Genomic DNA, 57,671 nt, shown 5'->3' with positions numbered 1-57,671 from the left:
CAGGTCGGAGCGGAACTGCTTCTGGTAGGTTTCGGCGGCTTCGCGGCGCTGCTTGGCGGCTTTGTTGAGCAGCTTGAGTTCGGCGTCCTCGGTCAGGGCAGCACCGTGGGCCCCTTCGGCCGTTTCGGCCAGCATGATCTGCGACTTGATGCTACGCAGGGCCTGGAGCCGAACTTTGTCCTTGGCCAGCATAGCCTTTTTGATATCCGCGTCGATGGTTTCCTTCAGAGCCATAAGTTTGTAGTAGTAAATGTCTGGAACCCGTAGATTCCGACTGGCCGCGTATCAATGACCCACGCGGGCCGTTTTGGAGTCAGATTTTCGCCTTCTCTCATGACGAAACTTAGCGTAAACATAAATAAAATCGCCACGCTGCGGAATGCCCGCGGCCACAACCGTCCCGATGTGTTGCAGGTAGCCCGTGACTGTGAGCGGTTTGGCGCCCAGGGCATCACGGTGCACCCCCGACCCGATGAGCGCCATATCCGCTACCAGGACGTGCGCGACCTGCGCCAGATCGTGACCACCGAGCTCAACGTGGAGGGCAACCCCACGCCCGACTTCATCGACTTGGTGCGCGAAGTGCGGCCCGAGCAGGTGACGCTGGTACCCGACGCGCCCGACGCTATTACCTCCAACGCCGGCTGGGACACCATCACCCACCAGATTTATCTGATTGGCGTGGTCACGGAGCTCAAATCCATTGGCTGCCGGGTGTCTATCTTCCTCGACCCCGACCCGGCCATGGTGAAGGCCGCCGTGGCCACGGGCACCGACCGGATTGAGCTCTACACCGAAGACTACGCCCGCCAGTACCCCCAGGACCCGGCCGCCGCTATTGCCCCCTACGCCGTGGCGGCCACCCTGGCCCAGCAGCTGGGCCTCGGCCTTAACGCCGGCCACGACCTGGATTTGGAAAACCTGGCCTACCTGCACCAGAACTTACCCGGGCTGGCCGAGGTTAGCATCGGGCACGCCCTGGTGTGCGACGCGCTGTACTACGGGCTGGAAAATACCATTCAGCTCTACCGCCGGCAGCTGGTGTGAGATAGTGAAATGGTCAACTGGTGAGTTTTTCGTTTGAATGGCGCAGCTCCGCACGGTTTGAACCACAGCTTACCCGAACATCAACTCACCATCTCACTATTTCACCATTTCACCTCTCCCAACTTGCCTCGTATTCCCCTCTCCGATTTTCTGACCGGGCCTGCTGATGCCCCCATTCTGGACGTGCGCGCGCCCATTGAGTACGCCCACGGCCATATTCCGGGGGCGCTGAGCTTGCCGCTGTTTTCGGATGAGGAGCGGGCCCGCATCGGCACGACCTACAAGCAGGTCAGCCAGGACCGGGCCATCCACATCGGGCTCGACTTTTTTGGGCCCAAGATGAGCCGAATGGTGAAGCAGGCCCAAAAGCTGGCTCCTAACAAGGAAGTGCGGCTGCACTGCTGGCGGGGCGGCATGCGGAGCGGGGCCGTGCACTGGCTGCTGGAGCTGGCCGGCTTCAAGGTGCATTTGCTTGATAAAGGCTACAAGGATTACCGCCGCTGGGCCCTGGCCCAGTTCGCGGAGCCCCGGCCAATGCTGATTCTGGGCGGCCTTACCGGCTCGGGCAAAACCGACGTGCTGCACGAGTTGGCTAGCCGCGGCGAAACCATTGTCGACCTGGAGGGGCTGGCCAGCCATAAGGGGTCCTCGTTTGGGGCCATCGGCCTGCCGCCCCAGCCCACGCCCGAGCAGTTCGAAAACAACCTGGCTCTGGTGCTGGATCAGTTGCCGCAGGGCGTCACGCCCTGGCTGGAAGACGAGAGCCTGACCATCGGGCGCCTCAACATTCCCAAGGCCCTGTTTGAGCAGATGCGCGCCGCCCCCCTACTGGTGCTCGACATCCCGCGCCCGGTACGCACGAGCAAGCTGGCGGCCGAATACGGCAAGGAAGACCCGCAGCAATTGACCGAGGCCATTCAGCGCATCGGCAAGCGGCTGGGCGGCCTGGCGACCAAACAGGCCCTGGCCGCCATTGAGGCCGGCGACATGGAGCAAATGGTCGATATTGCCCTCTCCTACTATGACAAAACCTACGGCTTCGGGCTCGACAACAAGACCAACAGCCAGGTTATCCGCATTCCGTCCGACACCTGCGACCCACGGGTAAATGCCGATCTGGTGCTGGCCGCTGCCCGGGACGCTGGCTTACTAGTAACTGCCTAAATGCTGGTTCCGAAGCTGCGGGTAGCCCGCCCCACCGATAATTTGGCAGCCGTAATTCGCTTTTACCGCGACGGGCTGGGCCTGCCGGAGCTGACTTCCTTCACGGCCCACAACGGCTTCGATGGGGTGATGCTGGGCCATCTGGCCGGGCCCTATCATTTCGAGTTTACCCACCAGCCTGGCCATACCGCGGGCCGGGCCCCCACTGCCGACAACCTGCTGGTCTTCTACCTGCCCGACGCGGCCGAGTGGCAGGCAGCCGTACAGCGCCTGCTCGACCACGGCTACCCGCCCGTGCCGTCTTACAACCCCTATTGGGACCAGCAGGGCCGCACCTTCGAAGACCCCGACGGTTACCGCGTGGTGCTGCAGCGGGCCGCGTGGGCGCTGTAGCCCGGGGCTCTATATGCAACAGGTCGGCCGGCTTGGGGTGTTAGCTGGCGGATAGCTTCGGGCCTCAAGCTTTCTTGACGAGGGCGTCACCTCGAAGCCGACTCTCCCAAGCGACGCAGGTTCTGGCTTAACGGCAATCTGGTGCAGCCAAATATCAATCGGAACTAGCCAGCTGGTTTTTTCCTTGTTCGAGGTCTGCCTTGCTACTTTCGGAGCGGCAGAGCCGACTATATTTTTCCAGGACCTTTGCCGCCTTTCGTGGTTATCTTGGCCCACTTCTGACTTTGTTGCCTTATGCTTCCCGATACCTCCTCCCCTGCCACCGACCAGATTCGCCTGACCCAGTATAGCCACGGCGCGGGCTGCGGCTGCAAAATCGCGCCCAAGGTGCTCGACCAGATTCTGCACACCAGCATAGCTCAACCCGAGCACGAGAAGCTGCTGGTCGGCAACAGCAGCCGCGACGACGCGGCCGTGTACGACATCGGCGGCGGGCAAGCCATCATCAGCACCACCGACTTCTTCATGCCTATTGTGGACGACGCCTATGACTTCGGGCGCATCGCCTCGGCCAACGCTATTTCGGACGTGTACGCCATGGGCGGCCGGCCCGTCATGGCCATTGCCGTGCTGGGCTGGCCCATTGATAAGCTGGCGCCCGAAGTAGCCCGCCGGGTGATTGAGGGCAGCCGCAGCATTTGCGCCGAGGCCGGCATTCCGCTGGCCGGCGGCCACAGCATCGATTCGCCGGAGCCCATTTTCGGCTTGGCCGTGACCGGGATGCTCGATATTCCGAACCTGAAGCAGAACGACACCGCTACGGCCGGCTGCGAGCTGTATCTGACCAAGCCCCTGGGCGTGGGCATGCTCACCACGGCCCAGAAGCGCGGCATTCTGCTGCCCGAGCACGAACAGATTGCGCCCCGGAGCATGATGCAGCTCAACAAAATCGGCTTTGACCTGGGCCAGCTCGCGGCCGTGCGGGCCATGACCGATGTAACGGGCTTCGGCCTGCTGGGTCACCTCGCGGAAGTGTGCGAAGGCAGCAACCTGACAGCCGAAGTGGAGTTTAGCAAGGTGCCTTTGCTGGCCGAGGCTGAGCAGTACCGGCAGCAGAAAGCCGTACCCGGCGGCACGGTGCGCAACTGGGACAGCTACGGCCACAAAATCGGGGAAATAACCGACGAGCAGCGCCAGTGGCTCTGTGACCCTCAGACTTCGGGCGGCCTGCTGGTGTGCGTGGAACCCGGCGGCCGGGCCCAGGTTCAGGCCGTGTTCGAGCAGTACGGCTTGCAGCTCGAATCATTCGGCAGCCTGCGCCCCCACGTGGCCGGGGAACCCTGGATTGAGGTCAAGTAGAAGGTGAAGCTGTTTCCTTTTCTGCGGCCCTTGCTCGAATTCACGGTGGCGGTGTGCGCCATCGTGTTTGGGTTGCGCTTTATCACCGGCTTTTTTACCAAGGCCAGCCGGGTGTACCGGCCCACGTTTCTGCGGCAGCTCTACTTGCTGTTTTGGCCCCTGCTGTGCATGAGCGTAGGCCTGCCCTTCCTGATTTCGTTTCTATATCTGGGCACGCTGAGTGCCTACGAGCTGGTACTGCTCACGGCCCTGGCGGCCGTGATTCTCGGCTTTTCCGTACCGGCCCTCATCCTGCACGCCCAATATTACGCCCATAACCTTCACACGACGCTGGTTTTCGACCCGAAGCAGAACAAGCTGGAGGTGTACGAGGACCGGCAGCTCGTCCGCTTCGCCCAGCGCGACCTGGTGCGGGTGGAGTATGTGACGTGCCGCTCACCGCGCTTTTTCTGGAGCAATTACAACTTCCTGCGCCTCCATCTGGCCTCGGGGCAGGTGCTTACGCTTACGTCTCTGCTTACCAACTTGGGCCCGGTAGCCGAATTTTTGCGCAACTCCCACCTGGAGCCCCGGCAACACTGGTTCTGCTTTTTGTAAGCAGGCGGCCGGGAGCAGGCATCCTAGCCACCTTCCTGAAAAAGTACTATCTGCAAGGTCAACAGTACGCTGAGAAGCCCTATCTTTACGGACTTTCTTCTATTGCCTGACCTAATGCGGCGTTTTTTCCTGTGCTTGCTGCTCCTGTTTGCTGCTGGTCAACTACTTTGGGCTCAGGCGCCCGTCGGTACGGCTAGCCCGAAGAACCGCTGGCGCAGCCGGCCAGCCTCACCCCAGCGGGTACGAGAGCTTGATTCGCTTAGCTACGCCCTTCACGATATTATGCCCGATACGGCCCGGCGCTACGGCGAGCAGGCCGTGGCTCTGGCCCAGCAGTTGCAGGACCAGCGCGGCCTGATGCACAGCTTAGCCACGCTAGGCAGTTGCTACGCGGTGCTCTCCGACGGAGCCCACGCCCTGCAGCTCTATGCCGAGTCGCAGGCCCTGGCCCGCCACCTGGGCGATGCTGACGGCCTGGTGCGCAGCCATACGACCATGGCCGCCGTGCACCATGAGCGCAGCGACACGGCCAGTGCCTGGCAGCACTACCGCCACGCCCTGCGCCTGGCCGGCCACAAGGGCGTGCAGCCCGCCACGCTCCTGACCCTGTACGGTAACCTGTCGAGCCTGTTTTTCCATCTGGGCCAGGATGCCCGCGCTTTGCGCTACACCGATATGGCCCTGGAACTGGCCCGGCGCACCGGCAACCGGATGAACGAGTCTATCTACCTGGCTAACTTGGGCACTTACCACTTCTATGGGCAGCGTTACGCGCTGGCTGAAAAACTGATCCGCCAGTCTCTGGCCCTGACCCAGCAGGCCCACCAGCCCCGCTACGAGGCCGGCGACTTGGCCTTGCTCAGCATGGTGCTGCTCGAAACCGGACGCACGCCGGAAGCGGCGGCCCTGGCCCGGCTCTCGCTCCGGCAGGCCCGCCTGGGGCAAAGCAAAGAACGGGTTCTGGATGCCTACAATATGCTGGCCGAGGTGACGGCCCGGCAGCGGCAGTACCAACAGGCCTACCAGTGGCAGCAGCACTACGCCGCCCTGAACGACTCGCTCAACAACGGCCGCCGCCTGGCCACGCTCACTGCCCTGCAAAGCCGCTACGACAGCGAAGACCGGGAAAAGCAGATCCAGTTGCTAACCCAGCAGGCCGAGCTCCAGCAGCTGCGCAACCGGGAACTGTGGGGAGTTATTACCGCTCTGGTGCTGGGGTTGCTGGGTGCGGGCCTGCTCTACTGGCAGTTGCGTCGCAGCCGGGCTGCCCTGGCCGCCAACAACGTGGTGCTGCAGGAAACTACCGCCGAACTGCGGCAGATGGCCGCCTCCAAAGACCGGCTCTACGCCATTGTGGCCCACGACCTGCGCGGTCCGGTCACGTCGTTTGTGGGCGTGACCGAGCTGATTGGCTTTTACCTCAAACGCAAAGACGAAGAAGGGCTGCAGCGGCTGCCAGCCCTGGTGCGGCAGTCGGCCCAGAGCCTGAACAACCTGCTCGACAACCTGCTGAATTGGGCCGTGAGCCAGACCGGAGAGCTGGCCTACCGTCCCGAGCAGCTGGATGTGGCCGAGTTGTTCGCCGAGAATCAGCAGCTCTACCAAACCACGGCCGAGGCCAAGCAGATTTCCCTGGAGGCCGTGCATCCGGCCGGCCTCACGCTCTGGGCCGACCACAACATGACCCGGACCATTCTGCGCAACCTGGTGGGCAACGCGCTGAAGTTTACGCCGCCCGGCGGCACCGTGCAGTTTGCAGCAGCCAAGGCCGGAGCCAATGTGCTGCTGACCGTGACAGACTCGGGCCGCGGCATGCCGGCCAACTTGGTAACCGAACTGCTCAGTTCCGGTCCGATTCAGGCCTCGACCACCCTGCTCGGGTCCCGCACGGGCACGGGGCTGGGACTGCTGCTGTGCAAGGCCTTCGTACAACGCCACGGCGGTACGCTCGATATCCGTAGCACACCCGACGGCGGAACCAGCGTGTTGGTCGGGCTGCCAGCGGCCCGGGGTTAGCAGCCCCGCCCAGGATGGTTTTAAAAGGTAAGCCGGGGCCGTACCTTTATTCACATTTTCTCCTACCGGCCAGACTACTGCAGTAAGTAGCCTCTCATTATTCTTTGTTTATATGCTCCAACCGTTACGCACTTGGCCGCACCTGCTCGGCGCCTGGCTTACCTTCCTGCTGCTTCTGACCGGCTATGACGGCCGGGCCCAGAGCTGGAATATGGCCCAGGCCATTGGCACGTCTGAGCTGAACGGGCAGGCCACCGGTGTCCATACCATTGCCGACGGAACCGGTGGCCTCTACGTTACGGGCTCCTTCCAGGGCGCTATCAGCTTGGGGGCCGCACTCTGCGCAGTGATGAGTACAGCTCCTTTATTGCCAAGCTGCAGGCCGGCACCGGCACCTGCCAGTGGATTATCAGCGGCCCGGGCGGCGCCGACCTGGCCGTGGATGCCGCCGGTGACCTGTACGTAGCCGGCGCCTTTGGCGGGCGCACCCTCACGCTGGGCGCTACCACGCTCACCAACACCTGCTCTAACCCCTACGGCTCCGACCTGTACGTGGCAAAGCTGAGCAGCGGCGGGCAGTGGCTGTGGGCCTACCAGGCCAGTGGCCCTGGCAGCAAAGACGCCAGCCGCATTGCCCTCGACGCCAGCGGCAACGTGTACCTGACCGGCAACTTCGGCACTAGCGCCACCTTTGGCAGCACCACGCTCACCTCCACCAGCAACGAAGTTTTCGTGGCTAAAATCAGTGCGGCCGGCCAGTGGCAATGGGCCGTGAAAGGAGGCAGCGAAAAGCAAAACACCACCAACGGCCTGCAAACTGATGCCAGCGGCAACGTGTACGTCACGGGGTCTTTCCGGGGCGTCACGGCCACGTTCGGAAGCTTCTCTTTGACCAACAGCAGCGCCGTGGCCGGCAGTGGCTTGCCCGACCTGTTTGTGGCGAAGCTCAGCGCGGCCGGGCAGTGGCAGTGGGTAACCAAGGCCGGGGGCTACAACAGTGACTATACGGTGGGCCTGGGGCTTGATGCGGGTGGCAACGTGTACGTGGCTGGCCTGACGGAATACGGCCTAGTTAGCTTCGGCAGCATCAGCGTAAATGTTCCGTATGAGAGCCGGGTGTTCGTGGCCAAGCTCAATCCTACCGGGCAGTGGCAGTGGGTCACACTAGCGGGCGGAACAGCCCAGGACCACCCCAGCGCCCTACTCGTGGATGCCGCGGGTAACACCTACCTGACCGGCAACTTCACCAGCCCCCGCCTGACGTTGGGTAGCCTTTCGCTCGACAAGCCCGGCCAGCAGGCGGGTACATTTGTGGCCAAGATGAACAGCAGCGGACAGTGGCAATGGGCCGCCCAAAACAGCGGCACGGAAAACGTCAGTAGCAACGGCTTGACCCTGGACGCGGCCGGCAACGTGTTTGTGACGGGGCATTATATCTATGGCAGCACCACCTTTGGCACCACTACCCTGACCAGCAGCGGAACCACCGACTTGTTCGTGGCTCGCCTGAACGGTAGCGGGCAGTGGCAGTGGGCCGTGCAAAGCAACGGCGGCGGCGAATCATCGGTGCACGCCACGGCCACCGATGCGGCTGGCAACGTGTACGTAACCGGCATTTTTACCGGCACCCTGCTTTTTGGCCCCACCACGCTGAGCAGTCAGGCAGGCAACAGCCTGTTTGTGGCCAAGCGCAGCGCCGCTGGCCAGTGGCTCTGGGTAAAGCAAACCACCGGCTCGGCCCGCTACGGCAAAGGAGACTATTTCGACAGGAATGCCCTGGCCGTCGACGGTAGCGGCAACGTGTACCTGACCGGCAGCTTCCGGGGCAACAGCGCTACGTTCGGCTCATCGGTGTTGAGCAGCCTTACTGGCGGCTACTATGGCTACGACGCCTTTGTGGCTAAACTCGATGCCAGCGGACAGTGGCAGTGGGCCGTGCGGGGCGGGGGCACCGACGACGACTCCGGCAGTAGCCTGGCAACGGATGGTAGTGGCCGGGTGTATGTAAGCGGGCACTTCTATAGCACGACGGCCCAGTTTGGCAGCCTCTCGGTAACCAGCTCCTCAGCTAACCGCAACCAGGAAGTTTTTGTGGCCCGGCTCGACGCCGACGGGCAGTGGCAGTGGGCCAGCAGCGGCGGCGGCGCTACCGATGACCGTGGTAGCAGCCTGGCCCTGGATGCATCCGGCAACGTGTACATAGCCGGCTCCTACCAAACGGCGGCCACCTTCGGCCCTAGTACGCTGAACAGCCCGGGCTACTCGTCGGCCTACGTGGCCAAACTTAACGCAGCCGGCCAGTGGCAATGGGCAACGGGTGCCCGGGGCAGTGGCTATTACGGGGCCGCCGGCATTGCTACCGATGCCAGCGGCAACGCCTACGTGACGGGCTTCGTCAGCGGTGGGGCCGCCTTCGACAACATCATTCTTTCCAGCACCGACAGCGCCGACGTGTACGTGGCCAAAGTAAACCCCACCGGCCAGTGGCAGTGGGCCACGCTCGGGGGCTGCGCGGCTCCAACGAAGGCAGGGCTATTGCCGCCGATGCCAGCGGTGGCGCCTACGTAACCGGAATCTACCGGAGTGCCGGCGCTATTTTTGGTTCCACCACCTTACCCTACAGCAAGCGCAGCTACTACGACACCTTCGTGGCCAAGCTCACACCGACGGGCCAGTGGCAATGGGCCCAGGGCGTGGCTGGCGTAGCTGTGGGTCACAGCCTGGCCCTCGATAATGCGGGCAACCTGTACCTGGGTGGCAAGTTTGCGGGCATTTACGGGGCAAAACAGGCCACCTTCGGCACCCTTTCCCTGACCAGCCCGTCGGCCGTGCATTCAGTAGGATACCTGGCCCGACTGAACCTGACGATTACGGGCAGCCGTTCGGCGAGCCAAACCCGGAGCCTGGCCCAGGCCTTCCCCAACCCTTTTGCTCACCAGCTCACGGTGCAGCTGCTCGATTCCCAGCCAGGTTTGGTAGAGATTATAGCCCACGATGCTACGGGTCGGCAGTGGCTGCGTGAGCAGGTATCCCTACTGGCCGGGCAAACGACTCTGCCCCTGCCAGCGGCGGCCCGGTGGCCAGCCGGCGTGTACACGCTCACCGTGCGCCAAGGCTCGCAGCAGCAAGTACTGAAGGTAGTTCGGCACTAACCTGTACTGCCTTATTTGACCGGGCCGGCTGCTTTCGAGTGGCCGGCCCGTTTCATTTGCCGGCTTCTTCCGACCTTTGCCCCACTATGCAACTACACTTCCGCGAAATGGGCGCGGGCAATCCGCTCGTTATCCTGCACGGCCTCTTCGGCACTTCCGACAACTGGCAGACCCTGGCCAAGCGCTGGGCCGAAACCCACCGCGTTATCGTCGTCGACCTGCGCAACCACGGCCGCTCCCCCCAGACGGCCGAGCACAGCTACGAGCTGATGAGCCAGGACGTGCTGGAATTGTTCGACCAGCTCCAGCTAGAGCACGTGACCCTGATGGGCCACAGCATGGGCGGCAAGGTGGCCATGCGCTTTGCCCTGGACCACCCCACCCGCCTCGACAAGCTCATTGTGCTTGACATTGCCCCGCGTCTGTCGGACATGCGCCACCAGGACGATATCCTGGCTGGTCTGCACGCCGTGGATCTGACGACGATTGAGTCAAGGCAGCAGGCTGATGAGGCCTTAGCTCAGCACATCCCGCAGCTGGGCGTGCGGCAGTTTCTGCTCAAAAACCTGTACCGCCGCGACGACAACTCCTTTGCCTGGCGCCCCAACCTGGCTGCCCTGACGGAGCATATGCCGGCCATCGGCGCCGAAATCAGCAGCCCGACGCCTTTCCTGAAGCCAGCCCTTTTCGTGCGCGGCGGCAAGTCGGACTACGTAAGCACCGAAGACAAGCTCTACGCCATTCCGGCCCTGTTTCCCAACAGCCAGGTTGAAACCATCGTCGATGCCGGCCACTGGCTACACGCCGAAAAGCCCGACGAAATCTACGCCCTGGTCGAGGCCTTTGCTAAAAGCTAGTTGCTGGTTGTTAGTTGTCAGGTGTTAGTTCGTGCTGACCTCTGCTCCTAACAACTGACAACTAACAACCAATAACTAAGAATGAAAGGTACCCTCTACCTTATTCCCACCGTGCTGGCCGACGATACGGCGGCCCAGGTACTGCCCGCACAGGTGGCGACGCAGGTAGCTGCTCTGTCGTATTTCCTGGTCGAAAATGCCCGTACGGCCCGGCGCTTTATTAAGAGCGTGGCTCCGGCCCAGGTTATTGAGAGCCTACGCATTTCGGTTATCGACAAGGACTCGACCGAAGCTCAGATTCAGGAGGCGCTGAAGGCCGTGGTGGCCGGGCAGGATGCCGGCGTGCTTTCGGAAGCCGGCTGCCCCGGCGTGGCCGACCCCGGCGCCGAAGTGGCCCGTCTGGCTCATAAGCTCGGTATTCGGGTGGTGCCATTGGTGGGGCCTTCGTCGTTGTTGCTGGCCTTGATGGGCTCTGGAATGAACGGACAGAGCTTTGCCTTCCATGGCTATTTGCCCATCGAGCGGGCCCAGCGCATTGCGGCCATCAAAGCTCTGGAAAAGCAGGCCTTGAGTCAGCACCAGACCCAGCTCTTTATCGAAACGCCCTACCGCAACATGCAAATGCTGGAAGACCTGCTCACCCAGCTCCAGCCTTCCACCCGTCTTTGCATTGCTGCCAACCTCACCGCCCCCGACGAACTGGTGCGCACCGACACGGTAGCCAACTGGAAAGGCAAGCTCCCCCAGATTCATAAGCAGCCCGCCGTTTTCCTGATTGGAAGGTAGCCTTCATGGGCAGGACCGACCTCTTACCCAGACAATTGGCCACCATTGGATATGCGGCTAGGATTGGCGTAGTTTAGCTCTATGCCAACGACGATGTTGCGCACTACAAGGCCGACACCATGAAGTTTTCCTGGCTGCTCCCCCTCCTACTACTGACGGTTGAGTGCTCGGGTCAGGAGACGGTTTCGCAGAAGACCTTCCCCGACATAGCCCTAACCAACCAGATTGATTTCACCGATCCGCAATTTGATCAGGCCCGTTTTAGCTGCGGCTTTCTGCTCAAGCACCACAACGATACGGTGGCCGTTACGGCCAAGCACTTGCTGAAAGTCATCAAGACCAAGGAAATGAACACTGTTTCCTTTGGTAATAGCATCAAGGCTTGGTCCCTCTTTTCCTTGTCGAATAAGGGCAATAAGGTCGTGACGAAGGCTCTACTAAATGAGAACAAAGCAGAGCTTCTGGAAGACAAAGCCACCTACGACGATGACTGGCTGGTGTTTTCGCTTAGCGCCAACCACACTGCCGTCAAGCCCCTGGAAGCCCGCTCTACCCCGCTTACTCCCGGCGAAAAGCTGTACGTGGTGGGCTGGACGCGCAAAATGGAGGCCGGACCCCAACGGGTCTACGAGTTTGAGTACTACAAGACCATCGACCATCGGCTGCTCTTAAAAGACCTCATCGTGCCCGAGCAGTTCGGCGGCCTAAGTGGCGCGCCGGTAGTAGATGAGCAAGGCCTGGTAGTGGGCATTGTATCCAATAGCACCATGGACCCGGCGACGAAAAAGAAGTATTTTTCCCCCTGCGCCCTGGATGGGCTGCTGGCATTTCTGGAAACGAATTCGAAGAAGTAGGCGCTTACTCAACGCTTGGACAAAAGCGCAACGACTTCAGCAAACTGCTGTTACAGCGAAAAGCCCTAACGCCAGTTCAGGCGTTAGGGCTTTTCGCTGTAACAGCAGTTTGGTCATCAACAGCCGACGGATGGCTGCGGCTACGTCCTCGCAAGGACAGTTATTTAAACAGTTGGTATACCAGCAACGACGACACGTAGGCCAGGCCCGTCATGTAGAGCAGTTGCATCAGGGGCCATTTCCAGCCTTTCGTTTCGCGGTACACGACGGCCAGGGTACTCATGCACTGCATAGCAAACACATAGAAAACGAGCAACGAAAACGCCCGGGCCGGGGTAAAGAAGGGCTGACCGTTGTCGTCTTTCTCGGCGGCCAGCTTTTGCTGCACCGTGCGCATGTCGGCGTCCTGACCCACGCTGTAAATAGTGGAGATAGTGCCCACGAATACTTCCCGGGCCGCAAACGAGGTAATCAGGGCAATACCGATTTTCCAGTCGAAGCCCAGGGGGCGGATGGCCGGCTCCAGGGTGCGGCCAAACAAACCGGCGTAAGAATTTTCCAGCTTTTCGGAGGCAATGCGGATATCGGTTTCCTCGGCCGAGAGCCGCTGCTGAGCGGCTGTGGCCCGTACCCGGGTTTCGGCCTGCTCTAGGGCATTGCCCGGCCCATACGAAGCCAGCACCCACAGAATCACGGAAATGGCCACGATAACCTTACCGGCCTGGAATACGAAGGTCTTGACCTTCTCCACGATGGTAATACCCACGTTTTTCCAGCGCGGCCAGCGGTACACCGGAAACTCCATAATGAAGTAGCTCTTGTTCTGGGTGCGCAGAATCAGCTTTAACAGCCAGGCCGAGAAAATAGCCGCGAAGAAGCCCAGCAGGTATAACCCCATCAGGGCAATGCCCTGCAGATTGAAGATGCCCAGCACTTTCTGGGGAGGTACCACCAACGCAATCAGCACAGTATACACCGGAATCCGGGCTGAGCAGCTCATCAGCGGCGTCACGAAGATGGTAATAATCCGGTCCTTCCAGTTTTCGATGGTACGGGCACTCATAATGGCTGGTACGGCGCAGGCCACTCCCGAAATCAGGGGCACAATGCTTTTACCGTTCAGACCAAACTTGCGCATGATCCGGTCCATCATGAAGGTTACTCGGGCCATGTAGCCGGTTTCCTCCAGCACCGCAATAAAGGCGAAGAGCAGGGCAATCTGCGGAATGAAGATGAGCACGCCGCCTAGGCCAGCCAGTACGCCTTCGGTGAGCAGGTTTACCAGCGGCCCGTCGAAATTGGTTTGTACCAGCTGGTTTATCCACGTCACGCCCTCGTCGATGAGCTCCATCGGGTAGCTGGCCCAGGCAAAGACGGCCTGGAACATCAAAAACAGAATGCCGAAGAAAATCAGGTAACCCCAGACTTTGTGGGTCAGGATTTTGTCGAGCTTGTTGCTGTAAGGCTCGTTTTTCTCGGTCCGCACCACCGTCACGGTGTTCAGCAGAATGTCATTGATGCGGGCGTACCGGTCAATGGTTTCCTGGGCCTGCCGGGGCGTGGGCTTGAAATCGTATTTCTCGACCAGCTCGGCAATGTAGGCCTTCTCATCGGCCGTCAGAAAGCTGATCTGCCGAAACTGGTGGGCATAATGCAGGGCCAGGTAATCGTTGTGCAGGTTGAAGTAGTAGCGAATCTGCCGGATCATGGGCAGCAAATCCTCACTGGGCTCGAAAAAACTCACCGTGGGGGCACCCAACTGCCGCGACATCACAATCTTGAGGGCCGCTATGCCCACGCCCTTGCGGGCATTCATCGGGATGATGGGCACGCCCAGCTCCTGCTGCAGGGCCATAATATCAATCTGGACGCCGTGCTGCTCGGCTACGTCCATCATGTTCAAAGCCAGCACCGCGGGCAAGCCCAGGTCGGCGAGCTGGGTGAACAGCAGCAGGTTGCGCCGCAGATTGGAGGCATCAACGGTAATGACCACGAAGTCCGGGTACTGGTCCGACCCCTTATCGTAGAGCAGGTCGGTGATTACCTTTTCATCGAGGCTCTTTGGGTACAGCGAGTAGGTACCGGGCAGGTCAATGATTTCGGCCCGGTGCTGGGGCGTGAGCTGACTGATACCGGTCTTGCGGTCTACCGTCACGCCAGGGAAGTTGCCGACTTTCTGGTTGAGGCCCGTGAGCTGGTTAAATAACGACGACTTGCCCGAGTTGGGATTACCAATCAGGGCAATGCGCGTCAGCTCGCGGTGACTGCGCGGTGGTACGTCGCGCAGGGCTTCCAGCGTCAGCGCCGAGGCGGCGGCCCCGGTGGGGTCGGATATGAGAGTGGCGCGGGCCATACGGCAGCGGCTAGTCTTTCAGGAGAATCGTGGCCGCCTCACTGACCCGCAACGAGAGCGTATAGTCCTCGTCGCCCACGACCAGCGTGATGGGGCAGCCCAACGGAGCCCGGCTGTTCAGTCGAACCTGGGTGCCGGGAATACAGCCCATTTCCAGCAGCTTGAGGGCCATTTCGGGGTCCTCGAGGCAGCAGATCGTGCCGCTTTCGCCCAGACGCAGGTCTTTTACGCTGCGGGGCGTAGGGGTCTTGGCTTGGGCGGAACGGCTGGACACGGGCGGTGGGTGTTATTTAGATTCTGTTCAAACAAAGGTACTACCCATTTAGGTTTCAGCCAAAACTCAGAAATCGGTATAGTCGAGTTCCGATAAAAGCCTTAAGTCTCTGATTTAGAATTATTCCGAAATGCAATTGCATATTTATAAATATTCAGGGAGGTATTGCGTTTCTTCGCCCTTTTCATTGTAGTTTTGACATATAATTAAGAATCTGCCTACCTATGCTCCAACGCTTACTTACTCTTTTCGCCTTCGTTCTGCTGTTTCCAGCACTAGGCTTCGCCCAAGACAACAAAATCTCGGGGCGCATTGTAGACCAAAAGACTAAAGAGCCGATTCCTTTTGCCTCTATTGGGCTTAAGGAGGAACAAAGCGGCGCTTTAACCAACGAGTATGGCTTCTTCCAGATGGCCATGCCGGAGAAGAACGCCCAGGACTCCCTGGTCGTGCTGGCGCTGGGTTACTTCCGCAAAGCCATCCTGGTGAAGAAAGGCGCTAGCCTACAGGATCTTATCATCGAGGTTCCCAAGCGCGTAATCGAAATCCAGGGAGTTACCGTAAAGGGCGGCAAGGTGAAAGACCTGTCTCTGGGCTCGAAGGGTAGCACGCCCGGCGAGGGAATGATTCAGGGCTTGCCCGGCCAGCAGTACGCCTTCTTCGTGAAAAACGAAAAGGGTAAAAAGCTCGGCAACGTGCGCTCGGTTTCGTTTTACATCGGCGAAAACGGCTTCCCCCGCGAACCGTTCCGCGTGCGCCTTTACAAGGCCGACGGCAACTACAACTCGCCCAACACCGACATCCTGACCGACAACGTCGTGGTTTCGGCTCCTAAAGGCGGCGAGTGGTATACCATCGACCTGAACTCGTACAACATTCCGGCCCCTGAGGAAGGCTTCTTCGTAGCCATGGAGTGGATTGTGAGCGGTGACAAGTTCTACACCACCAACTTCATGGACTCCTACACGCCTTACGGCCAGATCATGCGTCCTACCTTCGAATTCAAGGAAAGCCGCACCTGGACCTACTCCATCGGCAAAGGCTGGAGCCTGATTACCCTGGCCAATAATGGCATGCGCTACAACGCCATGATCAAGGCTGAGGTCGACATGATCAAAGACTAACTTTTAATGCGCTGAATGTGGGAAATGTGCTGATGCGCTAATCATCGTCTAGGCCTTCACTCCCCAGCCAGCAAAAAGAGGCTGCTTCCGTCAGGAAGCAGCCTCTTTTTATTTGTTTGCTCGTATTGAAAACGTGGCTGAAAGCTGATTTACTTAGTAGCACATCAGCACGTTTCCCACATTCAGCGCATTAAAAGTTATTTTGTGCGGACGGCAATTTCGACGCGGCGATTTTGCTGGCGTCCTTCAGCCGTGGCGTTGGAAGCTACCGGCTGGCTCTCGCCCATAGGCTCGATGCTCACGCGGGAAGCGTCAATTTTACCGTTCTGGTTCAGCCAGGTTTTCACGGCGTTGGCGCGCTTCTCGCTCAGCTCCCGGTTGTAATTTTTGTCGCCGCGCGAGTCGGCGAAGCCCATGATGTAGACGGGGCCAGTGGCGTAGCGCTGCCCAATGGAGGCCGAAATTTGCTCCAGAGCCTTGCTGGCCCCAGCCTTGATTTCAGCTTTGTCCGTATCGAAGAGCACGGTTTCTTCTACGCCGTAAACGCTGTACTCGTCGTTGCCGCGTACCGTTACGTCGGGTAGGTTTACTTCGGGATATTTCACGTCGGCCAGCTTGGCTTTGGCCATATCCCAGCCGCTGCCCACGGCATCGGTAGCGCCGGCGGCAGCACCTTCTACGGCATCACCGGCGGTTTGACCGTCGCGGTACACAACGGCCGTGTCTTGGGTAGCTTCTTGAGGCTGGTCTTTGGTTTCGGGGTTTTTCAGGTTGTCGCAGGCCGTCAGCAAAGCAATCAGGGCTACAACAGAGAGAAGGTGCTTTTTCATGTGGTTGTGGAGAAAGGAACGAGTAGAATAGGAAGTGGGGACGCTTACGCAGATCTACGGCGCAGGTTGAGTTTCTTCCTCCGGCCCGGCCCTTCTACTCGGCGAAAAACACCCGCTTTACCCGCTCACTCACGTTGGTCAGCAGTTCGTACGGAATGGTGCCGATGCGGCCTGCAGCCTCCCGCAGAGGCATTTCTTCGCCAAACACCACGGCTGAGTCGCCAGCCTGGGCCCCGGCAATGTGGGTTACGTCGGCCATGCACATGTCCATGCACACGTTGCCTACCAGCGGAGCCCGCTGCCCCCGAATGACTACCTCCCCGACCCCGTTACCGAAGCGCCGGTCGTAGCCATCGGCGTAGCCAATGGCCAGAGTAGCAATGCGCCGCTCGTGGCTTACGGCCTCTCCGCGGCGGCCGTAGCCTACCGTTTGACCCGGAGCCAGGGTCTTGATCTGGGAAATAGTAGTGCGCAGGCTGCTCACGGGCCGTAGAGCGTCGGGCTGCTGCCCGCTGGCTTCCACGCCGTAGAGGCCGATGCCCAGGCGGACCATATCGTAGTGGGCGTCGGGGAAGCGCACGATGCCGGCCGAGTTCAGGGCGTGCTTGATAATGGAGTACCCCAGCGCCGTTTCGACTTGCGGGGCCATGCGCTGGAAGGCGGCCAGCTGCTGGCGCGAAAAGTCGTTGTGCTGCTCCTCGTCGGCGCCGGCCAGGTGGGTCAGGGCGCTGGCCACGCGCAGGTGGGCGGCGTGCTCCCGCAGCATGGCGCAGAGCTCGGGCAGGTCTTCCTCGGCAAAGCCCAGGCGGCGCATGCCGGTATCGAGCTTGAGGTGAATGGCGGGCATGGCCTGCTCCTGGGCGGCCCGCAGGTACTCCTGCAGCCGCTCAAACGAGTAGATTTCCGGCTCCAGGTGGTACTGCCGCAGCTTCTGAAACGAGTCCGGCGAGGGGTTCATCACCATAATGGGCAGGCTGATGCCGTGCTGGCGCAGCTCCACGCCCTCGTCGGCATAAGCCACCGCCAGGTAGTCGGCGCGGTGAAACTGCAGCAGGTTAGCCACTTCGTAACTACCGCTGCCGTAAGCAAACGCCTTGACCATGACCATGAGCCGGGTGCCGGGCTGCAGGCGGGCCCGGTAGAAGTTCAGGTTGTGGACCAGCGCGTCGAGGTTGACCTCGAGCACCGTGCCGTGAATCTTCTGCTGGAAGGCGGCCACTATCCGCTCAAACTCGAAGCGCCGGGCTCCTTTTACTAGTATCGTTTCCTGGTGAAACTGCTCGGGTTGAAACGCTTCGAGGAAGGCTTCCGTCGTCGGGAAGAACACCTGCTGCATTTCCCCAAACGCCTGCTGGTGGGCGCTGATTTCCGCCCCAATCCCTACCAGCCGCTCCACGCCGTGGGTCGGCAGCAGGGCCGCCACGTGGGCGTAGAGCTCAGCGGCGGGCAAACCCGATTCGAGTACGTCGGACAAAATCAGGGTGCGGCGGCCGCGGCGGGGCTGGCGGGCCAGGGCGTCGAGGGCGAGGCGCAGGCCCGCCAGGTCGTTGTTGTAGGTATCGTCCAGCACGTAGCAGTCGTTCAGGGCCTGCTTCATTTCCAGGCGCATGGCTACGGGCTGCAGCCGGTCGAGGCGGCGCTGGATTTCGGGCGCGGGCACCTGCCGCCACAGCAGCACTGTCAGGCCGTGCAGGGCATTTTCAACCGAGGGCTCATCGGCAAAGGGCAGCGTGAACGTATGCTCCTGCAACACGGGCCGCTCCAGCGTCAGGCGGACTACCGTGCGCTGGGCCGAGGCTTCGAGCACCTGCACGGCCACGTGGGTATCGTAACTGTGGTGCCGGCTCCAGGTGAAGGTGCGCCCCGTGCCTAGCTGGGCCTGGGCCGCGGCGTGAATGGCCTCATGGTCGCGGCAGTAGAATAGTGTATCGACCTTATCGAAGAGCTGCATCTTCTCGGCTACCTTTTCGGCCGCCGAGGCAAAGCCCGCGTCGTGGGCCGTGCCCAGGTTGGTGAAGATACCCAGCGTGGGCTGAATGACGCGAGCCAGGCGGGTCATTTCGCCGGTTTCGGAAATACCCGCCTCGAAAATACCCAGGGTATGGGTGGCGTTGAGCTCCCACACGCTCAAGGGTACGCCCACCTGGGAATTGTAACTGCGCGGACTCTTGCAAAGCAGCTCATCCGGGCTCAGCAACTGGGCCAGCCACTCCTTGACGATGGTTTTGCCATTGGAGCCCGTAATGCCAAACACCGGTATGCGGAACTGCTGCCGGTGGTGGGCCGCAATAGTTTGCAGGGCCCCCAGTGCAGCGGGCACGACCAGAAAGCCGGCCTCCGGAAACGCCGCCGCGCCGCCGGGAATCAGTTCGGGCTGGTCGACCACGAACAGGCGCACGCCCTGCTGGTAGAGGTCGGGCAGGTAGCGGTGGCCGTCGTGCTGGGCCCCGCGGATGGCAAAGAACAACGAGCCGGCGGGCTGGCCCACCCGGCGGCTGTCGAGCAGCAGGTGCTGAATAGGGGTTGGGGTGGCGGGCTCCTGCAAGATGGAACCGTGAGTCAGGGCCGGAAGGTCGGAGAAAAGCAGCATGGCAGAAGGAAAACCGGGGCAAAGGTAGCAGGGTTTCGGGCGGTGGGTTGCGGGGCCAGGGCGAGGGCTGCCGCCACAACTTCTGCCACCTCCATAGGGCCCCGGCGGCGAAGTCCGTACCTTTGGGGTCTTTTCTTCCTGATTTCCCTTGAAACTCTCCCGCCACCACCTGGCCGCCCTGGCCGCTTTTCTGATCTGGGGCTTTTTCCCGATTCCACTGCGCCTGATGGCCGGCTACTCCAGCGGGCAGATTCTGTTTTTTCGGGTGCTGCTGAGCCTGGCCCTGCTGTTGCTCATCAACCTCACGGCCCGCCGCGCCACGGTGCGGGCCACGGCCCGGCAGTGGCGGCAGGCCGACACGGCTGAGCGGCGGCAGGTGGCTTTCAGCACCTTGGCCGGTGGGGTATTGCTGACCAGCAACTGGCTGCTGTTTATCTACGTCGTGAATAAGGTGAGCGTGCAGGCCGGCTCGTTTGCCTACCTCATCTGCCCGATTCTGACGGCCCTGCTCGGCTTCGTGGTGCTGGGCGAAAAGCTGCGTTTCAACCAGTGGCTGGCCATCAGCCTGAGTGCGGTGAGCTGCGCCCTGCTGGGGGCCGGAGCCTGGCAAAACGTGCTGCTGAGCCTGATAGTGGCCTTTACCTACGCCGCTTACCTCATCACCCAGCGCAAGCTCCAGGGCTACGACCGGTTGGTACTGCTCACGGTGCAGCTGCTGCTGGCGGCCCTGGTGATTCTGCCCGCCGCCCGCCTGCTGGGCGCCGACCCCGCCGCCGGCATTCAGGATTCCTACCTGCTACTGATGGCCACCGTGCTCAGCGTCGGCTTCACCGTCATTCCGCTGTTTCTCAACCTGTTTGCCCTCAACGTGCTACCCTCCGGCACGGTCGGCATCCTGATGTACCTGAACCCGCTGGTCAGCTTTGCCCTGGCCTTCCTCTACTTCGGGGAGCAAGCCACGCTCAAGCAGGGCGTAGCCTACGGCGTGATTCTGCTCTCGGTGGTGCTCTATAACACCAAGCGCAGTCTGAAGGGGAACCCGGCCCCGGCCAAGAGTTGATAAACGCTCGTCTGCGTTTCGTGCAATTTTCTGCGCCAGCAAAACCGGCCAAACCGACCGGCTACCCTGGACCTCCCCGCCATCTCCCCGCCACCTACCCTTAACCACCCACCTCGGAAATTTACTATCCTTCAGAAATCAACCTGGCCCGCTGCCGCTGGTTCTGCTAGGCTTCCCGCGACCCTTGCGGCCCGCCGGTACGGCTCAGTTCTCAGCCACGAATATGCCCGCCGGGCGTTCCGCAAATAAAATAAACGGGCTACCTTCGGGCTGCCTGACTGCCCAAGGCGGCAGGTGAGCCATTTTCCGACTCTTTTCTCGTCTGATGACTACTGTTTCTTCTCCGGCCGTGCCGCTGTGGCGCCGGCTGCTACCCCATTTGCTGGCCGTGGTGTTCTTCCTGGTGCTGGCAGCGGTGTACTTCTCGCCCATCCTGTTCGACGGCAAAACCCTGGCCCAGCACGACGTGGTGCAGTTCAACGGCGGGGCCCACGAGGCCCAGCTTTACCGCGAAGCCACCGGCAAGGAAGCCCTCTGGACCAACTCCATGTTCTCGGGGATGCCGACCTACCTCATCAGCACCCGCTTCCCCGGCGACCTGTCCATCTACCTGCACAACATCTTCACGCTGCACCTGCCGGCGGTAGTGGCCAACCTGTTTTTGGCCCTGGTCTGCGGCTACGTGCTGTTTGTAGCGTTGGGCGTTCGGCCGTTGCTGGCCGCCGTGGGCGCCATTGCCCTGGGCTTTACCAGCTACAACCTCATTATTCTGGCCGCCGGCCACAATACCAAGTCGCTGGCCCTGGCCTACGCGCCGCTGGTACTGGGCGGTTTGCTGGTCACGTTCCGGCGCAACCGCTGGCTGGGCGCGGCTTTGTTTGCCCTGGGCCTGACGATGAATGTGCGCTCCAACCACTTGCAGATAACTTATTACCTGCTCTTGCTGGTGCTGGTGTTCGGCATCGTGGAGCTGGTGGCGGCCCTGCGTGAGAAGCGCCTGTCCGACTTTCTAGGCCGCACCGCCCTGCTGGCCGCCGCCGCCGTATTGGCCGTTGGCGTGAGCTTCGGCCGCCTTTACGTCACGGCCGAGTACGGCAAGTACTCGATTCGGGGCAAGTCGGAGCTGACCACGCCTGCTCCCACGGCTCCCGGCGCTCCGGCAGCAGCGGAAGATGGCGCGGCCGGCAACGGCCTCGACCGGGACTATGCCTTCGGCTGGAGCTACGGCGTGGGCGAAACCATTACCCTGCTTATCCCCAATTACTACGGCGGAGCCAGTGGCGGTTCGCTGAGCGAAAACTCGGCTACCGGCAAGGCCCTGGCCGGCCTGGGTGTGCCGCCCCTGCAGCTGCGCGACTACCTGCAGCAGTTGCCCCTGTACTGGGGCGACCAGCCCATTACCAGCGGCCCGGTGTATATCGGCGCGGTGGTGTGCTTCCTGTTCGTGCTGGGCTTGTTCGTAGCCGACCGCCGCACCCGCACCTGGCTGCTGGTAGGCACCATTCTGTCGATTGTGCTGGCCTGGGGTAAGAACTTTGAGACGTTCAACTACCTCATGTTCGACTACTTCCCCGGCTACAACAAGTTCCGCTCGGTGAGCATGGCCCTGGTTATTGCCCAACTGGCCATGCCGCTGCTGGCCATCTTGGCTTTGGCCCGGGTGCTGCGCGCCCAGCCGGCCCTAGCGCCCCTGGCCGGGGGCAGCACTCACCCCAGCCTGGCGGCCCTGAGCGGCCAGCCCCTGGACTCGCCCGAATCGGCGGACCTGAAGCGTAAGCTGCTCTACGCCGTGGGCATCACGGCTGGTATCTGCGTGCTGGCCTTCCTGGCCGGCCTCGGCGCCGACTTTGCGGCCCCTATTGATGCCCAGTTGCAACAGCAGCAGTTTCCGCTCGATGCCCTGCGGGAGGACCGCGCCAGCCTGATGCGTACCGACGTCTTCCGTTCCATCATCTTTATCGTGCTGACCGGCGGCGTGCTCTATTTCTACCTGCAGCGCAAGCTCTCCGTAACGACGGCCGGCCTGCTGGTGGGTGCCCTTACGCTGGTGGACCTGTGGGGCGTGGATAAGCGCTACCTCAACGACTCGAACTTCCAGCGCGAAACCATTGCCCAGCAGTTTGTGCCCACGCCCGCCGATGAGATGATTCTGCAGGACAAGGACTTGAGCTACCGGGTGCTCAACATGCAGAACCCCTTCAACGAAGCCAACACGTCGTACTTCCATAAGAGCGTGGGCGGCTACCACGGGGCCAAGCTGCGCCGCTACCAGGATTTGATTGAGCGCCAGATTTCGGCCAACAACCTGCAGGTGCTGGCCATGCTCAACACCCGCTACATCATCACCGGTGACCCCAAGCAGCCGGTGCGGCGCAACCCCGGTGCCCTGGGCAATGCCTGGTTTGTGAGCGAGTTGCAGAAGGTGCAGAACCCCGACCAGGAAATTGCGGCCCTGACCAACTTGAACGTGGCTACCACAGCCGTCATCGACGCCTCGAAGTTTCCGCTGACCAAGACCAGCTACAACGCCGCCGGCTCCACCATTGCCCTGACCAACTACTCGCCCGACGAGCTTAAGTACCGCGCTACCGCCGTGCAGGATGGCTTCGTAGTCTTCTCCGAAATCTACTACCAGGACGGCTGGAATGCCTACCTCGATGGTAAGCTGGTGCCCCATCAGCGCGTCAACTACGTGCTGCGCGCCCTACCCGTGCCGGCCGGTACTCACACCATCGAATTCAAGTTTGAGCCCAAGGAATACGCCGTGGGCAACACCATCTCGATGGTTTCCTCTGTCCTGCTGATTCTGGCTCTATTAGGCACCATCTTCTACGCCTTCAAGCGCAAGCCCACCGAGCCAGCCGGGGATGTACGCCTGGCTATGTAAGAGTTTCCTCCGTCCTTGCGAGCAACGCGAAGCCATCCGTCCTCTGCGAAGGTAGTCTCGCTCTTTTACCAGAAAGCCCTTACTACAAGCAGTAGTAAGGGCTTTTACTTTAGAACACTCAGCGCATTTCAACACATTCGCACATTAATCAGCTATGCTCATCCAGGAACTCCACGAGCCTATTGCGGTACAGTGCGGGGTGCGGTTGTTACTCCTGCGTGACGATTTGGCCCACCCGGAGCTACCCGGCAACAAGTGGCGCAAGCTCAAGTACAACCTGCAGACCGCCCGTACGCAAGGCCACGACACGCTGCTGACGTTCGGCGGGGCCTTTTCCAACCACATTGCCGCCGTAGCCGCCGCCGGCCGCCTACAGGGCTTCCGCACCATCGGCCTGATTCGGGGGGAGGAAATCTTGCCGCTCAATCCTACCCTGGCGCGGGCCACCGCTGATGGAATGCAGCTGCGCTACCTCGACCGGGAAACCTACCGCCGCAAGCACGAGCCGGCGGTGCTGGCCGGGCTGCTCGCCCAAACCGGCCCGGCCTACGTGCTGCCTGAGGGCGGAACCAACGCCCTGGCCCTGCCGGGCTGCGCCGAGCTGATTACCGAGCTGACCGCCCAAACCAGCTTCGACTATATCGGGGTGGCCTGCGGGACGGGTGGCACGCTGGCCGGCTTGCTTACCGGGCTGGCCGGGCAGCGGGCGGCTCTTGGGGTAGCGGCGCTAAAAAACGGGGGCTTTTTGCAAGCCGACATCAACGCGCTGACTCAGGCCGCGGCGGGCGTGACGTACGACAATTATCAACTGCTAACGGATTACCACTTCGGCGGCTACGCCCATTTCTCGGCCGAGCTGCTCACCTTCATCCACAATTTCCAGGTCCGGCACGGCGTGCTGCTCGACCCGATTTACACCGGCAAGCTGCTCTATGCCCTCCTGGACCAGATTCAGCAGAGCTGCTTTCCGGTGGGCAGCACGGTAGTGGCCGTGCACACCGGCGGACTGCAGGGCTGGCAGGGTTTTCGGCAGCGGTTTGGGCAGCGCAGCTCGTGGTGGCCGCCGGTAAGCTAATATTGGGCAGCCAAACGGTAACCTGAACCGTACTGCTTTTCAACAACCCGCTCCGCCGCCTCTGCCTATGCCGCCCCTGTTTCGTTTGCTCCGCCGCCTGTTGCCCCTGCTGTTTCTGGTGGCGCTAGGCTGGTTTCTGTGGAAGAAAGTCCAGCCCACACTGTTTGATTTCGGCAATCCGCTCACGCCCGAGCCCCGCGTGACCGTAACCCACAACACAGTCCTGACCAAGATTGAAGCCCTGGGCCGCCTGGAATTGGTGCGCTACCAGTTTAAGGACGTGGTGGAGTACCGCAAGAGCACCTACCGGTTTTTGCCCGACTCGAAAGTGGCCCTGATTGTGGCCGGCAACGCCATCGGCTGCCTCGACTTGCGCAAGGTCAAGCCCCAGGACGTGGTGTTTGAAGGCGACTCGGTGGTGCGGGTGGCGTTGCCGGCTGCCGAGCTCTGCACCTGGCAGGTCGACCATAGCCAGAGCCGGGTATACAGCACCCAGAACTCGTTTTTCAACGATGCCGAGCTGGTGGATGAAGGCTATAAGTACGCTGAGAAGAATGTGCAGCGCGCCGCTTTGCAGTCGGGCATCCTGGCCCAGACCACCCAGAATGCCGAGCAGATTCTGCGCCCCATGCTCGAAACCATGACCGGCCGCCGCGTGATTCTAACCCAGCAAACGGCCCCGCCACAAATGCCGCAGCGGCGCTAACCAGATACTGCTATGGAAATCGTAGAGTATGAGCGGAGCTTGCAGTGGGTCGGGCACTTGGTGTGCCCCAACTGCCAGCACCAGAATATCGGCTGGCGCTCCAGTGGTATGAGCGAGGCTTTTCCGCACTTCTTTTGCTCGGCTTGCTCCAACGTTTTCCACCGGCAGTCCGACCACGACTTGGTGTACTACGAGGCCACTCCCGCACTGCTCGCCCAGATTGCGGCCACCTTGCCAGCCTGCCCCTGCGGCGGACACTTCACGCCTACGGCTGGCCCCAAGTGCGGCAATTGCCACGCGGAAATTCCCCTGGTCCGGGACCCGGTGCAGCATTTACACAACCCCAACATGGTGGTGCTGGACGGAGCCTGCGTCTGCAACGACGAGGGTGCCCGGTACCAGGTACGGATTGTTGACTGATGGATATAAGCTCTACTCCTCGTCCTGCTCCGGCTCTTTGCCCAGGTCATCTAGGGCCATTTTAATCAGGTCATTTTCGTAGCCTTTCACGGTCATAAACATCGTGAGCTTCTGGCGGCGCAGGCGCTGGTTGCCTTCCTTTTCTACGCGGTTGCGCTTTTCCAGCGTGTCCACGAGGTTCTGGTAGTACTGGTCGCCGTCAATTTCCTTCATCCCGATTTTGATGCAGTAGTCCGACAGGCCCTTCTGCTTGAGCTCCTGGGTGATGCGGCGGCGGCCCCACTTCTTGATGCCGACCTTGCCGCGCACGAAGGACTTGGCGAAACGCTCCTCGTCGAGCAGCTTTTCCCGGCTCAGGCGGATGATGATTTCGCCGGCCTCGTCTTCGTTGAGGCCATATTCGCGCAGCTTGGCTTCCACTTCCTTGGTGGTCCGCTCCTGGTAGGCGCAGTAAGCCGCAATTTTGGGCAGGGCCTCGCCGGGCGTGTAAAACTTCTTCTTGGGGGGTTCGGATGAGTACATAAGCTGAGCGGCGGGGTTACTGACGGCCGGGTTTGTAACAACGCATGCGGGCGGTTTGTCGTTCGGCTGCAAGCTACCGTTTCCAGAACTTTGCCGCGTGAGAGAAAACCGTCGGGCCCTGCGCTTTTTGTTTACGGCCAATGCCATTTCCGGCTTTGCCCAAGGCATTTCCATGCTGGCCGTGCCCTGGTACTTTGCCCGGCAGGGTGCCTCTACCACCTTCAACCTGGTCTACGCCCTGGTCACGTTTGCCTCTCTGTTCTGGGGCATGTACGCCGGCGCCCTGGTCGACCGATTCGACCGGAAGCGGGTGTTTCTGGTGACCAATATCGTGGAAGGCCTGCTCTTGCTGAGCGTAGCGGCCTACGGCTTTGGTACGGGCTCAGTGCCGCTACCGGGTATTCTGCTGGCTTTCACCACCACCGTCTTCGGCTACGGCATTCACTATCCCAACCTCTACGCCTTTGCCCAGGAAATCAGCCGGCCGGAGGACTACGGGCGCATCACGTCCACTATCGAAATCGTGGGGCAGGCTACTTCGGTGGTGAGCGGGGCCCTGGCGGCGCTGCTCATCGAGGGCCTGCCGCTGGGTGGTACCTATCAATTGCTGGGCGCGTCGGTCACCTTGCCGTTTGCTGTAAAGGCCTGGCCTCTGCACCAGATTTTCCTGCTCGACGGGCTGACGTACGTGGTAGCCGTGGCCCTGATTGCCAGCATCCGCCACCAGCCGGTACAGCTGACGCAGGTGGAGCTGGGCACGCTCTGGAAACGGCTGCGCACGGGCGTGACCTACCTGCAGGAGCACCGCACCATCTGGATTTTCGGCTTGTTTTCCTTTTCGGTCTTTGTGGGCCTACTCGTGGAGCTCAATGCCCTGATGCCGATGTACATTCACAACCACCTGCGGGCCGGGGCCGGGGCTTTCGGAGCCGCCGAGGTAGCCTACGCCCTGGGCGCCCTGAGTGCGGGCGTATTTGTGCATCGCCTGTTTCAACACCAGCCCCCGGTTCGGTCCATCATCCTGCTGATGCTGCTGGCCGGTATGGGTTTCGGGGCGGCCGCCGCTACCCGCTCGGTAAGTTTGTTTCTGGCGTTTTCCCTGGTGCTGGGCATTACCAACGCCGGCACGCGCATTCTGCGGGTCAGCTACCTGTTTGCCCACGTGCCCAACGAAGTCAGCGGGCGGGTCAACAGCATTTTCAACGTGGCCAACGTGCTGCTGCGTACTGTTTTCATTCTGCTCTTTACCCTGCCCTTCTTTGCCCGCGGCTCCAACGTGGTGTGGGGCTACGCTGCCCTGGGTGCCTTTATCGTCGCTTCGGCCCTGGTGCTGGTGGCCCGCTACCGGCAGCTGTCGGCCGCGCCGGCTGGCTAAGCCAACTGCCCCTGATTCGTGTTACTGGTTGCCTTTCTTCCGCTCTACTGCCACCCGCTTACTCCCACCTATGCCCTTGACTTCCGGTGCCCGCTACATGTTGCTTTCTACGCTGCTCTTTGCCCTGATGAACGTGTGTGTGAAGCTGCTGAGCCACCTGCCGCCCCTCGAAATCATCCTGTTCCGCTCAATTGTATCTTTAGTAGCCAGCTACCTGCTGTTGCGGGCCCTGCGCATCCGGCCCTGGGGTTCCAACCACTTCTACCTGATTTCGCGGGGCGTCACGGGTGTGTTGTCGCTGATTCTGTACTTCTTCACCCTGCAGAAAATGCCGCTGGCCACGGCCGTTACCATTCAGTATCTGGCCCCGATTTTCACGGCCGTGCTGGGCATTTTCATTGTTCGGGAAAACGTGCGGCCCTGGCAGTGGGTCTTCTTTCTGCTGTCCTTCGTAGGCGTGCTGGTGGTAGAAGGTGTCGATACCCGCGTCGACCCGCTCTACCTGGCGCTGGGAGTGGCCTCGGCGCTGTTTGCCGGGTTTTCCTACAACTCTATTCGCAAGCTTAAAGGCAAGGAAAACCCGATGGTGGTAGTGTTCTACCTGCCGATGGTAGCTCTGCCCGTGGCGGCCGTGTACTGCCTCTTCGACTGGGTGCCGCCCCAGAACTGGGACTGGCTCTGGCTGCTGCTCACTGGCCTGTTGGCCCAGGGCGCCCAGCTCTGCCTGACCAAGGCCTACCAAGCCGAACGGCTGTCGAGCGTGGCCAACCTAAACTACCTCGGCATCCTGTACGCGGTGGGGCTGGGCCTGCTGTTCTTCAACGAAGCTTTTCCGGTGGCTGCTTACTTGGGCATGGCCCTGGTGCTGGTCGGGGTGGTACTCAATACCTGGTACACCAGCCGCCGGCCAGTAGTAGCCGCGCCGGTAGCGCCTACCGAGGAAGGTATTGCCTAAGCTCAACGGCTTACTGAGTACGTAGTTTATGCGGGTTCTGGATTTGGTATAAACCCGTAAATACATTTAAGAACTTAACGCAAAGCAAGAGGGAGCCATACGTATTTTAGTGTAACAAATACTGATTTTATTGCCAAAAATGGCCGACCGGCTTTAGGAAAGGCGTAGTACCCAAGCAGTCACTCACGCCTAATTCCTAAATAGCTATGACTAAACAAATCCATTCTGTTCCGACAGAAGACCACTCGCCCTCCGGCTTACAAAGTGCCCTCCCCCGTCGCGACTTCCTGCGTTACACGGGCGCCGGTCTTGCCCTGACTGGCTTACTCCTCACGGGCTGCGATGACGATGACGACAACGTTGACGCCAATGCTGGCGATGTTAACGTGGGCACCAGCGACATTGGGGTTCTCAACTACGCCTACGCCCTAGAGCAGCTCGAAGCTGCCTTCTACAACCAGGTCATCACCGGCGCCGCCGGTACCTACTTTGCCGGCCTGGGCGCTAACAGCGCTGAGCGCCAGATCCTGAACGACCTGGCCTTGCACGAAAAAGCTCACCGTGACTTTTTCAAGAACACGATTCCGGCCAACAGCATCATCAAGGATCTGACTCCGGACTTTTCGGCCATTGACTTCAACGTAGGCAAGCGCGCCAACGCCAGTGCCAAGCTGGGTGTACTCGACGCGGCTATGGCTTTCGAGGACCTCGGTGTGGCCGCTTACAACGGTGCCGGCCGCTTCATTACTAACCCCGTTTACCTGGCTTTGGCCGGTAAAATTGTGTCGGTAGAAGCCCGTCACGCTGCCCTCATTCGGGATTTGATGAACTACAACAGCTTCGTCGATAGCGACGTGGTTGAACTGTTTACGCCTACGGCCAACTCGGCTCCGGGTGTAGGTACGGGCCGTGGCACGGAAAAGTCCAAGAAGCCTTCGGAAGTGGTAACCACGGCCAACCAGTTTTTGCAGGCGGGTTCCAAGCTCAATGTGAGCGGCCTGGTGTAGTTCGTAGTCATTTCCCCGCTTAAAAATCAGCCTTTCAATTATGGATCTGTTCCAAATAATTACGGAAATTGAAAAAGTAGACCCGGAAGTCTACGACCGTTTTGACTCGCGCCGTCGGGTGTTCAAGCACCTTACCGGCATGGGCAAAAAGCTCACCGCCGCTGCTGTTCCTGGCTTTATAGGTGCTTTGTTTAACAAAGCCTATGGCCAAACGGCTGGCCCATCGGTAAATGATGTACTGAACCTGGCCCTGCAGCTGGAGTACCTGGAGTACTACTTCTACGACACGGGCCTGAAAACTACTGGCCTGATTCCGGCCGCCGACGTCCCTGCTATCGAGAAGATTCGCAACGATGAGGGCGGCCACATCAGAGTCCTGCGGGAAGCACTAGGTACGGCTGCTATTCCCGACCCCGGCCGTGACGCCTTCGACTATAGCGGTGGCAGAGGTTCCAAAATTGGCCCGTTTGCGGCGGCCCTGCTGCCCACGCCCGCCGGTACCGACTTGTACTTTGGCGTAGCCCAGTCCTTCGTCGACACGGGGGTGCGAGCCTATAAAGGCGGTGCTCCTTTCCTAATGCCTAATAAGGACATTCTGGAAACGGCTCTGAACATTCACTCGGTAGAAGCTCGTCATAGCTCCCACATTCGCACCATCCGCCGCGGCCGGGCCGCTGGCGTTACCGGAGCAGGTGCTGCTACAACGGCTCCCAATGCTGACCTGAAAAAAGGCCCTAAGAGCTGGATTTCGCTCGACGACCAGGGTGGCCCTTCGCCAGACACGACGCCTTCAACCCGGGATGTGTATGGTCCTGGCACCAACCCGCCCCCAGCTGGCGTACCCACCGGCATCACTTTCCCTGGTGAAGAAAACGTTGTGCAGGCTACCCGTACCATCACGGCTGACAGCGCCATTTCGGCTGCCGCTGCTTCGGAGGCTTTCGACGAGCCCCTGGACTACGTGAAGGTAAAAGCCATTGCCCGCAATTTCGTGGATAACAGAACTCAGCTGTTTGTGTAACGCACACGTTTTGCATACTGAAAAAAGGACGGCCCATGGCCGTCCTTTTTGTGTTTGTACGCCCTGCTTCGGGCTGGCCGCCATTGGTCGAAAATTGGTCGAAAAGGAATTGCCTGTGCTTTCCATGCAACCCTATCATGTGGGAATTCATCTACCTTCACACCTCCCGCAAACCAACTTTCTATGGCTCGTTATTTAGTTATTCTTCTTGCTCTATTGAGCACGGTGGCTGCGCAGGCGGGCATCGTGCGTGGCAAAATTACCGACCCTAAGGGTGAGCCCCTGGCCTTTGCCAACGTGGCCGTGCGCGGCTCAGCCTCCAGCACGGCCTCCAACGAGCAGGGCAGTTACCAGCTGCGCCTGGAAGCCGGGCTCTACGAAATCGTGTACCAGTACGTGGGCTTCAAGCCGCGGGTGGAAAAGCTGACCGTAGCGGGCGGCGACACAGCCACGGTGCTCAACGTAACCCTGACGCCGGAAAACTATAATCTGGGCGAAGTGCTCATCCGGGCCTCCGACCGGGACCCGGCTTATGCCATTGTGCAGCACGCCATTGACTGGCGTAAGTATCACCGGGCTGAAGTGGCCGCCTTTACGGCCCGTATGTATATCAAGTCCATTATCCGTCTTACCGAGGTGCCGGGCAAGATTATGGGCCTGGTAAAAGTTGGGCCCGACATCAAGACGGGCGTGGTGTACTTGTCGGAGTCATTGTCGGATATGACCTTCCGCCAGCCGGGCAAGATTCAGGAGCGCATGATTTCGTCGCGGGTGAGCGGCAGCAGCAAAGGATTCAGCTTCAACCGGGCCTCCAAGAGCTTCAACTTTTACGACAATCTGCTGCAGTCGGGCTTTTCGGAGCGGGGCTTCGTCTCGCCGGTGGCCCAGAATGCCATGCAGTTTTACCGCTACGAACTGGTAGGCACCTCAGTGCAGAATGGCATTACCATCAATAAAATCCGCGTCACGCCCCGCCACCGCATCGACCCCGCGTTTTCGGGCTTCATCTACATTGCCGAAGATGGCACCTGGCGCCTGCACAGCCTCGATTTGAGCCTGGATTCCAATTCCGGCATCGAGTATGTGGACAAGCTGCGGGTTGAAATCCTGTACGCCCCGGCCCCCGGCCACCCCCAGGCCTGGATTATTCAGTCGCAGAAAGTCAGCCTGAACGCCGGCGGACTGGGCTTCAAGGGCAACGGCAGCACCAACGCGTCCCTTTCCAACTACCGCGTGACGCCGACATATCCCGACAAGCCTGTGGTAGCGCCCACGCCGGCGCCCAGCACCGAGCCGGCCCACCGCGAAACGGTAGCCGAAGCCAAGCAGGAACGGCCCCAGCTACGCGGCCTCACCCGTACCATCCGCCGCGACGCCAAAGCCAAGGCCCAGCAGGAAATTCCGTTGCCGGAAGGCGGCATTGCGCTGGCACCTATGGCCAAGGGCCAGGTAATGCTGATTGAGAAAGGCGCCAACGAGCGGACCGAAGCTTACTGGGACTCTATCCGGCCCATTCCGCTCAGCGAGGAGGAAATCAAGGATTACCACGTCAAAGACAGTGTGGAAGTCATCCAGAAGTCGAAGCCCTACCAGGATTCCATGGACCGGATCCGGAATAAGCCCAGCTTTATGGGTCTGCTTATCGGGGGCTACACCTACAACAATACCTTCGAGCGGCGCTTTATTTCGATTGAGTCGCCAACGGATAAGATGGTCTACAACACGGTGGAAGGCCTGGTTATCAACCTCAATGCCACCTACACCCAGCGCTACGAAGACCGCCGCAACTACGTGCTGGAACCCACACTGCGCTACGGCTTTTCGAGCAAGCAACTCAGCCCCAGCCTGCGTGGCAGCTATACATTTAAGCCCGAGTCGTTCAGCCGCGTGGGCTTTGCCGTCGGCCGCACTATTGTCGACTTCGACCCCTACAACAACCAGCCGCATACGCCCTTTAACGCCCCGCTGCTCAATACGACGTACACGCTGCTGGCCAACCGCAACTACAACAAGTACTACCAGCGCGACGGGCTGGAGATAAACTACCGCACCGAGGCGTTTAACGGCTTCTTCGTGAACCTGGCCGCGGGCTACGCCGACCGGCAGGAGCTCTACAACACCACCGTGGAGCTGATTCGGGACGTGCCAGGCCGGGCTTTCACCCCGAACCGGCCCGAAGCGGTAGAATTGCCCCAGGGCACCGGCTTCGGCCGCAGTCAGGCCCTGACGCTGGACTTGGGCCTGACCTGGCAGCCCGGCCAGCAGTACGTTACCCGCCCCGACGGTAAGTTCAACCTCTACAACTCCCGCTACCCGCGCCTGTCATTGGGCCTGCGCCAGGCCTTCCGGGGCGTGCTGGGTGCCGACGTGCGCTTTACCCGCCTGGAGCTGGGCGCCCAGAAAGAATTGGGCTTTGGCCTGTTTGGGGAAACCCGCCTGAGCGCCACGGCCGGAGCCTACCTCGGCTCCCCCGACCTCACTTTCGTCGATTACCGCCACTTCGCCGGCAACCGCACTATTTTCGCCATCGACTTCGAGCGGCAGTTTCAGCTCCTCGACTACTACCGCTACAGCACGGCCGAGCGCTACGTCATTGCCCGCGGCAGTCACCACTTCAACGGGTTCTTCTTCAATAAGCTCCCGGCTTTCCGCCAGCTCAAGTGGCAGGAAGTGGTTACCATGAATTACCTCTACACGCCCACCGTCGGGAGTTACGCCGAACTAGGCCTGGGCGTAGAGCACATTTTCAAAGTGCTGCGCGTCGACTTCTTTACCTCATTACAGTCCCGGGAGAAAGCCGGGTCGGGCATCCGGATTGGGATTGGCTTCTAGAGGCTCGTTATTCACGAAAAAGGCCCGCGGTAATGCTACCGCGGGCCTTTTTTGAGCTTGAGTTATTCTTATTTCACTTCTTCAAAGTCAACGTACTCGCCGCCCTTGAAGTCCTGAGGCCGGCCCTGAGCCTGCTTGGGCGGCACAAAGTCGACGCGGACGTTGCCGCCGGCGGGTGGTGGGTTGGGCGCGGCGGGCCGGCCGCCAAAGGCTCCATCGAAGGGGGAAGCGCCGCCAAACTGCTGGCCGTAGCGCCGGGCCTGTTTCTGCACAAACCGGCCCACGAGTAGCCGCAGAATAACCGGCATCACGAACCGGAAAACCAGGGAAATGATGAGGAAAATGAGCAGAAACTTAACCATCAGGAAGCTAGCGGAGCAGCGGGGTTGGTGGGTTGAAAGTAAAAATCGGCGGTGACCGGGCTGGTGAGCTGCTCGGGCGGGCAAGGTACAAGCTCCAAACGCTCGGACAGCACAAATGGTTTATAGCCCAGCTGAGCCAGCAAATTGACCACAGTCTGACGGTTTTCCAAGCCGTTGAGCTCGGTCTGAATCAGGGGCCGGAAGCGGCGCAGCGTGGCCTGCATATTCCGAAACACCTCTGATTCGAAGCCTTCCACGTCGCACTTCACGAAATCGAGGCGGGGCAAATCGGCCAGCAGCTCGTCGGGGATGCGCATGGGCACTTCGTAGGTGCGGGCGTAGGTTTCGGCCGGGTTGCTGGCCGCTACTTTGGTCATGCCGTGGTGCAGCAGGCCGTTGCGCTCGGGTGTGCCCATGCGCACGGTCATGTTTTCGCCGCCCAGGGCATAGGGCAGCAGCGTCACGTTGTCGTGGCCGCTGAGGCGCACATTGTCGCGCCAGATTTCCTGAAACAGCGGAATGGGCTCGACGGCCAGCACCTTGCCCTGGGGCCCGGTCAGGCGCGACAACGCCACGGAGTAGTAGCCCAGGTTGGCGCCAATGTCGAGGCACACGAAGCCAGGCTGGATGAGCTTTTCCAGAAAAAACAGCTCCGGATATTTCTCCTTGCCCCAGCCGGCGCCCACCATGCGCAAATACACGCGACTCACCAGCCGGATATACCGCTCGAAGCCCAGGGCCCGAACCAGAAGTTTACGGAGTTCTTTCATCAGGCTGCAAAGATGCCGGAAAGCGCGGAATTAGACTTGCTCATGCTCCGGTTCGGCCCGGGTATCATACCGCCGCTGATTCAGCCAGATGGCCAGCGCCCCCACTGCCCAGCCCAGCACGGTACCCGTTAGCAGAGAAACAAAATACTGCCCCAGGTCTGCCAGGCGGGCCCCAGATTCCAGAATCAGCAGTACCGAACCAAGGCTGTACACCAGGCCAAATCCTGCCTCCAAAGCCGGGGCCAACAGCCGGGGACGTAGCGCCTGCCAGCCCAGCTGCCATTGCTGCTGCACCTGCTCCAGCACCGCCCACCAGCAGGCAAAGGACACGAGCAAATTCACGACCCGACCCAGCCAGAAAACTCCGCCGCTGATATAAGCCTGCCGGTCTACAGTTGACCAAACCAGGTGCTGCACCAGCGGATTCAGCAGCAGCTGCGTTGCAAATACTGCCACACTTACCCACAGCAAGCGGCGTAGGGGTTTTTCCTCGCGGCGGGCCAGCCGAACGGCTCCTAACCATACCGCCAGTGGCACTGCCAGGCTCAGGAAAGGATTAAACTCCCCAAAAATCGGGATATCCGAAGACCGGCTGAACAGTTGCTCCCAAAGAAGTCCCAGTAGCAGGTTCAACCCAACCAGCACGTAGTTTAGGATCTGCAGCCCGCGGGACTGTGGCCGGAAATATGCCAGCAGCGTCACCACGAAGCCCGCTAAGGCAATGCCCGCCACGATGGCCAGCAGCTGAAAGAATATTTCTAACCCGCTCAGCGCATCGGCCCGGGCCAGCAGGGGTATTGTTAGCAGAAAAACCACCAAGCTGAAGCGGCGCGCGTAACCGGAAGGAATGAGCATGTCCCTAAAGTAAGGGTTCTGCTTTTCCAGTGGCTATTTGCGGCTCTTGCTCCACAGCCGCGACGCGCCGGCCGCCGCTAAGCCACCCAACAGGTACCAGGCCACGGTCATGAGCTGGGTTTGGCGGGTGCGGTTGCTGGGCGCCTCGCCTAGCCCCAGTGGACCGGGCAGCACCACGCCGCCCACGCCAGCGGCCAGCCCCAGTAGGGCGCCCCGCCGCCACACCTTTTTGCCCCGACCTACCAGACTATAGTAGAGCCCGTTGGAAAGAATGTCGCCGGCCATGGTCAGGTTGAACAGCGTGTCATGGTCGGGCTGGGGAGCGTCGGTTTGGTTCAGGATTTTGCGCAGACCGCGCATTCCCAGCACATCCATGCGGGGTGCGTCGGGGGAGATGCGGCGGGCTGTTTCGTGAATAGCGGTAAGTACTAGGGCCCCAGCCAGGCCACTACCCAGGGCCTGAGGCAGGCGGGCGGATTTCTTTTTTTTCATAGCTCAGAAACAGAAAGCGCGGCCCGGAGCCGCCGGATGAAGCTGTTTTTCACTGCCAACGACAAACGTTGCCAGCGGGTTGTAGACGTAAAACGCAGCTTCCCCATAAATTTTTATGCCCGGCACTTGCGCCTTGTTTCTCCGGTTGCCTATCTTTGCCACCCCAACCCGCCAGGTTCTTTGGGAAATGCCTCTTTAGCTCAGTTGGTAGAGCAGCTCATTCGTAATGAGCAGGTCGTTGGTTCGAGTCCAATAAGAGGCTCACAAAAAAGCCCGCAAAGTCAGCATGACCTTGCGGGCTTTTTTTATTGCGCCTGCTGCTCTTTTCCGCCCCTAACTGCCGCATTAAGCCAAGCTTAGCTGGGCTGCCACCGCAGGCTCAGGCCGGTACCGCCGCCGGGCTGCCACGTCGGGGCCACGCGCCACTGCCGGCAAAACGGGCTCGGCTTGCGGCCCCACCGGTTGCGGTGACTCAGGTAGGCCAGGTGAGCCGACAGAATACCGAACCCAGCCCCAGCCAGCACATCCGACTCCCAGTGCCGGTTGTTGAGCATACGGAGCGTGCCCACGCCAGCAGCAATGGTATACGCCCCGACGCCGTACCACTGGCTTTTCTGCCGCAGCTCCTCGTGCACGATGGTAGCCGCCAAAAACGCCTGGGCCGTATGGCCCGAGGGAAAGGAGTTGTGAGCCGAGGCATCGGGGCGTAGCACACGGGTGCTGTACTTCACGGTCGTCACGGCCAGACTCATGAGCAGCTCCGATTTGGCAATGACTAGCAGCGTATTGAGCCGGTCGTCGTGGGCTTCTATGCCAAACATGGTCGTGGCGCCCAGTTCCAGGTAGGGCATATACTGCAGGTAGTCGTCGACGCGGGTGTGGAAGGCCGGGAAATGCTCCTGCAGCTGCTGGCGCATGGCGTAATTGCCCATCCCCGAATGGTTATCCAAACAAGCTACACCACTACCAATAAGCACGAGCGGCACGGCTGTGGCCTCCACCAGTTTTTTTTGGTACCAGGCCCGCACGGGTGGCTCCCCGCTGCGTCGCAGCTCCTCATATTTGTGCAGCGTGTCTGCGGGGTGTAGCGGAGCTTGGCCCCGGCCCAGCGTTGCCGATTTTAAGATTACCAGCAGAGCCAGTAGAAAGCGAAGGCGAAAAAACAGCATAAACCGGCAGACGTGCCCAACCCCTGAGCTACGAAAGAAGCAAGTAACCAGTGCTTTCTGGGTAAATCCTGAAGCTGTACTCAGGCCGCCCGATTTGCCTTCGTATGGCTCGAGCACCCCGCGGAGGTTAGTGCCAGAACATAAAAAAAGCCGGAGGCTATTGCCCCCGGCTTTCTTACTTAAGTAACAGCCCCGATTTACAGGTTGCCGCTGTAGTCATCATCACCCAGGCTCGACGAAGCGCTGGTGTTGGCGCTGCCGCTACGGTAGCCTGAGTCTTTGCTCGAAGATGAGGAAGAACGGTAATCAGAATTGGAGCCCGACGAGCGGTAGTCCGAAGAAGCACCCGAGCCGTAGCTCGAATCAGAGCCCGAGCGGCCCGAGCGGCTGGAGGCGCTGTTGCGGCCGTCTGAGCCATAGCTGTTCAGATAATCTTTGTTACCGGAGCTGTACGACTTGCCTGAGCTATAGTCCGAGCCCGATTTTGAGCGGTAGCTGTCCCGGCTCGACGACGATTTGCCGCCCGAGCGCAGCGAGAGCCAGCCGATACCGCCCAGCAGCAGGGCACCGCCTACTACTTTCTGGGTGGTGCTGAGCTTGTTTACTTGGTCGAGGGCTTTAGTGCCGAAGTCTTTCACCGACTGCGGAATCTCCTTGCTGCCATCGAGCCAGGATGAAATGTTCGTCCACGACTGAGCGCCTTGCTGGTTGCTCTGGCTGCGGTTCTGGTCTTGTTCTTGGTTGCGCGACTGGTCGGTCATGCTGGCGCTTGTGCGGTTAGCTGATGATTCCGAAGTAGCGGTGCGGGTATTTTGCGAGCCACCTACCGACGAGCTGGAGCTGGAGGTAGAAGCGGCAGTATTTTGGGAGTCAGCAGCGCCTTGCGAAGCGGAGTTGCTGGACTGCTGAGAAGAGGCATTGGCAGATTTGCTGGTACCGGTAGCGTTGGCACCCGAGGTGGGTTGATTCTGCTTGTTTTCCATGACAAATACGTGGGTTAGTACGGCAAAAATTCGCTTAGCCGTCAGGCTAAGTGTGTCTCTATTCGTAAACCCTGGCCCAGAGGTTTCATAAAAAACCTCTTTTTATTCCTAATCTACCCTTGACTTGGCTTACAGTTGCGCACCACGGTTGAGTTTTACCGCAGTCTGCTGCAACCCTAACACTGCCAGCAGCTTCAGCCATTTTCCGGCGGTACTTTAGAGTAAATGCCAGACCGAAACGAGCCCTTACGGCTCAGCTTGCTCTAACAACACAACCAAATACCGGGCTACCCGTCTTTGCAAAGCGGTCCGCCGTAAGTTGTTCGTATCAGCTAATTAGAAAATCACGATGGAAAAGCGTTTTCAGGATAAGGTATGCTTTGTAACCGGTGCTACTTCCGGCATTGGCCGCGCCACGGCCATGCAGCTAGCCCGCGAAGGGGGGAAGGTGGCCGTGCTGGGCCGCAACGCCGAAGAAGGCCGCGAGGTAGTGCGCGACATCAAGGCGGAGCAGGGCGAGGCTATTTTTATTCGTACCGACGTTGGCAAGGATGCCCAGCTGCGGCGGGCCGTGGAACGCACCCTGGCCACCTGGCAGCGCATCGACGTGCTTGTGAATGACGCGGCTATGATGACCTTCGAGCCCATTCTAAAGCTCGACCCCAAACAGTGGGACACTCTAATGACGGTGAACCTACGGGCATTTTTCCGCCTTTGTCAGCTCTGCCTGCCCCACATGAAGGGCGGCAGCATCGTCGTCATTAGCTCGGTGCACGCGCACCAGACTACTCCCAACGTGGTGCCCTACGCGGCCAGCAAAGGTGCCATTGAGGCCTTTGTGCGCGGCCTGAGCCTAGAAATACCGCACACCCAGGCCCGTATCAACGCCATTGCGCCCGGCGCCGTGGATACGCCCATGCTGTGGAGCAACCCCAATGTGAAGAGCGGCAAAGAGCAGATTACCGGCCAAGTGGGCACGCCCGAAGAGCTGTCGGCCGCCATCTGCTTCCTGGCTTCCCCCGAGGCCAACTTCATCAACGGCTCTACGCTGGCCGTCGACGGCGGCCGCTTGGCGGCTTTGTAAATGGCGAGATGGTGAGATAGTGAGTTGCCGTTCTATGACGTGTAACTCAGCACTGCTCGCCCTTAATTGTGCTGAGTATCCTTGAAGTGACAAGCCCTTTCCTGTTTGATACGGGAAAGGGCTTTCTATTTATACAGCCGGAACTAGCTGCGCATAGGAAGACTTGATGCTGCTTAGCGCGGGGAGTGGAGCTCCTGCCCGCAATGACAGAACTTCAAAAACTCACCATTTCGCCATTTCACTATTTCACCTTCGGCGTGGGGTGGCGCTGCTCGGGGCCGGGCAAGGGGCGGCCGGCGGCGTAGAGCACTGCGTCCCGCTCTCCGGCTTCGCGGGCCTGCACTTCGAAGGGAATGTTGTAGTAGCCGTGCTTGGCCCAGTCGCGCAGGTAGCGCCACAGAAAACCCAGGCGGCCATACTCCTGAAACTGGCGGATGTGTTCCATCTCGTGGGCCACCCAGTATGGGTCACTCAGGAACTGCTCCCGAGTGGCTCCGCTCAGGTGAATGCTGTTGCCCAGCACCATAGCCACGCTACCTGCTTTGAGCTTGAGCCGGGCGATGCGCGCCCAGGGCGAATTCTCAACAATATGGGGCAATTCCATAGGGCAAAAACTGAGGGCCGAGTATACGCCTATTCTAGATGAGCAGTTGCATCGAGCTCAACTATTATTCTGATATAATATTATACTTTATAAAGAACTTTTGGCGACTTTGGGGTAAAAACTAGGACGTTTAAAATTTATTGGCTTAGCTTTAACAAACGGGGAAGGCAGAAACCGTCTGTTTTCAACCCGGATTACCTCTTCAATCGATTTCCTTTTCGGTGGTTTAAGGAACCCAAACCTCACGAAAAAACAAAGTGCTTCGGCTTCCCTGCTGCCTCGGAAACGGAGATTTTGCCACCCTACGACGGACAATGAAAAACAGTATCCTGTATTGCCTCGCCGCTGCCTCGCTGGCCCTCTCTTTTTTCTTCGAATACGCTCCCGAATCTTCTAATACCCTTGGCGGTGCCTCTGTAGTAGCCACTGCTTCCCTCCTACCCGACTTTTCGGGCGACAATGGGGATGAAAACCACCCCCTGGCTACTTCCAGCGACTCCGTTGCTTATAGCCACTACTCCCAGGCCCTGGGCCTGAAGCTCACCTACAACGAAGACCAGAACCTGCTCCGTACCGTCGCCGATTGGATCGGGACGCCCTACCGCTACGGCAGCAACTCCAAGTCGGGCACCGACTGCTCCGGCTTCGTAACCCGCGTTTTTAAAGAAGTATACGGCATCACCCTGCAGCGCAGCTCCCGCTCGATGTTTGAGAAGGTAAAGCGCGTGGGCAAAGATGAAATGCAGAGCGGCGACCTGGTATTCTTCCGCCGTGGGCCCGGTCAGCCCATTTACCACGTCGGTATCTACCTGCAGGATGGCAAGTTTGCTCACTCGGCCACCAACGGGGGCGTGATGATCAGCTCGCTGAACCAGCCTTACTACCACCGCAACTTCTACGCCGCCGGCCGCGTAGACCTCAACTAACCGGCCGCCGACCGTACCTCAGTAGCAAAGCCCCGTTCCTCGAACGGGGCTTTTGTCGTTTTCAGCCTGGCTAGCGGTAGCAATAACCATTTTGCGCCGAACCAGTATTAGGGCGTATATAGTGAAACGCCCACAGTCAGGCGCTCATTTTGTAGCTTGGCCCCAAATTTACCCCTCTCCCCATGGATAAGAATAACCCCAAAGGCTCCGACATTGCCGGCTCCCTACTCTTCAAGAAGTTCCTTGGCAAAGCCGAGGACTATATCAAACGGCCCACGCGCGTGAAGCAGTTGCTGAACGATGCCTACCAGAAAGCCAGTGAAAAGAACGACGTGGGCACCATGGCTCATGAGGCCTGGGAAAACCTGCAAATCCTGTTCCGCCTGATCAAAACGTCGGTTTCGGGCGAATATACCGGCTTGCCTACGCCCACCATCGTGGCCGCTATTGCCGTGGTCATCTACTTTCTGAGCCCAATTGACTTGATTCCGGACTTCATCCCGGTGCTGGGCCTGCTCGACGACGTAGCTCTGGTAGCGTGGTTTACCAGCACCCTGACCGGCGAAATGGACAAGTTTAAGGAATGGGAACGGAGCCGCCCCATCGTGGTAACCGAAGCTACCGACATCAAGCCCGGCCCGGCTACTACTATGCAGTCGTCGGACGGCACTACGGCCAACTCCGGGCCCAAGCCCGAGCACTCGTTTCATCAGACCTCGGACGGCGCCCTGATGGGCACTGGTCCGGCTGTCGAAACCAAGGAGTCCACGAAGCGCGCCGGCAAGGTTGATCTGGGTCAGCCCACCAACAGCCGGGTTTCGGACACGGATTCGGGCATCTCCTCCCCCGACAGCAGCAACCCCAACCCCAGCCTGACCGGCCCCACGGACCCAGCCCCGAACGAAGACGTGAAGCCCCACGCTGATGACATTGCCAACCGCGGCGACAGCAGCCGTCAAGGCAACGACGGAGCCCTGGACAACGGCGGCAACGTGCGTTAAGCAACTTTAGCAACTAGCCATAAAAAAGGCTCCCAACCTGCGTTGGGAGCCTTTTTATGTGTAATACGGAGCGAAGTGGTTACGCGGCCCAATCGTGGGAGGGCGTGTGGGTAGCCACATAGGTCACAAAGTCGCCGACGGTGCTCAACGGCACTTCATCGGGGATGGTGATGTGAAAGTTACGCTCAATCTCGAGGATGATATCCACGACATCTACCGTATCGAAGCCCAATTCCTGGCTCAGGTTGCTGCTCACGCGCAAGCGAGTTGGTTTAATGGCTTTACGCTTGCTGATAATTCGCAGCACCTGCTGCTGAATGGATTTGGGGGCGGAAGTCGTTGAAGAACGCATAATGAACGACGTTGAACCAAGGGGTTAAAGGGGCGGAGAATGGAGGTTACGCTTCGGCCAACACTTCTCTCCGAACTGGAGAGTCAGTTTTAGTCGAATCGGTTGCAAAGTGGTCTGCCGAGCGACCAGTTATTTTTTCCCGCAGCTTTTCGCTGATCAGGTACATAACGGGCACTACCAGAAGGGTGATACCGGTGGCAAACACCAAGCCGAAAATGATGGTCCAGGCCAGGGGGCCCCAGAACGTTACCGACTCGCCACCAATGAAGAAGTGGGGCTCGAAGGAGTTGAACAGCTCGTAGAAGTCAATGTTCAGACCGATAGCCAGCGGAATCAAACCCAACGTGGCGGCCGTAGCCGTCAGGATTACCGGGTTCAGACGCGTACGGCCGGCCAGGATGATGGCTTCGCGCAGCGGCATACCCTGAGAGCGGAGCATATCGGTGAATTCAACCAGCAGAATACCGTTTTTCACCACGATACCCGCCAGGGCGATGATACCCACCCCGGTCATTACGATACTGATGTTCATGCCCGTAATGGCCAGGCCCAACATTACCCCGATAACCGAGAAGATGATTTCGGAGAGAATGATGAGCGGCTTGCTCACCGAGTTGAACTGCGTTACCAGGATCAGGAAGATCAGGGCAATGGCACCCAGGGCGGCTACGCCGAGGAAGTCGCTGGTTTCCTGCTGGTCTTCCTGGGCGCCACCCATCTTGATAGTGTAACCGGGAGGCGTAGGATAGGCCTTCAGGGCTCTTTCCACCTGCGCCACCACGTCGGGGCCAGTGAAGCCGTTCAGCACGTTCGAGGAGATAGTGATTACCCGCTTCACGTCTTTGCGCTTGATGCCGCCGTAGGTGGTGCTGTACTTCACATCGGCCACCGACGAAATCGGCACCTGGCGCATCTGGCCCGTCGCGTCGCGGAAGGTCAGCGGCGAGTTCATGATGGCGTCCACGTCTTCGCGGTAGGGTTTGGCGTAGCGCACCTGAATCGGATAGTCGTCGTCGGAAGTCTTGAATTTGCTGGCTTCCGAGCCGTAGATGGCCGTCCGAACCTCCACCCCGATCTGGGCGGTGCTAATGCCTTCGCGGTTGGCGCGAGTCCGATCGATGTTCACGGCAATTTCGGGGTTGCGGTCCTCCAGGTTGGAGCGCAGCTGCTCGATACCACCGATGTTCTTCGAGTTGATGTAGCGGGTCACGTCTTTCGACAGCTTAGCCAGTTCCTGGTAATCGTCGCCGACAACCTCAATGGCAATTGGTTTGCCCTGGGGCGGACCGCTCGATTCCTGGTCAACCGAAATTTCGGCGCCGGGAATACCTTTTACCACCTCCCGGATTTTGTCCATGTAGATGCTGGTAGCCTGGCCCTTCCGCTCGCTGAGCTCTTTGAAGGCGACGCCTACCTTCGCCAGGTTCGACTGCGAGGTACCGGCAGCCGAGGCTTCGCCGGGGTCGGCGGCACCAATGGCTACGTTGGTAATCACCGATTCTACGTCGGGGTTGTTGTTGCCAATTACGCCGTAGATGCGCTTTTCAAGGATTTGGGCAATTGAGTCGGTTACTTCAACCCGCGTACCCACCGGCATTTTCAGATAGGTATAGATGAACTTGGGGTCACCTTTGGGGAAGAAGTCGACTTTAGGCTTACGCACTCCTACGGCCACAATCGAGAGGAAGAAGAGCACAATCAGGCTGGCGACGATGCCGATCTGCCGCCAGATAGAGCCGCCGATGACCATGCGCACTAGGCTGGCGTAGCCGTCCATGAAGCGGGGTAACACCTTGGTCTGGAACCCGGCAATCATGTGTACAAACACAAACTTGTCGAGGAAGCAGAAGATGATGATGGTAATGAACAGGTTGCCGATGAAGGGCGAACTGGCTACGTAGCCAAGCAGGGCAATAACCAGCAGCACGCCCATGGCAATCAGGAAGTTCTTGGTCAGCTTAGGCTTTTCGCCGGTATGGTGGTCTTCGCGCTCCATGAACGACACGGCAAACACCGGGTTCATGATGAAAGCCACGACCAGGGACGACATCAGGGTGATGATGAGCGTCACGGGGAGGTAGAACATGAAGCTACCCACGATGCCCGGCCAGAACAGCAGCGGTACGAAAGGTGCTACCGTAGTCAAAGTACCAGCCAGTACTGGCACGAATACTTCGCCGGCGGCGTACTTGGCGGCCTGGGCCGTGGTCAGCTCGGGGTGCTCGTGGAGCAGGCGGTGGGTGTTTTCAATCACCACAATGGCGTCATCCACCACAATACCCAGGGCCAGCAGGAAGGCGAAGAGCACAATCATGTTCAGCGAGAAGTCGAACACGGGAATGAGCAGGAACGCCAGGAACATCGAAATCGGCACCGACAAGCCCACGAACAGGGCGTTGGTGGTACCCATGAAGAACATCAGAATCAGCGTTACCAGCAGGAAGCCGATGATGATGGTGTTGATCAGGTCGTGCAGGGTGACGCGGGTATCGTTGGAGGTGTCGCCGGTGATGGTGATTTTGAGCTCCTTGGGCAGAGTCTGCTTGGCGTCGTCTACGATTTCCTTGATTTTGTCGGAGGCGTCAATCAGGTTTTCGCCCTGGCGCTTCACCACGTTCAGGGTAATGGCGTTTTTACCGTCGAGGCGGGCAAAGGATTCCCGGTCCTTGAAGGCATCTTCCACGTTGGCAATGTCGCCGAGGCGCACGGCCGAGCCGCTCAGGTTCTTGATCTGAATGTCGGCAATGTCGGCGGCCCGCACGTACTGACCGGCCACGCGCACGGCGCGCTTCTGGGCTCCTACGTCGATGGAGCCACCCGAAATGGTGATGTTTTCGCGGGCAATGGCATTCTGAATGTCGGCGAAGCCCAGACGAGCGGCGCGCAGCTTATAGAGGTCCACGTCCACGTTTACCTGCTGCTCCAGAGCGCCGATGATGTCCACGCGGGTGATTTCGGGCAGGGCCTCAATCTTGTCCTGGAAGTCGTCGGCCAGCTTTTTGAGCTGAGCGGCGGGCAGGTTACCGGCCAGGTTGACGTTCATAATCGGCAGCTCCGACAGGTTTACTTCCTGCACGGTGGGCGGCGTGGGCAGGTCGTTGGGCAGCTCGGAGCTGGCCTTGTCCACGGCGTCCTTGATGAGCTGCTTGGCGTACTGCACGTCGACACCGGAGTTAAACTCCACGTCCACGATGCAATAGTCCTGGTTCGAGGTGGAGTTGATTTTCTTCACCCCGTTGACGCTCTTGATTTCCTTTTCGAGCTGGCGCGTCACCAGGTTCTCGATGTCGGCCGGCGAGGTGCCGGGGTAAATGGTGGCCACGATGATGCGCGGAATCACGATGTCGGGGAATTTCTCCTTGCCCAGCTTGATGTAGGCAAAAATCCCCGCCACGCACAGCAGCAGCGTGATGATGTAAATACTCGTTTTATTATTGATGGACCAACTGGTCGGTCCAAACTCTTTTTCCACGTCCTGCATGGCGTATGGGCAGTCTAAGTGTGGGAGATAATGCTAGGCGCAAGCGGCGGGCGGCCGGCCCGCCGGCTCACGCTACAGGGTTACTACCTGTCCTTCATTGAGATTCTGATACCCGGCGGAAATCACCTGGTCGTTGGCCGCGAGGCCCTGGGTCACTTCTACTTTACCGTTATAAGTAGCACCGGTCTTGATAATGCGCTTGCCGGCTATTTTCTGGCCGCCTTTCTGCTCAACCACGAATACGTAGCTGTTCTGCTCATCCTTTTGCACCAGGTCCACCGGAATTACCACGGCGTTGGAGCGGGTGTAGTTCTGGATGCGCACGGTAGCTACCATGTTGGGGCGCAGCTCGGGCACGGCCTTATTCAACCGAAACTCAACGGAGAAGGTGCGGCTGGCGGGGTTAATCGTGCGGCTTACCACGCGCACCGTAGCCGGCACTTCCTGTCCACCCAAATCAGCAATGCTGATCAGGGCCTGGTCGCCGACTTTGATCTGGCTGGCGTAGGCTTCCGACACGTCGGCAATGATTTTGCCGCCGCCGCCGCTCAGCAGGCGCACCACCGGCACGCCGGGGCCGCCGTTTTCACCCACTTTGGCTGGTACATCGTCTACAACACCGCTAAAGGGCGCAATGACGTTGTACTGGGCCCGCTGCCGCTGCTGGGTGGCCAGGCTGCGCTGCAACGCTTCGTAGTTATTCTTGGCCTGCAGGTACTGTATTTCAGTGCCGATCTGCTGTTTCCAGAGACGGTCCTGCTTTTCATATACCACTTTGGCCAGTTCCAGGCGGGTGCGCAGCTCAGCAATACCCGATTCGAGTACGGCCGCGTCCTGGGTAGCCAGCACCTGGCCTTTGCTGACCCGGTCGCCGCGCTGCACCCGAATGCTGGTCAGCACGCCCGGTACACGGGGCGAAACGTTGGCATTTTCGTCGAAATCAGCGCGGCCCTGCACTTCCAGGTAGCTCTTGAAGCTCTCGGGCTGCACGTTCATCACGCTTACGGGAGTGGTCAGAACTGGGGCCTCCGCACCAGCGGCGCCGCCGGCACTTCCTACCTTCGATTCCAGCTCCGCAATTTTGGCCTGGTTGTCGGCCTGTTCTTGTTTCAGCTTAGCCAGCTCGGCGGCCGGGTCTTGCTTGCCGCCCCCGCAGGAAGCCAGAAAAGCCATTGCCAGAACCGCCGCAGAAGTAGTGTATTTCATAGTAGTGAAGCTATTGGCAAGCCCGCCACGCAGGCTAACCGAAAAGGAAGGAAGTTTCTTAAGAGAGGAGTACATCGACACAAGCAATTAGCGGCGGCCCAGGGTGCCGGCAGCTTTGCCGTAGTCGACTTTGGCCACCAGCGCGTCGTAGAGGGCGCTGTAGTAGTTGGTCTGGGCTTGGCGCAGGTCGGTTTCGGCCGTAATAACTTCCAGGTTGGAACCGACACCCTCCTGGAACTTGATTTTGGCAACACGAGCCACGTTGGTAGCCAGCTCCAGGTTGGCTTTCTGGTTGCCGAGCACGGCCAGCGTGTTCTGCAGAGTCGTGGTGGTTTGGGCCCGCTCCAGGTCAATGCCCTGCTGCAGGGTGGTAAAGCCTTTGTTTACTTGCTCCACGGCCAGCTTGCCCTGCTCAATGTTGTACTTCTTGCGGAAGCCATCGAACACCGGAATGTTAAGCTGCAGGCCCACGTTGCCGAAGCCAAACCAGTTCTGGTTGATAAAGCCGGCTTCGCTGCGTGAGTTAGGGCCGCGGAACTCCATCAGGCCGCCGAAGCGGTTATCGGAGCCGGTGAAGCCGTACTGGGCCACTAGGTTCAGGGTGGGCAGGTAACCTGAGCGGCGGTTGCGCACGTCGAGTACGGCCAGGTCGCGCTGGGTTTCCAATACCGAGTACTCGATGCGGTTACCGTAGTTGAAGGCGTCGCTGAGGTTGATCAGGCTGCCCCGTTCGGCTTCGATTACGGCCTCATCGAGGCGGTCGGTGAGCTCCACGGGCTGGCGCTGGTCGAGACCCATCTGGAACTTGAGCAAAGCCACGCTCAGGTCAATAAGGCGGGCGGCGTTCTGCTGCTCGATCTTGAGGTTGTTGACCTGCACCTGCAGGCGGTCCACGTCGAGCTTCTCGACGAAGCCCTCCTTATAGGTCTGGGTGGTCTGGTATAATAAGGTGTCGAGGCGCTGCACGTTGCGGGCCAGCAAATCAAGCCGCTCCCGGGCAACGAGCGTGCTGTAGTAGGCTTTCGACACCTGCTCTACCACCTCGATTTCGCTTTGCTGGGTTTGCTTGATGGAAAGCTGCTCGTATACTTTGGCCGCTTTCAGACCCAGCAGGTAGGAGCCGTTGAACAGCATCTGCGAAGCCGAAGCCGCGGCGTTGCCGGCGTACTGCAAGCCGAAAGCCAGGGGCTGGGGGCCGGTAGCGGGCAGGGGCGTGTAGGCCGGAGCCAAAGTCACGGTTTCACCGCGCTGCACCCGGGCCAGCTGCTCCTGGGTCAGCGTGGTACCATTTAATTGGCCCGCACCGCCGGCGAAGGCGCCGAAGTCAACCAGGGACTTCTGCAGCTTCAGGTTGTCGGTCAGGGCGGCACCGATGTTGACCTGGGGCAGGCCGGCCGAGCGAATTTCACCCACGCGGGCTACGGCAATCTGCTCGTTGATGCGCGTGGCCTGCAGGGTCGACTTATTCTTTAACGCATAGTCAATGGCCTGCTGCAGCGAGAACTGCACGGGCGTGGAAGTGGCCACGGGCTGTCCCGTGGAAGGCGTTTGGGCCAGAAGCTGCTGGATACCGATGAAGGCCAGGGCCGCCAACAGAAACAGGAAGCGAAGCGTATTTTTCATAAGAGCGAAAAACGATAAGCGGAAGGAGTAGAAGGCTAGTGCGGGGAGGCGTTATTCGGCCGGTTCGGTTACGTTGCGGTACTGATTGATGAGCCGGTGACCTTTCAGCGTGGAGATGCCCGTCAGGTAGTGCTCAATCATGGCCACATTGACGCGCTGCAGGCCAAACTGCTTGGGCGGAAACACCGTGTTGTTGAACATCAGCTCGATTTCAGACAGGTGCAGGCGGGCCATTACCTCCACGTCCAGGTCGGGCCGGTACAAGCCCTCCGCCATGCCCTGGCGCAGGTTGGTCAGGATTTTCTCCAGGATGAAGGTGTTCTTGTGCTGCTCGAACAGCAGCCAGGCCTGGGGGTAGTATTTCTGCAGGTCGTGGAAGATGCTGGGGTGAATGCTGGCCAGCATTTCCTTGTGCCAGGTTACGAGGTTAAACATGGCCTCAATGGCATTGGAGCCGGTGGCAAACGCCTGCTCGCAATCCACTTCCTCCCGGTTCAGCCGGCCCTGCATCACGGCCAGCACGATCTGGTCTTTGTTCTCAAACCATTTGTAGAGAGTCTTTTTAGACATGGCCAGGTGGGTGGCAATGTCGTCCATTGAAACGCTGCGGATGCCGTTACGCATGAACAGCTCGATGGCAGCTACTAAGATCCGGTCCTTGATTTCCATACTCACGCTGCAAAGGTACGTCGGAAACTTTTAACGACTCCAAAGTTTCCATTAATTTTTTACTAATCATTTGCAGTGTGTTGCGGAGTCCGCCTCAAGGCAGACGAATGACCGGCGGGAATACTTTATGCACCGGCAACTATATTTCTAAAGTGCTGAGATGGTGAACTGGTGAGGTAGTGAGTTTGGCGAGCAAACGGCAGCATCTGGATGAAAACTCACTGATTCACCACCTCACCATCTCACTGCTTCCCCGTACCTTGGGCTTCGTTTTTCTGATTCTCCATCTCCCCTACCCTATGAAAATCCGCACTGGCTTCGGCTACGACGTGCATCAGCTCCAGGAGGGTCTGCCCTTCTGGCTCGGCGGCATTCAGGTACCGCACACCCACGGCGCCATAGGCCACTCCGACGCCGATGTGCTCATCCACGTTATCTGCGACGCGCTGCTGGGCGCGGCCAACCTGCGCGACATCGGCTTCCACTTCCCCGACACCGACCCGCAGTACAAGGGCATCGACAGCAAGCGGCTGCTGGCCGAGGTAATGCGCCTGCTGCGCGAGCGGGGCTACAGCATCGGCAACATCGACTCCACTATCTGCCTGGAGGCGCCCAAGGTGAATCCCCACATTGCCCAGATGCAGCAAGTGCTGGCCGAGGTAATGCAGATTCCGGTCGAAGACATTTCCATCAAAGCCACCACCACCGAAAAGCTCGGCTTCGTGGGCAAGCGCGAGGGCGTGGCCGCCTACGCCAGCGTCCTGATCATGCAACCCTAGTGGTGAATTGGTGAGATTGTGAGATGGTGAGCTTTAAGTTCGACTTGCGCGAGCTGCCCATCAGAACAACAACTCACCATTTCACTATCTCACCACCTCACCATAGTATGAACAAAACCTCCCTCTACACGCTGCTCCTGGCTGCGTGCTGCGCTACGACTGCCGTGGCCCAGCAGGCGCCGGAGAAAGTGAAAGTGAAGCACAAGCGCGGCAAAACCGAAGCCCCAGCCGGCTCTTCGACCCCGGACATCCTGCCGCCCGCTCCCAAGCTGCCCCCGCAGGACGCCGACTGGTCGCACGTGTATGGCACCAGCATCACCCAGGCCGACCTGCGCGAGCACCTGACCATCCTGGCTTCGGACGCCTACGAAGGCCGCGAAACCGGTGAGAAAGGCCAGAAAATGGCTGCCGACTACATTGCCAAGCAGTTTCAGAGCCTGGGTCTGACCGGCCCGGTGCAAGGCTCCGACAACCCCTACCTGCAGCACTTCACGATGGAACGCTCCGTGTGGGCCGGTGACGCCACGCTGAAAGTGGGCGGGCAGACCTATAAGTGGCTGACCGATTTCTACGCTTACGGCAGCTCCCCTTTCCAGACCGAAACGACCATCCAGCCTGTGTTTGCCGGCTACGGCATCGAGCAAGACGGCTACTCCGACTACGCCGGCCTCGACGTGAAAGGCAAGGACGTCATTGTGTTGCTGGGTGAGCCCATGAACGGCGCGGGCAAGTCCCTGCTGGGCAAGGACGGGCAAGGCAGCAAGTGGGGCATGGATTTCCGGGCCAAGGCCAGCAAGGCCGCCGAGAAAGGCGCCCGCAGCGTGTTTTTTGTGGATACTACCCCGGGTGGCTTTGCTAAGTCGGCAGCCCGCATGACGCCCTACATGAGCCGGCCTACTGTCACGTTCGTCGACAGCAAGGAAACGCCCCGCGCGGCCTTCTTCGTGTCGCCGGCGGTGGCTTACAAGATGCTGGGCACCACGGCCGCCAACCTGACCAAGTATGAAAGCAGCGTAAGCAAAGCCGGCAAGCCGGTGGCCAGCCCGCTCAAGCCGGTCAAGGCCATGATTAAGGCGCCCAAGAAAAAAGACCAGTTTACGACCGAAAACGTGCTGGGCTTTCTGGAAGGCACCGACAAGAAAGATGAAATCCTGGTGGTATCGGCCCACTTCGACCATATCGGCATCATTGGCGGGCAGGTCCACAACGGGGCCGACGACGACGGCTCGGGCACGGTATCGGTGCTGGAGCTGGCCCAGGCCTTCACCAAGGCCAAGGCCGAAGGCCACCCGCAGCGCCGCAGCATCCTGTTTCTGACCGTAACGGGTGAGGAAAAGGGCCTGCTGGGCTCGGAGTACTACACCGACCACCCCGTATTCCCACTGGCGCAAACCATTGCCGACCTCAACATCGACATGGTGGGCCGCACCGACAAGGACCACGAAGGCAAGGGCGACTATATCTACGTCATCGGCTCCGACAAGCTTTCCTCCGAGCTGCACCGCATCAACGAGGAAGCCAACCAGAAGTACACCCAGATTGACCTGGACTACCGCTTCAACGACCCCGAGGACCCGAACCGCTTCTATTACCGCTCCGACCACTATAACTTCGCCAAGCACAAGATTCCGGTGGCGTTTTTCTTCAACGGCGTGCACGACGACTACCACGGCCCGGGCGACGAAGTAGAGAAGATTGAGTTTCCGAAAATGGAAAAGCGCGCCCGTCTCGTGTTCCATACGGCCTGGGAACTGGCCAACCGCGACAACCGCATCGTGGTAGACTCCAACAAGCCCTAACCGGCCACCGGCGCTTAGCCGGGTTACCCTGCGCCCGGTCCGGCCCTTGCCCAGCCTTTGAGCAAGGACCAGACCGGGCGCAGGCTTTTTTTGCCCCTTCCTACCGCAACTTTTTCAGTGAAAACACTCCTATTCTCCCTTGTACTAACGGCCAGCGCAGCAAGTAAAATCCTGGCCCAGCCGAACGCACCCACCGCTCAGCCGGCCTCCGGGGCGGCGCTTACCTATTCGGCCGCCATTACGCCCGAGCTGCTGCGGGAACACCTGGCCGAGCTGGCTGCGGATGCCTACGAAGGGCGCGAAACCGGACACCCAGGCCAGGTGAAGGCCGCTCAGTACCTCACCCGGCAATTTGAGTTGCTCGGCCTGCGCGGGCCGGTAAGTGGGGCCGCCAGTGCGTATCAGCAGCTGTTTGGCCTGGTGGGCACCACCCCGACGGGCCCCGGCACGTTTCGAGTGGGCACTACCACGTTTGTGGGCGGCCGGGACTTTGTCAGCTTTGGCTCGGCCAGTTTTCCGGAACCAGCCGCCCCGGCCGACCCTGTCTTTCGGGGCTTTGGCATTGAAACCGACTCCTACAACGACTACGCCGGCCAGCCCGACGTGCGGGGCCGCGACGTGGTGGTACTGCAGGGTGAACCCAACAACGGCCTGGGCCGCTACCTGCTTTCGGGCACCAAGCAGGACAGCGACTGGAGCTCCATCTTCCGCAAAGCGGCCCTGGCCCGCGACAAAGGCGCCCGCAGCCTGACGGTTATTACCTATTCATCCGTAGCCAGCTTCGCGAAAATGACCAAGTCCCTGACTCCGGATTTGGCCGAAGCCACGTACTCGCTCACCACGCCCGTGCCCCAGCCCACCGACTACGAGCTGCTGGTGCAAACGCCCCCGCCCTACATCAACCTGCTGCTGACCAACGGCCCCCTGGGCGCGGCACTGCTGGGCACTACCCTGTCGGCCCTGTGGCGCTACGATGTAGACTGCTACAAGCTCAAGAAGCCCGCCACCGCATTTCGGCCGGTGGCCTGCACGGTAGAGCTACCCCAGAAGCGCGAGGAACTGACTTCTGCCAACGTGCTGGGCTTTCTGGAAGGCACCGACAAAAAGGACGAAGTGCTGGTCATCTCGGCCCATTACGACCATATCGGCGTGCAGCACGACACGATTTACAACGGGGCCGACGACGACGGCTCAGGCACGTCGGCGGTGCTGGCTTTGGCCCGGGCCTTTACCAAGGCCAAAGCCGAAGGCCACGGCCCACGGCGCAGCATTCTGTTTTTGCTTAACTCGGGTGAGGAAAAAGGCCTGCTGGGCTCGGAGTACTACGCCGGCCACCCGGTTTTTTCGCTTAGCCAAACCATTGCCGACCTCAACATCGACATGATAGGCCGGACCGATAAAGCCCACCTTGGCAAGCCCAATTACCTCTACCTGATTGGGGCCAGCCGGCTGAGCACCGAGCTGCACCTTATCAATGAAGAGGCCAACACCCAATACGCCCACCTGCGCCTCGATTACAAATACAACGATAAGAAGGACCCCGAGCACCTCTACTACCGCTCCGACCACTACAACTTCGCCCGCCACGGCATCCCGATTATCTTTTACACCAGCGGCCTGCACCAAGACTATCATAAGGCTACCGACGACGTGGACAAGATTGAGTTTGGTCGGCTGGCCGAACGCGCTAAGCTGGTGTTCTTTACGGCCTGGGAGCTGGTCAATCGTGACAGCCGCCCCCAACTGGACGTCGCCAAGCCCTGAGCAACCGAAACTCTCGGCTGGCGGCCGTAGTTGGAAAAGGAAACCAAGCATGCCCAGCCGCTACGCGTTATATTTGTTTACATCCCGCTCCTTCAACTGCCTACTGCTATGACCAAAGTTGCCCAATTCCTGACCGACTCCGAGCACAAAGCCTTTGACTTGGAGCACCGGCGCAAGATTCGCTTCAACATCGGCAAGTACAACGCCGCGGTGCAAACCGGCCTGGGCTGGTACCACGACCATGAGCTGGCGCGGGAGCGGGCTTCCTACCTCAAGGCTACCGCCATCAACAACCTGGACCACTACCTGCTGGAGTTCGAAAAGAACTTCACCAAGCGCGGCGGCAAGGTTATCTGGGCCCAGAATGCAGAGGAGGCCTTGAGCGAAATCGGCAAGATTATGCAGCGCAAAAAGGCCCGCACCGTGGTGAAGGCCAAGAGCATGACCACCGAGGAAATCCACCTCAACAAGTACCTGGGCAAAAACGGCATTGACTCGGTCGAAACCGACCTGGGCGAGTTCATCGTGCAGCTCAATGGGGAGCGGCCCTACCACATTGTAACGCCGGCCATGCACCTTTCCAAAAAGGACATTGCCGATATCTTCGTCAAGCACCTCAAAATCGAGCCCACCGACGACGCCCAGAAGCTGGTGCTCACGGCCCGTCACCTGCTGCGCAGCAAGTACACCTCGGCTGAAGTCGGCGTCACGGGCGGCAACTTCCTGCTGGCCGACATCGGCGGCATTGCCGTGACCGAAAACGAGGGCAACGCCCGCCTCTCGGCCACGTTTCCCAAAACCCACATTGCCATTGTGGGCATCGAAAAAGTCATTCCCAGCGTCCACGACCTGGATTTGTTCTGGCCCCTGCTCAGCACCAGCGGCACCGGGCAGCAGGTCACGGTCTACAACACCATCTATACCGGTCCGCGCCAACCCCTGGAAAAGGACGGGCCCGAGGAAATGTACGTGGTGCTCCTCGACAACGGCCGCACCAACCTATTGGCCCAGCCCGATAAGCGCGAAGCCCTGCACTGCATCCGCTGCGGAGCCTGCCTCAATGTGTGCCCGGTCTACAAGAACATCGGCGGCCACACCTACGAGGCCACCTACTCCGGCCCCATCGGCTCGGTGATTACGCCCCATTTGTCGGGCTTGCAGGAAAACAAGCACCTGAGCTTTGCCTCGTCCTTGTGCGGGGCCTGCTCGTCGGTGTGCCCGGTCAAGATCAACATCCACAACATCCTGCTCAAAAACCGCCAGCAAAGCGTGCAGGCCGGCTACTCTGATAAAGAAGAGCAGCGGGCCATCAAGCTCTGGCTCTACGGCATGAAGCACCGCTGGCTCTGGGACATGGCCCCGGTGAGCGGCAAGAACTGGGTGCTGAGCCGCCTGCTGGGCCAAACCGGCTGGAGCAAGCGCCGCGAAGCCGTGCAGGTAGCACCCAAGACCTTCCGCCAGCTCTGGAAGGAGCGTAAATAGCTCCTCTGTTTCTTCTTGCCTCCTGTAAGCACCCCATAGGGCAGGCAGGGGGAAGTAGGATATTTCCTCTATACTGGTTTCGGTCTGCTTCTAGAGTGGCTCTAGACTGCTTCTAGGCTACCCGGTAGGAAGGCCGCTTCTGGCTCGGTAGCTGAAATAGAATAATATCTAGGCAAGCCCGGTCTGCAAAAAGCCAGGGAAGCTTGCTGCTAGCGGCAGCGGCAGTACCCGCGCCGACGGGCGCTAACTATTCCGGCGGAAAACAGTAGAAGATGCAGCGGGCACGAAGCCACGCGGTTGCGTATTCTTTATGCTTGATTTGCTCCTGCGGGTTGCCGCCTTTCTGGGTGGTGCCTTTCTCATCGTTACGGTTGTCTTATCCGCTATCCGCTCGTTTGTATTGCCCCGCAACGAGTCGGTGCTGATCAACAACTGGGTGTTTACGGGCATCCGGCATCTGTTTAGCTTCCTGGCGGCGCGCTACACAACGTATGCCAAGCGGGACCGAATAATGGCCCTGTATGCGCCGGTGGGTCTGGTAGCGCTGCCTATCATTTGGCTTCTGATTCTCTCCGCAGCTTACGCTTTCATCTATTGGGCTTTGGGCGAAGGCGACTTCACCAAAAGCTACCTGCTCAGCTCTTCTTCCCTGCTCACGCTGGGCTCGGTAGAAGCCACCACCGTACTGATCAGCATCGTGACGTACTCTGAGGCCACCTTCGGCCTGCTGCTTATCACCCTGCTGATTTCCTACCTACCCACCATGTACCAAGCCTTTACCCGGCGCGAGCTGGTAGTGGCCCGTGTGGAGCTGCGCTGCGGCACCAACCGCACGGCCACTGAGCTGCTGCTGTGGCTCAACCGCAGCGGCAACCTGACCGACGACGGGGCGCAGTGGAAAACCTGGGAGGAGTGGTTTATTGAAATCGAGGAAACGCACACCTCGCTGCCCATCCTGTCGTTTTTCCGCTCGCCCCAGCCCGGCCGCTCCTGGGTCACGACGGCCGACCTGATCCTGGAAACGGCCGCCGTGATTATCAGCACCGTCGACCAGAAGCGCGACCCGGAAATGGAGCTGTGTTTCAAAGCCGGGTGCGTGGCTATCAACCGGGTGTCGCGCTACTTCGAGGAGCGCGCCCAGGCCGAGCCAGCCGAGGCTATAACCGACGAAGACCCGATAGAAGACCCCACCCGGCGGGATTTTTTCCAGACCTACGACCTGCTCGGCGAGGAAGGCGTGGCCCTGCGCCCCGACCGCGAAGAGGCTTGGCAGAAGTATAAGGAGCTACGCACGCGCTACAGCAACGCCGTGCAGTTTCTGGGCAAGCTGACCATGGCCCCCGAGTCGAAGCCGGTAGGCGGCAACCGCCAATAGACTAGCTGAATACCAACAAATGAAAAAGCACAAGCCCCGCCAGCATAGCTGGCGGGGCTTGTTGATTAGGCAGAAGCAGAGGTTACTCATGGTCTTCGTCGGGCAGAATGTTCACGTCCTGCACCAGCACCATTTTCTCGATTTCCCGGCCCCGGGTCGTGTTGGCCAGGCCGCCGAGGGCTGTTTCCTTGTAGCGGGTTTCCATGCTCTGCCCCACTTCGCCCAAGGCCGCCACGCACTGGTCCACCGGAATTACGGGGTCGACGCCGGCAATGGCAATCTGGGCGGAGGAAAAGGCAATGGCAGCCGCTGAGGCGTTGCGCACCACGCAGGGCACTTCTACCAGGCCCGCCACCGGGTCGCAAACCAGGCCCAGCATGCACTGAATGGTAATGGCCACGGCGGCGAATACCTGGTCGATGGTACCGCCCAGGCAGTAGACGATGGCGCCCGAGCCCATGGCGGCGGCACTGCCGGTTTCGGCCTGACAGCCGCCCACGGCCCCGGCCAGGGAGGCATTCTGCTCGATAATGAGGGCAATGCCGGCTGCTATCAGCAGGCCTTCCAGAATCTTATGGTCGTCGAGGCGGTGCAGGTCCTGAATGGTAACCAGCACGCCGGGCAAAATACCCGAGGCTCCGGCGGTAGGCGCAGCTACTACGCGGCCCATGCACGAGTTGACTTCCTTGGCCCCTAAGGCGCGGGTGATAAGCTGCTTAAACTCCGGCGACAAGACCGTCACGGGTGAGGCCGCAATTTTCTTGGCCCCGTTGTTTATCATGCCCGAACGGGAGGTCATGTCTTCGGTCAGGCCCGTTTTTACTGCGTCGCGCATCACGTCGTAGGCGCGCTGCAGGCCGGGCCAGATATCGGCTTCGACCCGCCCCTTCTGCTCGACTTCGTAGTCGAGTACGGGTTGGTAAAGCGGCTGCCCGGTGGCCTCGCAATGAGCTTTCCAGGAAGCAAAATCAGTGAATAACAAGGACATGATGGGTGGGAGAATGGGCGGGTGAGAAAAGGCGTATGCAGTAGTCAACGCAACCGGTAGGGCGCAGGTGCGAAATTCGGAATATTTCGGCCGTGTTTAGGGGCAACCCCCAAAAAGAACGTCATGCCGCGGCTCGTGCGGCATGACGTTCTTTGTATACGCAGTCGGCAGCTCTGCTTAGGCTTCCTGCTGCTCGGTTACCAGCTTAATAGCGGCCGAGTTGATGCACAGGCGCAGGCCGCTGGGGGCGGGGCCATCCGGAAACACGTGCCCCTGGTGGGCGTCGCACACGTTGCAGAGCACTTCCACGCGGGTCATGCCGTAGCTGGTGTCTTTCTTGTAACGGATGGCGTTTTCCTGCACCGGCTGGGTGAAGCTGGGCCAGCCCGTACCCGACTCGAACTTGGTGCGCGAGTCGTAGAGCGGGGTGCCGCAACACACGCAGGCGTAGAGGCCGGCTTCGTGGGCTTCGCAGTATTCGCCGGTGAAGGCCCGCTCGGTGCCGTGCTGGCGCGTGACGTGGTATTGCTCGGCGGTCAGCTGCTGCTTCCACTCGGCGTCGGTTTTCTCTACCCGCCGCTCGGGGGCCGGACTGCCGTGGTTGGCCAGCCGGATAACGTCGTTCCAGGTTTGCATATCGGAGTTGGTTTG

Annotated in this window: 50 protein-coding genes, 1 tRNA gene and 1 pseudogene (1 of these 52 running past the window's edge); 32 read left to right on the top strand and 20 right to left on the bottom strand. The window is 59.9% G+C overall.

The features are described from left to right. Positions 1–234: the 5' portion of a GatB/YqeY domain-containing protein gene (locus tag MUN80_RS07145; RefSeq protein WP_135396193.1), read on the bottom strand. 231 nt of this gene lie to the left of the window's left edge; the window shows 234 of its 465 coding nt (coding positions 1–234); it begins with the start codon at positions 232–234; its stop codon lies beyond the left edge, outside the window. Between the two features lie 99 nt (positions 235–333). On the opposite strand from MUN80_RS07145, the gene MUN80_RS07140 reads away from it, so the two are divergent. From MUN80_RS07140 to MUN80_RS07085, 12 genes are all read left to right on the top strand, one after another. Further along, the gene (locus MUN80_RS07140; RefSeq protein ID WP_244721601.1) at positions 334–1,047 is read left to right on the top strand and encodes a pyridoxine 5'-phosphate synthase; all 714 of its coding nucleotides are present in this window, start codon (positions 334–336) and stop codon (positions 1,045–1,047) included. A gap of 123 nt (positions 1,048–1,170) precedes the next feature. Continuing rightward, the gene (mnmH, locus tag MUN80_RS07135) at positions 1,171–2,211 is read left to right on the top strand and encodes a tRNA 2-selenouridine(34) synthase MnmH (RefSeq protein WP_244721598.1); all 1,041 of its coding nucleotides are present in this window, start codon (positions 1,171–1,173) and stop codon (positions 2,209–2,211) included. Next, entirely contained in the window at positions 2,212–2,604 is a 393-nt protein-coding gene (locus MUN80_RS07130) for a VOC family protein (RefSeq protein WP_244721595.1), read from the top strand. 294 nt (positions 2,605–2,898) lie between these two features. After that, positions 2,899–3,963, top strand: coding sequence for a selenide, water dikinase SelD (selD, locus tag MUN80_RS07125; RefSeq protein ID WP_244721592.1), 1,065 nt, complete (start codon positions 2,899–2,901; stop codon positions 3,961–3,963). Positions 3,964–3,993: 30 nt separating this feature from the next. Then, positions 3,994–4,560, top strand: a complete 567-nt coding sequence (locus MUN80_RS07120) for a PH domain-containing protein (RefSeq protein ID WP_244721590.1) — start codon at positions 3,994–3,996, stop codon at positions 4,558–4,560. A gap of 135 nt (positions 4,561–4,695) precedes the next feature. Further along, entirely contained in the window at positions 4,696–6,576 is a 1,881-nt protein-coding gene (locus tag MUN80_RS07115) for an ATP-binding protein (RefSeq protein ID WP_244721587.1), read from the top strand. A 112-nt stretch (positions 6,577–6,688) separates the two neighbouring features. Next, positions 6,689–7,042, top strand: a complete 354-nt coding sequence (locus tag MUN80_RS07110; RefSeq protein ID WP_244721585.1) for a hypothetical protein — start codon at positions 6,689–6,691, stop codon at positions 7,040–7,042. Next, complete coding sequence (locus MUN80_RS07105; RefSeq protein WP_244721583.1) at positions 7,015–9,144, top strand: NHL repeat-containing protein; 2,130 nt, start codon at positions 7,015–7,017, stop codon at positions 9,142–9,144. The genes MUN80_RS07110 and MUN80_RS07105 overlap by 28 nt, the downstream gene beginning before the upstream one ends. Continuing rightward, complete coding sequence (locus tag MUN80_RS07100) at positions 9,066–9,728, top strand: T9SS type A sorting domain-containing protein (protein ID WP_244721581.1); 663 nt, start codon at positions 9,066–9,068, stop codon at positions 9,726–9,728. The genes MUN80_RS07105 and MUN80_RS07100 overlap by 79 nt, the downstream gene beginning before the upstream one ends. Before the next feature lie 86 nt (positions 9,729–9,814). After that, positions 9,815–10,585 (top strand): alpha/beta fold hydrolase, encoded by a 771-nt coding sequence (locus tag MUN80_RS07095; protein WP_244721579.1) that lies wholly within the window; start codon positions 9,815–9,817, stop codon positions 10,583–10,585. An 81-nt stretch (positions 10,586–10,666) separates the two neighbouring features. After that, the gene (locus tag MUN80_RS07090; RefSeq protein ID WP_244721577.1) at positions 10,667–11,371 is read left to right on the top strand and encodes an SAM-dependent methyltransferase; all 705 of its coding nucleotides are present in this window, start codon (positions 10,667–10,669) and stop codon (positions 11,369–11,371) included. Between the two features lie 119 nt (positions 11,372–11,490). Next, the gene (locus tag MUN80_RS07085; RefSeq protein WP_244721575.1) at positions 11,491–12,225 is read left to right on the top strand and encodes a trypsin-like serine protease; all 735 of its coding nucleotides are present in this window, start codon (positions 11,491–11,493) and stop codon (positions 12,223–12,225) included. A 160-nt stretch (positions 12,226–12,385) separates the two neighbouring features. Here the strand turns inward: MUN80_RS07085 and feoB are convergent, their stop codons facing one another. Together feoB and MUN80_RS07075 are read right to left on the bottom strand one after the other, a co-directional pair. Further along, entirely contained in the window at positions 12,386–14,578 is a 2,193-nt protein-coding gene (gene feoB / locus MUN80_RS07080; RefSeq protein WP_244721567.1) for a ferrous iron transport protein B, read from the bottom strand. A 10-nt stretch (positions 14,579–14,588) separates the two neighbouring features. Beyond that, positions 14,589–14,852 (bottom strand): FeoA family protein, encoded by a 264-nt coding sequence (locus MUN80_RS07075; protein ID WP_244677109.1) that lies wholly within the window; start codon positions 14,850–14,852, stop codon positions 14,589–14,591. Between the two features lie 224 nt (positions 14,853–15,076). On the opposite strand from MUN80_RS07075, the gene MUN80_RS07070 reads away from it, so the two are divergent. Next, a complete protein-coding gene (locus MUN80_RS07070; protein WP_244721557.1) occupies positions 15,077–15,976 on the top strand; it encodes a carboxypeptidase-like regulatory domain-containing protein in 900 nt (299 codons plus the stop codon). Positions 15,977–16,173: 197 nt separating this feature from the next. On the opposite strand, the gene MUN80_RS07065 is transcribed toward MUN80_RS07070, so the two are convergent. After that, a complete protein-coding gene (locus tag MUN80_RS07065) occupies positions 16,174–16,806 on the bottom strand; it encodes an OmpA family protein (RefSeq protein ID WP_244721555.1) in 633 nt (210 codons plus the stop codon). A gap of 94 nt (positions 16,807–16,900) precedes the next feature. Further along, the gene (locus MUN80_RS07060; protein WP_244721553.1) at positions 16,901–19,396 is read right to left on the bottom strand and encodes a bifunctional UDP-N-acetylmuramoyl-tripeptide:D-alanyl-D-alanine ligase/alanine racemase; all 2,496 of its coding nucleotides are present in this window, start codon (positions 19,394–19,396) and stop codon (positions 16,901–16,903) included. Positions 19,397–19,544: 148 nt separating this feature from the next. Here MUN80_RS07060 and MUN80_RS07055 point away from each other — a divergent pair, with 148 nt between their 5' ends. From MUN80_RS07055 to MUN80_RS07035, 5 genes are all read left to right on the top strand, one after another. Next, entirely contained in the window at positions 19,545–20,456 is a 912-nt protein-coding gene (locus tag MUN80_RS07055) for an EamA family transporter (protein WP_244721551.1), read from the top strand. Positions 20,457–20,781: 325 nt separating this feature from the next. Beyond that, positions 20,782–23,343 (top strand): YfhO family protein, encoded by a 2,562-nt coding sequence (locus MUN80_RS07050; protein WP_244721549.1) that lies wholly within the window; start codon positions 20,782–20,784, stop codon positions 23,341–23,343. A gap of 154 nt (positions 23,344–23,497) precedes the next feature. After that, positions 23,498–24,418 carry a 1-aminocyclopropane-1-carboxylate deaminase/D-cysteine desulfhydrase gene (locus MUN80_RS07045; protein WP_244721547.1) on the top strand — a complete coding sequence of 307 codons (921 nt, stop codon included), beginning with the start codon at positions 23,498–23,500 and terminating at the stop codon, positions 24,416–24,418. Between the two features lie 67 nt (positions 24,419–24,485). Beyond that, positions 24,486–25,124, top strand: a complete 639-nt coding sequence (locus tag MUN80_RS07040; RefSeq protein WP_244721539.1) for a DUF4230 domain-containing protein — start codon at positions 24,486–24,488, stop codon at positions 25,122–25,124. A gap of 12 nt (positions 25,125–25,136) precedes the next feature. Further along, positions 25,137–25,544 carry a hypothetical protein gene (locus MUN80_RS07035; protein WP_244721538.1) on the top strand — a complete coding sequence of 136 codons (408 nt, stop codon included), beginning with the start codon at positions 25,137–25,139 and terminating at the stop codon, positions 25,542–25,544. Between the two features lie 12 nt (positions 25,545–25,556). On the opposite strand, the gene MUN80_RS07030 is transcribed toward MUN80_RS07035, so the two are convergent. Then, positions 25,557–26,066: a regulatory protein RecX gene (locus MUN80_RS07030; RefSeq protein ID WP_244721537.1), complete on the bottom strand. Its 510-nt coding sequence runs from the start codon at positions 26,064–26,066 to the stop codon at positions 25,557–25,559. A gap of 97 nt (positions 26,067–26,163) precedes the next feature. On the opposite strand from MUN80_RS07030, the gene MUN80_RS07025 reads away from it, so the two are divergent. From MUN80_RS07025 to MUN80_RS07005, 5 genes are all read left to right on the top strand, one after another. Next, positions 26,164–27,441 (top strand): MFS transporter, encoded by a 1,278-nt coding sequence (locus tag MUN80_RS07025; RefSeq protein WP_244721536.1) that lies wholly within the window; start codon positions 26,164–26,166, stop codon positions 27,439–27,441. Between the two features lie 70 nt (positions 27,442–27,511). Then, positions 27,512–28,396, top strand: a complete 885-nt coding sequence (locus MUN80_RS07020; RefSeq protein WP_244721535.1) for a DMT family transporter — start codon at positions 27,512–27,514, stop codon at positions 28,394–28,396. A 206-nt stretch (positions 28,397–28,602) separates the two neighbouring features. Further along, positions 28,603–29,403 (top strand): ferritin-like domain-containing protein, encoded by an 801-nt coding sequence (locus MUN80_RS07015; protein ID WP_244721534.1) that lies wholly within the window; start codon positions 28,603–28,605, stop codon positions 29,401–29,403. Positions 29,404–29,443: 40 nt separating this feature from the next. Beyond that, positions 29,444–30,424: a ferritin-like domain-containing protein gene (locus MUN80_RS07010; RefSeq protein ID WP_244721532.1), complete on the top strand. Its 981-nt coding sequence runs from the start codon at positions 29,444–29,446 to the stop codon at positions 30,422–30,424. Between the two features lie 183 nt (positions 30,425–30,607). Then, positions 30,608–33,256 carry a DUF5686 and carboxypeptidase regulatory-like domain-containing protein gene (locus tag MUN80_RS07005; RefSeq protein ID WP_244721530.1) on the top strand — a complete coding sequence of 883 codons (2,649 nt, stop codon included), beginning with the start codon at positions 30,608–30,610 and terminating at the stop codon, positions 33,254–33,256. Between the two features lie 68 nt (positions 33,257–33,324). On the opposite strand, the gene MUN80_RS07000 is transcribed toward MUN80_RS07005, so the two are convergent. From MUN80_RS07000 to MUN80_RS06985, 4 genes are read right to left on the bottom strand one after another with little or no spacing between them, the layout of a single operon-like run. Next, on the bottom strand, positions 33,325–33,618 hold the full coding sequence (locus tag MUN80_RS07000; RefSeq protein ID WP_244721527.1) for a DUF4834 family protein: 294 nt from the start codon (positions 33,616–33,618) through the stop codon (positions 33,325–33,327). Beyond that, positions 33,618–34,388 carry an FkbM family methyltransferase gene (locus MUN80_RS06995; protein WP_244721524.1) on the bottom strand — a complete coding sequence of 257 codons (771 nt, stop codon included), beginning with the start codon at positions 34,386–34,388 and terminating at the stop codon, positions 33,618–33,620. The genes MUN80_RS07000 and MUN80_RS06995 overlap by 1 nt, the downstream gene beginning before the upstream one ends. Positions 34,389–34,418: 30 nt before the next feature. Further along, complete coding sequence (locus tag MUN80_RS06990; protein ID WP_244721523.1) at positions 34,419–35,243, bottom strand: hypothetical protein; 825 nt, start codon at positions 35,241–35,243, stop codon at positions 34,419–34,421. A 33-nt stretch (positions 35,244–35,276) separates the two neighbouring features. Beyond that, positions 35,277–35,735, bottom strand: coding sequence for a hypothetical protein (locus MUN80_RS06985; protein WP_244721521.1), 459 nt, complete (start codon positions 35,733–35,735; stop codon positions 35,277–35,279). A 189-nt stretch (positions 35,736–35,924) separates the two neighbouring features. Between MUN80_RS06985 and MUN80_RS06980 the strand changes: the two genes are divergently transcribed. Further along, a tRNA-Thr gene (locus tag MUN80_RS06980) sits at positions 35,925–35,997 on the top strand. A gap of 94 nt (positions 35,998–36,091) precedes the next feature. Here the strand turns inward: MUN80_RS06980 and MUN80_RS06975 are convergent. Then, a complete protein-coding gene (locus MUN80_RS06975) occupies positions 36,092–36,904 on the bottom strand; it encodes a phosphatase PAP2 family protein (protein WP_244721519.1) in 813 nt (270 codons plus the stop codon). Between the two features lie 197 nt (positions 36,905–37,101). After that, a complete protein-coding gene (locus tag MUN80_RS06970) occupies positions 37,102–37,887 on the bottom strand; it encodes a hypothetical protein (protein WP_244721517.1) in 786 nt (261 codons plus the stop codon). A 349-nt stretch (positions 37,888–38,236) separates the two neighbouring features. Between MUN80_RS06970 and MUN80_RS06965 the strand changes: the two genes are divergently transcribed. After that, entirely contained in the window at positions 38,237–38,971 is a 735-nt protein-coding gene (locus MUN80_RS06965; RefSeq protein ID WP_244721514.1) for an SDR family NAD(P)-dependent oxidoreductase, read from the top strand. 241 nt (positions 38,972–39,212) lie between these two features. On the opposite strand, the gene MUN80_RS06960 is transcribed toward MUN80_RS06965, so the two are convergent. After that, a complete protein-coding gene (locus MUN80_RS06960; protein WP_244721510.1) occupies positions 39,213–39,575 on the bottom strand; it encodes a hypothetical protein in 363 nt (120 codons plus the stop codon). 314 nt (positions 39,576–39,889) lie between these two features. Between MUN80_RS06960 and MUN80_RS06955 the strand changes: the two genes are divergently transcribed. Next, complete coding sequence (locus tag MUN80_RS06955; protein WP_244721507.1) at positions 39,890–40,501, top strand: C40 family peptidase; 612 nt, start codon at positions 39,890–39,892, stop codon at positions 40,499–40,501. Between the two features lie 182 nt (positions 40,502–40,683). Continuing rightward, positions 40,684–41,037, top strand: a pseudogene (locus MUN80_RS26085) (YkvA family protein); the annotation flags it as partial. 544 nt (positions 41,038–41,581) lie between these two features. Here MUN80_RS26085 and MUN80_RS06945 read toward each other — a convergent pair. The 5 genes from MUN80_RS06945 to MUN80_RS06925 form a co-directional block, all read right to left on the bottom strand. Further along, positions 41,582–41,854 carry an acyl carrier protein gene (locus MUN80_RS06945; RefSeq protein ID WP_244721492.1) on the bottom strand — a complete coding sequence of 91 codons (273 nt, stop codon included), beginning with the start codon at positions 41,852–41,854 and terminating at the stop codon, positions 41,582–41,584. 46 nt (positions 41,855–41,900) lie between these two features. Further along, positions 41,901–45,335 carry an efflux RND transporter permease subunit gene (locus tag MUN80_RS06940; protein WP_244721487.1) on the bottom strand — a complete coding sequence of 1,145 codons (3,435 nt, stop codon included), beginning with the start codon at positions 45,333–45,335 and terminating at the stop codon, positions 41,901–41,903. Between the two features lie 72 nt (positions 45,336–45,407). Further along, entirely contained in the window at positions 45,408–46,541 is a 1,134-nt protein-coding gene (locus MUN80_RS06935) for an efflux RND transporter periplasmic adaptor subunit (RefSeq protein WP_244721485.1), read from the bottom strand. A gap of 87 nt (positions 46,542–46,628) precedes the next feature. Then, a complete protein-coding gene (locus tag MUN80_RS06930; RefSeq protein ID WP_244721483.1) occupies positions 46,629–48,164 on the bottom strand; it encodes a TolC family protein in 1,536 nt (511 codons plus the stop codon). A gap of 51 nt (positions 48,165–48,215) precedes the next feature. Then, positions 48,216–48,833 carry a TetR/AcrR family transcriptional regulator gene (locus tag MUN80_RS06925; RefSeq protein WP_244721481.1) on the bottom strand — a complete coding sequence of 206 codons (618 nt, stop codon included), beginning with the start codon at positions 48,831–48,833 and terminating at the stop codon, positions 48,216–48,218. A 299-nt stretch (positions 48,834–49,132) separates the two neighbouring features. Between MUN80_RS06925 and ispF the strand changes: the two genes are divergently transcribed. The 5 genes from ispF to MUN80_RS06900 all read left to right on the top strand — a co-directional run bounded on the left by ispF (position 49,133) and on the right by MUN80_RS06900 (position 56,032). After that, positions 49,133–49,612, top strand: a complete 480-nt coding sequence (ispF, locus tag MUN80_RS06920) for a 2-C-methyl-D-erythritol 2,4-cyclodiphosphate synthase (RefSeq protein WP_244721479.1) — start codon at positions 49,133–49,135, stop codon at positions 49,610–49,612. 107 nt (positions 49,613–49,719) lie between these two features. Continuing rightward, on the top strand, positions 49,720–51,411 hold the full coding sequence (locus MUN80_RS06915; protein WP_244721476.1) for a M28 family peptidase: 1,692 nt from the start codon (positions 49,720–49,722) through the stop codon (positions 51,409–51,411). 117 nt (positions 51,412–51,528) lie between these two features. Further along, positions 51,529–53,175: a M28 family peptidase gene (locus MUN80_RS06910; protein WP_244721473.1), complete on the top strand. Its 1,647-nt coding sequence runs from the start codon at positions 51,529–51,531 to the stop codon at positions 53,173–53,175. A gap of 108 nt (positions 53,176–53,283) precedes the next feature. Continuing rightward, the gene (locus MUN80_RS06905) at positions 53,284–54,657 is read left to right on the top strand and encodes a LutB/LldF family L-lactate oxidation iron-sulfur protein (protein WP_244721470.1); all 1,374 of its coding nucleotides are present in this window, start codon (positions 53,284–53,286) and stop codon (positions 54,655–54,657) included. A 310-nt stretch (positions 54,658–54,967) separates the two neighbouring features. Beyond that, the gene (locus MUN80_RS06900; RefSeq protein ID WP_244721467.1) at positions 54,968–56,032 is read left to right on the top strand and encodes a hypothetical protein; all 1,065 of its coding nucleotides are present in this window, start codon (positions 54,968–54,970) and stop codon (positions 56,030–56,032) included. A gap of 82 nt (positions 56,033–56,114) precedes the next feature. Here MUN80_RS06900 and sdaAA read toward each other — a convergent pair whose 3' ends face one another. Together sdaAA and msrB are read right to left on the bottom strand one after the other, a co-directional pair. After that, positions 56,115–57,020 carry an L-serine ammonia-lyase, iron-sulfur-dependent, subunit alpha gene (sdaAA, locus tag MUN80_RS06895; RefSeq protein WP_244721464.1) on the bottom strand — a complete coding sequence of 302 codons (906 nt, stop codon included), beginning with the start codon at positions 57,018–57,020 and terminating at the stop codon, positions 56,115–56,117. A 177-nt stretch (positions 57,021–57,197) separates the two neighbouring features. Next, a complete protein-coding gene (gene msrB / locus MUN80_RS06890; protein ID WP_244721461.1) occupies positions 57,198–57,656 on the bottom strand; it encodes a peptide-methionine (R)-S-oxide reductase MsrB in 459 nt (152 codons plus the stop codon). Positions 57,657–57,671: the final 15 nt, after the last annotated feature.

Origin of the sequence: Hymenobacter cellulosivorans (assembly GCF_022919135.1) — a bacterium.
GTDB classification, from domain to species: domain Bacteria; phylum Bacteroidota; class Bacteroidia; order Cytophagales; family Hymenobacteraceae; genus Hymenobacter; species Hymenobacter cellulosivorans.
The sequence above is the reverse complement of the archived record's forward strand: the minus strand, read 5'-3'. Positions and strand labels throughout refer to the sequence as shown.

Coding starts and splice junctions, on each gene's coding strand:
- sdaAA (WP_244721464.1), bottom strand. CDS start 57,020: ATGTCCTTGTTATTCACTGATTTTGCTTCCTGGAAAGCTCATTGCGAG.
- MUN80_RS06965 (WP_244721514.1), top strand. CDS start 38,237: ATGGAAAAGCGTTTTCAGGATAAGGTATGCTTTGTAACCGGTGCTACT.
- MUN80_RS06995 (WP_244721524.1), bottom strand. CDS start 34,388: ATGAAAGAACTCCGTAAACTTCTGGTTCGGGCCCTGGGCTTCGAGCGG.
- MUN80_RS06975 (WP_244721519.1), bottom strand. CDS start 36,904: ATGCTGTTTTTTCGCCTTCGCTTTCTACTGGCTCTGCTGGTAATCTTA.
- MUN80_RS07095 (WP_244721579.1), top strand. CDS start 9,815: ATGCAACTACACTTCCGCGAAATGGGCGCGGGCAATCCGCTCGTTATC.
- MUN80_RS06935 (WP_244721485.1), bottom strand. CDS start 46,541: ATGAAATACACTACTTCTGCGGCGGTTCTGGCAATGGCTTTTCTGGCT.
- MUN80_RS07110 (WP_244721585.1), top strand. CDS start 6,689: ATGCTCCAACCGTTACGCACTTGGCCGCACCTGCTCGGCGCCTGGCTT.
- MUN80_RS06945 (WP_244721492.1), bottom strand. CDS start 41,854: ATGCGTTCTTCAACGACTTCCGCCCCCAAATCCATTCAGCAGCAGGTG.
- MUN80_RS07045 (WP_244721547.1), top strand. CDS start 23,498: ATGCTCATCCAGGAACTCCACGAGCCTATTGCGGTACAGTGCGGGGTG.
- MUN80_RS07085 (WP_244721575.1), top strand. CDS start 11,491: ATGAAGTTTTCCTGGCTGCTCCCCCTCCTACTACTGACGGTTGAGTGC.
- MUN80_RS06990 (WP_244721523.1), bottom strand. CDS start 35,243: ATGCTCATTCCTTCCGGTTACGCGCGCCGCTTCAGCTTGGTGGTTTTT.
- msrB (WP_244721461.1), bottom strand. CDS start 57,656: ATGCAAACCTGGAACGACGTTATCCGGCTGGCCAACCACGGCAGTCCG.
- MUN80_RS07090 (WP_244721577.1), top strand. CDS start 10,667: ATGAAAGGTACCCTCTACCTTATTCCCACCGTGCTGGCCGACGATACG.
- MUN80_RS06960 (WP_244721510.1), bottom strand. CDS start 39,575: ATGGAATTGCCCCATATTGTTGAGAATTCGCCCTGGGCGCGCATCGCC.
- MUN80_RS07010 (WP_244721532.1), top strand. CDS start 29,444: ATGGATCTGTTCCAAATAATTACGGAAATTGAAAAAGTAGACCCGGAA.
- MUN80_RS07000 (WP_244721527.1), bottom strand. CDS start 33,618: ATGGTTAAGTTTCTGCTCATTTTCCTCATCATTTCCCTGGTTTTCCGG.
- MUN80_RS06955 (WP_244721507.1), top strand. CDS start 39,890: ATGAAAAACAGTATCCTGTATTGCCTCGCCGCTGCCTCGCTGGCCCTC.
- ispF (WP_244721479.1), top strand. CDS start 49,133: ATGAAAATCCGCACTGGCTTCGGCTACGACGTGCATCAGCTCCAGGAG.
- MUN80_RS07065 (WP_244721555.1), bottom strand. CDS start 16,806: ATGAAAAAGCACCTTCTCTCTGTTGTAGCCCTGATTGCTTTGCTGACG.
- MUN80_RS07130 (WP_244721595.1), top strand. CDS start 2,212: ATGCTGGTTCCGAAGCTGCGGGTAGCCCGCCCCACCGATAATTTGGCA.
- MUN80_RS06905 (WP_244721470.1), top strand. CDS start 53,284: ATGACCAAAGTTGCCCAATTCCTGACCGACTCCGAGCACAAAGCCTTT.
- MUN80_RS07015 (WP_244721534.1), top strand. CDS start 28,603: ATGACTAAACAAATCCATTCTGTTCCGACAGAAGACCACTCGCCCTCC.
- MUN80_RS07060 (WP_244721553.1), bottom strand. CDS start 19,396: ATGCTGCTTTTCTCCGACCTTCCGGCCCTGACTCACGGTTCCATCTTG.
- MUN80_RS07035 (WP_244721538.1), top strand. CDS start 25,137: ATGGAAATCGTAGAGTATGAGCGGAGCTTGCAGTGGGTCGGGCACTTG.
- MUN80_RS06930 (WP_244721483.1), bottom strand. CDS start 48,164: ATGAAAAATACGCTTCGCTTCCTGTTTCTGTTGGCGGCCCTGGCCTTC.
- MUN80_RS06900 (WP_244721467.1), top strand. CDS start 54,968: ATGCTTGATTTGCTCCTGCGGGTTGCCGCCTTTCTGGGTGGTGCCTTT.
- MUN80_RS07140 (WP_244721601.1), top strand. CDS start 334: ATGACGAAACTTAGCGTAAACATAAATAAAATCGCCACGCTGCGGAAT.
- MUN80_RS07070 (WP_244721557.1), top strand. CDS start 15,077: ATGCTCCAACGCTTACTTACTCTTTTCGCCTTCGTTCTGCTGTTTCCA.
- MUN80_RS07020 (WP_244721535.1), top strand. CDS start 27,512: ATGCCCTTGACTTCCGGTGCCCGCTACATGTTGCTTTCTACGCTGCTC.
- MUN80_RS06970 (WP_244721517.1), bottom strand. CDS start 37,887: ATGGAAAACAAGCAGAATCAACCCACCTCGGGTGCCAACGCTACCGGT.
- MUN80_RS07005 (WP_244721530.1), top strand. CDS start 30,608: ATGGCTCGTTATTTAGTTATTCTTCTTGCTCTATTGAGCACGGTGGCT.
- selD (WP_244721592.1), top strand. CDS start 2,899: ATGCTTCCCGATACCTCCTCCCCTGCCACCGACCAGATTCGCCTGACC.
- MUN80_RS06940 (WP_244721487.1), bottom strand. CDS start 45,335: ATGCAGGACGTGGAAAAAGAGTTTGGACCGACCAGTTGGTCCATCAAT.
- feoB (WP_244721567.1), bottom strand. CDS start 14,578: ATGGCCCGCGCCACTCTCATATCCGACCCCACCGGGGCCGCCGCCTCG.
- MUN80_RS06915 (WP_244721476.1), top strand. CDS start 49,720: ATGAACAAAACCTCCCTCTACACGCTGCTCCTGGCTGCGTGCTGCGCT.
- MUN80_RS06985 (WP_244721521.1), bottom strand. CDS start 35,735: ATGAAAAAAAAGAAATCCGCCCGCCTGCCTCAGGCCCTGGGTAGTGGC.
- MUN80_RS07040 (WP_244721539.1), top strand. CDS start 24,486: ATGCCGCCCCTGTTTCGTTTGCTCCGCCGCCTGTTGCCCCTGCTGTTT.
- MUN80_RS07030 (WP_244721537.1), bottom strand. CDS start 26,066: ATGTACTCATCCGAACCCCCCAAGAAGAAGTTTTACACGCCCGGCGAG.
- MUN80_RS06925 (WP_244721481.1), bottom strand. CDS start 48,833: ATGGAAATCAAGGACCGGATCTTAGTAGCTGCCATCGAGCTGTTCATG.
- MUN80_RS07050 (WP_244721549.1), top strand. CDS start 20,782: ATGACTACTGTTTCTTCTCCGGCCGTGCCGCTGTGGCGCCGGCTGCTA.